We start from the raw sequence: 57,671 nt of genomic DNA, 5'->3' as shown, positions 1-57,671 counted from the left end.
CTTCGCCCTGCGCACCGACGGCGTGATGGCGCACCTCTACAACACCAACGGCGAGGGCTGGTCCGGCTGGTACGCGCTGGACCCCGGAGTCGCGTTCGTCGGCCTGCCGGCCGTCCTCCACAACCCGGTCACCAACACCCTCGAGGTCTTCGCCACCGGCACCGACGCATCGATCTACCGGGCCACGTGGAGCCGCGCCACCGGCTGGACACCCTGGACCACAACCGGCAGCTGGAAGTTCGGCAGCTCCCCCGCCGCGGTCTACAACCCCGACACCCGAACAGCCGAGGTCTTCGGCCAGGGCACCGACGGCGTCATGGCCCACGCCTACAACACCAACGGCGGAGGCTGGTCCGGCTGGTCCGTGGTAGGCCGGATCCCCGTGGCAGGCTGACCGAACCCGTGATCCACCCGCCCGAGGCACCAACAGGTTCAAGAACGGAGAAGAGCCACCTCATGCTTCGCTCACGGTCACGCTCGGCGTGGACGACCGGGACGGTCACAACCGTCGCCCTGACAGGTGCCCTGCTGGCCGGCACGCCCGCACCTGCCCTCAGCGGTGACGCCGCGCCGCCCGCCTCCTACTCCTTCACCGCCAAGCTCGACATCGGCGACGGCAAACGCGCCTGCACCGGCGCCCTGGTCGACCCGTACTGGATCGTCACCGCCGCCTCCTGCTTCGCCGACGACCCCACCCGACCGACCACCGTCCCCCCAGGACCACCCGCCCTCAGGACCACCGCCACCGTCGGACGCACCGACCTCACCACCACCACCGGCCAGGTCCGGGACATCGCCGAACTCGTCCCCCGCACCGACCGCGACCTCGTCCTCGCCCGGCTCACCACCCCCATCACCGACATCGCCCCGGTGCCCCTCGCCACCGCGACGCCCGTCCAGGGTGAGACCCTGCGCGTCGCCGGCTACGGCCGGACCAGGACGGAATGGGTGCCCGACCGGCTGCACACTGCGGCCTTCGGCGTCAACGGCGTCACCGCCACCGGCCTCGCCATCACGGGCACCGCACCGGCCGGGGCCGCCGTCTGCAAGGGCGACACCGGCGGACCCGCGCTCCGGGAGACCAACAACACCCTCCAGCTCGTCGCCGTCAGCAGCACCTCCTGGCAGAAGGGCTGCCTCGGCAGCACCGAGACCACCCGCGACGGCGCCGTCGGCACCCGGGTCGACGACCTGGGCGACTGGATCAGGTTCGTCCGCTCCGGCACAATGCCGCCCCAGGCCCCCGGTGTCCTGCGCTGGTTCCTCTCCGACTCCGCCCGGTCGAACGTCTCCACCCGGGCCGCGTTCGACTTCGGCAAGAGCCCGCTGATCCCGCTGGCGGGCAACTGGGACGGCATCGGCGGGGACACCCCCGGCGCCTACGACCCCACCACCGCCCACTTCTACTTGACGAACTCGCTCGACGGCGGCCCCAGCACCACCGACTTCGGATTCGGCAACTGCGGCGACGTCCCCGTGGTCGGCCGATGGGACGGCGGACGCACCACCGAAGTGGGGATCTACCGCCCGAGCACCGCCGAGTTCCACCTGCGCCACCACGACGGCACCGTGACGTCCTTCAGACTGGGCGACGGCGGCAACTGGAAGCCGATCGCCGGGGACTGGACGCACAAGGGCTACGACACCCCGGGGCTGTTCAACCCCGACACCGCCACCTTCTACCTCGTGAACTCCGCCCACGGCGGCGACGCCGACATCTCGTTCACGTTCGGCGCGCCGGGGGACACACCCATCACCGGTGACTGGAACGGCAGCGGCACCACCCAGGTCGGCGTCTACCAGGCCACCGGCAGCGTCTTTCGCTTCCGCGGCGCCGCTGCCGACGGATCCTCCACCTACGTCTACTACGGCGACGGCGGATTCCCGGTCACCGGCGACTGGAGCGGCAGCGGCAAGTCCACCCAGGGCATCGCCGTCCCCGGCCGATGAAGCATCCCGCAACGAGTGCCCTGGGAGACGATCTCCGGCGACGTGGGAAGTGATGACCGGTCGACCGGTCATCCCCGCAGGTCGACGCATTCTGTCGGAGGGCCACACAGAGAACGGCCGGTCGGATCCTCGGATCCGACCGGCCGTTCCAGTTTCCGGACCTGTGGATCGCCCCTCACGGCAGCGTGAGGGGCGATCCGCGTTCGCACTGGTTGGCGGAGTCGGTCACCCCTGCGAAGCAGACCTGGGTGACGGCAGCTGCGTCCTGGCTCGCGTAAGGCTTCGGCAGCCCAGCGGTCCGGGTCGGCGTGCCGGTCGACGGCCGCGTAGGCGTGTCCGTCCCACTGCCACAGCCGGTCCGGTGCGAACAACTCGCGCGGCAGCGCGGCCACGGCGAGCGCTCCGGCCAGTACCCGCGCGAGCGCACCAGGACGTCTCCCCCTCAGGTGTGACGGTCCAAATGGGCTCTCCAGGCAGGCACTAGCGTGAACCGGACGACGTCCGCGAACAGAGGAAGCACCCCGTGACGCAGCACAGCAGCGAGCCGTTCCGGCTGATCGTGACCGGAGGCGGGACCGGCGGTCACACGTACCCGGCCCTGACCGCGGTCCGGACCCTCCAGACTCGGTTCGCCGCGGCGGGCCGCGCGCTGGAGGTGCTGTGGGTCGGCGTCGACGGTGGCCTGGAGAACCGCGTCGCCGCCAGCGAGGGCATCCCATTTCGCGCGGTTGCCACGGGCAAGGTCCGGCGCTCGTCCAACCCCCTCAAGCTCGTGTCGCCCGCGAACGTGCGCGACATGAGCCGAGTCCCGCTCGGCGTGGCCCAGGCCCGCGCGATCGTCGCCGGCTTCCGGCCGGACGTCGTCCTCGCCACCGGCGGGTACGTGGCGGTGCCGGTCGGTCTGGCGGCGAAGATGTGCCGCAGGCCGCTGGTCGTTCACGAGCAGACTGTGCGACTCGGGCTGGCGAACCGGTCGCTCGCGCGCGCGGCCACCAGGTTCGCGGTCTCCTCAGAGGCCACCCTCGAACTTCTGCCGGAGTCGGTGCGCGGCACCACGGTGGTGACGGGCAACCCCGTCCGGCCCGAGGTGCTGGCCGGCCACGCCCGGAAGGCAGTCGACGCGCTCGGCCTGCACTCCTTCGCCTCCGGACTGCCGACCGTGTACGTGACCGGCGGCGCCCAGGGCTCGCAGCAGATCAACGAACTGGTGCGGGACACCCTTCCGTGGCTCCTCTCGCGGGCGAACGTGATCCATCAGTGCGGGCCCGCGAACCTCGACGCCCTCAGCGCGACGGTGAACGCCCTGCGGCCGGACCTGGCCGCCCGCTACCACCTGACCGGATACGTCGGCCCCGAGCTCCCCGACGTGCTGGCGCTGGCCGACGTCGTCCTGTCCCGCAGCGGCGCCGGAACGATCGCCGAGCTCACCGCGCTGGGCAAGGCCGCCGTGCTTGTGCCGCTCGCGACGTCGGCCGGCAACGAACAGGCCCAGAACGCGATGCACCTGCAGCGGCGACGCGCAGCGGTGGCGCTGACCGGAGAGGTCAACGCCACCATGCTGCAAGACGCGATCGAGCCGCTCCTCACCGACCCCGGGCTGCGGGGACAGATCGCCTACCAGGCTCGGCAGATGGGCCGCCCCGACGCTGCCGAGCGACTGGTCGACGTGCTGCTTTCCGCCGCCTCCGCCTGATCAGCAGGCCTGGGGCGTCGGCCTCCGATGTGCAGGGCTGTTGCCAAGGCAAACGGTCAGGGTCATGCGCATCACGGTCCTCCTGCCGATGTGAGGGCCTGTTCGAGTGAGTGAGCGATGGCCCAAGCCGTTTGCCTGATCCCCGACTTCGTCCTTCACGGAACGGTCGCCACCGGGATGATGACGAGCGACAGCACCGAAACCGAGGACAGCAAGATCACAAGACTGTATTTCTGACAGCCGCCTCGGGGCGTGATCGCAGCCGGGTGAGGGCCGCTCCCGTGGTGGTGCGGAGATCCGTGCCCGCTGCCGGCCGGGCGGCCGGTCCAGGGGAACGGCGGTCTGCGCGTCGGCTTGTGCCGAGTCGGCGGCGGGATTCCGCGGCGGCGTGTGTACGGGGCACGCCGGCGCTGTTGGAGTGCGGGAACGGCTGGACGGCCGCGGAGGCCCGGGGTCGGCGGCCCGGGCCTCCGCGGCCGGTCCTCTTGCGCCCGACTCCTGGGCGTACGCGGCGACCGGGCGCCGGCGGTGCGGACGGAGCCAAATGCGTCCAGGAGGACGGACCGTCCCGGACTGCGAAAAGGCCAGCCGAGCTGGTGCATCCGGCTCACGCCTGTTGCCACCCTGGCGGCTCGTCCTGTTTCGGGACGGCCTGCCCTTGAGGGCACGGGAGGTGATGCCCCAGTATCGACGTGGGAAATGATCTTTGGGGTGGCGGGAACGCCCACATCGCCGAGCGGCTGTCACTACAGGTCAATGGATTCTGTCGGTTGGCCCGTCCCGGCCGTGTCCGACCGTTCTCCTGCCGTTCTGACGACGTCTTCGGAGCCGTGTTCGCGATCGCCCGGGGCAGTCGGCTTCCGGGTCGTCGACATCCCGGACAGGGAGATCAGCTGTCTGCCAGCAGGGACCTGGAATGTCGAGCCAGAAGGATCTCGGCGGTGGGGGAGCGGGTTACGTGAAGGCTGCCCGCGGGCGGCGGCGGCGAAGGGTCAGAGCCACCAGCGAACGAAGGTGGCGACGCCAAGGGCCGCGAAGCCCAGGAGCACCAGAGCGGCGAGAGCCAGTCCGGCGCAGAACAGCTTGCCGGCCGAGTCGTCACTGTCGGAGTGCTCGGTGTTCTCGGCGTGGTCACGCACGTGGTGCCAGTGGATGGGGCGGCCTGCCTGCGCGGAGGCTGCCTCACGGAGCCCGGCCAGCCGGGCTCGGGCGGTGTCCGTCGGCGCCGACTCCTCGGGACCACGCCAGGCAACGGCCACCATCCGGTCGAGCGGATCGGGGTGACGGGCCTCGAAAGCCGCCGTCTCGCCCGGATCCCGGTCCACGTCGAGGTAGGCCCAACGGCCTGCCTCGGCCGACTCGCCGTACAACCGGTAGACCTCGGCCAGCCGCTGCCTGGCCGTGAGGTCCGCCGGGTACGAGGCCACCAGGCCGCGCAGGCGTTGACGAGCGACGGGTATCCGGCCGGCACGAAGGTCCGCATCAACCTTGACGAGGGTGGTCTCAACTGTCACCAGAGCATGGTGACGAATGAAGAACGACTGGTCAAAGGACTTACCGGCCGGCTCAGCTGTATCGGATTGGGTACGGCTGGGGCGGTTGCGGCGCCAGGTGGTGGGGGACGGGAACGCGTCTTCCTGTTGGCCTCGGGCGCGGGGCCGGAGGTGCCCGCCGTGCCGTCCGGGGCCGGGACGGCGCCCTGCGGTCCGGCCTGTCGGGCGGGCAGGTTCGGGCGGCCCGTCACCCACCAGCTGGCGGCCGACTGGCTGCGCGAGCACCACCGCCGGTGGCCGAGTTCCGCCACCCCCCACCTGCTCGTCTCCCGGCAAAACGCCCTCGACCCGGGCGGCCCTCCAATTGCCAAGCCCCGCAATTGCCAAGCCCCGGCCCCAGGGCGTGTTCGGCCGGCGCGGCCTGGTCATGCGCGACGTCGGCCAGGACCGCATCCGGGACGAAGCCGTCACCGGCCTCAGCCCGTCAACGCCCGGAGGCAGCAGCAACCGATTCGATGACACCGCGCCAGGTCCTGCGACAGCCCTCGCGAAGGGGCCCGCCGACCAGGTCGAGAATCCCTGATGCCGCGTCGATCATGCGTCCCGGGTCTCCCGACTCACACAGGTGCAGGTGACCTTCGAGCAGGGCTGCCCCACGCTCCGCGTCCGCTTCCAGAAGGCGCCGCGGCAGCCACTTCCCACCGCCGATCCACGCGTGGTGGTAGTCGAAGAGCAGATCGGCCGCAGCGTTGAGAACAAAGCCGGCCACCGCAAGGCGCTCGATCTGGTCGCCCGCGTCGGCGAGATCGTCCAGAGCGTCCGTCAACCCGTACCTCTTCGTTTCGACCGTCTCCGGTTCCAGCGACGGCGGACCCTCGCGGAGGTCCGCCTCGGCCAGGGCACGGGCGCGTCCGGCCTCACCGTTCGTGTCGAGCAGGACGAGACCGGTGGCATACATGCTCTGCAGGACCGCGCGACGTGCGGCAACGTCCGCTGCGAAGAGATCCACGAGACCGGCACGTGTGTGGATGAAGAGCTCGACAACACGTCCCTCGAACCGGACCGTCTCCCGGCAGGTCTCGCCGCCGTCTCCGATGAGCACCGCGATGTCCAGGTCACTGCTGGCAGTGGCTCGCCCCGCAGCCGTCGACCCGGCAAGGGTCGCAGCCAGCGCATCGGGGAAACGGTCACATGCGAGACGTCGAGCCTGGTCGACGGGATCCGGGGTCATGACGGCCAGGGTTTCAGGAACCTTGTGCCAACGGCGACCGGGTTTTCCGTTCCCACCGGCTTGGTCAGCTGCTGGATGCTTGGAACTCGGTCGGGAAGGGCGTGCGAACAACTACTCTCGTGTGGCTTCCGACCCGTCGATGTCCAGGATTCCGAGAACTCGCGCGTTTTGCGGCAAGGGCGACAAGGACCCCAGCGTCTGGCGCCCGTCGGCCACCGGCTACTGGTGCACCTACAGCCGGGCCTGGACTGACACCAAGCACGTCCACGGCCTGTCCATCACCGTGCCCGAGAAGGCGGCCCTGACCGAAATGCTCGACACCTGCGCGTAACCACCGGCCGGCGGGCCGACTCCGCGTCCCGGTGGGTGGGCCGGTCCCGCCGAAGTCGGATTTCCCCTGCGAAGGCCCCCGCGCGGGCCCGACCTCAGATCCACCCTTCCTCCCAGGCACGGCGCGCCGCTTCGTGGCGGGTACGGACGGCGAGCTTGGTGATGGCAGCGGAGAGGTAGTTGCGGACGGTGCCGGGCGCGAGGTGGTGCTGTTCGGCGAACCCGCTGATGGCCTGGCCGTGGCGCACGGCGCGCAGGACGTCGAGTTCGCGCGGGGTCAGCGGACAGGGGGTCTCGGTGAGGGCGTGGGTGGCGAGGCGGTGGTCGATGTAGCGGCCGCCGGCGTGGATGTCCCGCAGGATTGCGGCCAGCTCGGTGGCGGGAGTGGTTTTCGGGACGAATCCCTGGATGCCCGCCGCCAGTGCGCGACGCAGCACGCCGGGCCGGGCGTGGCGGGTGACGAGGACGGTGCGGACCGGGTGGTGCCTGTTGATGGCCTGGGCGGCGGAGATGCCGTCGAGGTGGGGCATCTCCAGGTCCAGCAGGGCGATGTCGATCGGGTGGCGGGCGGCGGCTTCGACGGCTGCGCGGCCGTCCGGGGCCTGGGCGGTGACGATCAGGTCGGGTTCGAGGTCGAGGAGTGCGGCGAGGGCGCCGCGGATGAGGTCCTCGTCGTCGGCGAGCAGGATGCGGATCACGCAGGGGTCTCCCGGGAGGCGTGGCCGGCCAGTTCGAAGTGGCCGCCGGGGTGGGTGGCGATGCGGATGCACCCGCCGATGGCGTGGAAGCGTTCTTGCAGTCCGGCCAGACCGCTGCCGGGGTCCGCGGGATGTGACGGGGCGCCGTCGTTGCGCAGCAGGACGAGGGCCCGGCCCGGGGAGGCGGTGATGGTGATCCGGCAGTGGCGGGCCCGGCTGTGGCGCAGGATGTTGGTGACGCCCTCGCGGACCAGGGCGGCGAAGGCCGGCTGGAGCTGGTGCGGGATGTGTGCGGCGTCGCCGTCGACGGTGGCGCGGATCCCGGCGGCCTCCAGGATTTCGGCGGCGTTGGCCAGTTCGGTGCTCAGGCTGGCGCGCCGGTAGCCGTGGACCACGGCCCTGGACTCCTCCAGAGCGGCGCGGGCCAGGTCGGTGATCTCCCGGAGCTGCGCACGGGCCTCCTGGTCACTGCGGCCGATCAGCCGCTCGGCGAGCTCGCCCTTGAGCGTGATGACCTGGAGCCGGTGGCCCTGGAGATCGTGCAGATCAGCGGCGAACCGCAGCCGCTCCTCCGCCACGGCCAGGGCGGCCGTGGTCTCGCGGACGTGTTCGGCCTCCAGCACCGCCCGCCACAACCGGACCAGTACCAACTCCACCCCGGCGATGAACAGCACCATCGCTGCGCCGGTCGCCGCCGGGACCCCGGGCAACAGGTCGGGGTGGTCCTGACGCCACTGCGCCACCGCCTCACCCAGCACCGCGCAGCCCAGCGCGACCGCTGTCAGGAGCCGTCGGCGCGCCCGCGTGGGCAGGGACAGGGCCATGGCCGCCGCCATGGCCCCGGGCACCATGGCCCAGTCGATCGCGGTGTACGGGCGGTCCGCCATGTCGCCCCAGGTCGCGATCGCTGCGGCCAGCAGCAGGACGTTCCACCGACCGCCGGCGATGGCGGAGTCGCCCCGGGGGCCCCGGCTCGCGGGGCCGCTGGGCACCGCCCGACGGATCAGCAGGGTGTGCTGGACGGCGACGGCGGCGAGCACCGGAGCGGCCAGCACCCGACGCCCGGGGCTCAGGTTGAACACGACGTCGTTTGCGGCCAGCAGCAGCCAAAGGGGTCCCAGAGCGAGCAACGTCCAGGAGGTCAGGCGGCCCAGCCTCCCCAGCTCGACTGCCCCGGACCGCGGGGGTGAGGTGATCATGTCCGGCCAGCCTAGAATCCGCCGTCACCTGTTGTCTGTGGCCGAACCAGCCAAAAGGCCATGACAACTGTCATCGGTCGGCCATGACACGGCCCGCCCGGCCGATGACATCAGCCACTACCGGCGACCCGTGCGCCGCGACAAGACTCTCCCTCGTTCGGACCGCGGAGGCAGCACGGTCCGGACGCTACCGACCGCCGGCCGATGCACGTGCGCACCCGGCGGTCCGTCACTCCATTGACCCCTCAGGAGACAGTCATGCGCTCAACCCTCAGGCGCCTCGGGTTCGCCCTCGCGCTCGCCGTGACCGGTCTGGGCCTGGTGCCCGGCGGTGCGTCCGCCGACACCCCTGCGACCGTCCTGTTCAACCAGTACTCCGAGCGCTGTCCGGACGGGCATGCCGAGTCCCAGGACATGCACCCCTGCGCCCCGTCCGACAACCCCGGCATGTGGGTGATCAAACCCGTCGTCGGCTACCCGGAGCGGTACACGATCACCACCCCCGCCCCCGAGGGCGATCGCTGTCTGACCCAGTTCGACGGTGTGGTGGGCTCCGGTTGTCTGGTGGGTCTCACCAGCCAGCAGTGGGAGATCACCCCGTTCCAGGCGGAGCCGCCGCTCTACGGCATGCTCGGAGTGCGACTGAAGAACGTGTCGACCTCGCAGTGCCTGGACAACTCGAAGAGGACCTTCGGGGGCTGGAAGCTGGTCATGCGCGGCTGCGACTACGGCAGCTACCAGCAGTGGAACATCTACAGCACCGCCTACCAGGCACTGTTCGGCGGCCAGCACGGCGGCATGACCTGGGCCAACCTGGAACAGCGCGCGGACAACGTGGTGCACGTCGGCTACGACAACTCGACCAACAGCAACCCGTACAGCGGCGACACCCCGTCGAGCGCCGTGCTGCCCCTGCTGTGCCTCAAGCAGGACGGCCGCCCCGCCCCGGCCGGTGTCCCCACGAGCGGCTTCCACAGCTGGGTGGGCGGTGAGGTGAAGGCCACCGCGCCGCTGCCCGGCAGCCAGCTCACGAGCCGCGCCGCGGCCGACCAGAAGTGCGCCGGTGCCTTCGGTGCCGGCTTCCGGATGGCCGAGTTCCACGATGCTTCCGGCTGGGGCCTGTGGGCCAACGGCACCCTGCCCACCAACACGCGCTTCTGGACCGCCATCAACGACCAGCCCGCCAACCCCTGGAGCTGATCGCCGGACTGCGGGTGGGCGCCGTCGCCGGTGCCCACCCGCAGTCCCCGCTGCGGCCGATCCGACCCTGACCGGTGGGGGAGCAGTAGGTCGGTGCCGGGGGAGGTGGCGGCGGTGGCACCTGCCAGTCATCGGCCGCGGGCGTGATCGGCAGCACCGTCGCCCGCCTGGGCACAACCCCCGGGCCGGGACACGGCCGTCAGCGACTTCCGCGGTCCGCAGACCCTCGAATCCCCGTCGGGGAACCTGGGGTCGGATCGGCGCAGTCCGACGTGGCGGTCGCCCTCGACGGGCTCGCCGTCCTGGAGTGTGCGGCCGACGTCAGGGCCGCTACGGACCGGATGACGGTCGACAGGCCGTGTCGGGGTTGTAGACGGTGGTCGGGTCACCGCGGAACTTTCATTCGGTTGGGTCCGGTTTGCCTGGTTCCTTCGGAAGGGTCGGGCCGGTGCGGGGTGTCAGTGGGGGTGTGGGGTCCGGCCTGGCGCCGTGACGAGTCGAAACGCTCGGTTGTGGTTGCGAGGGTGGCGGTGGCGGTGGATTGGTGGGTGGGTGTCGGTGCGGCGGTGTTGGAGGTGGCCTGTGGCTGATGTTGGGCGGAGGTCGAGGAGGGACTCGCCGGGTCCCGGTTCGGCGGGCCCAGGTCGGTCGGGGTCCCGCGGGATCTGTCCGGGGCCGACCGGGGTCAGGTGCCGGTGCGGGCCGCACGCAGGGCCAGTGGCGTGACGAGGAGGGCTGTCGCCGCGCAGGAGAGGGCCAGGGTGTCGTAGCCGCCGGCCGTGACGGCCAGGCCCGAGAGCAGGCCACCGGTGCTGCCCGCGACGGCGAGGCCGACGTCGGCCAGTCCTTGGGTGTTGGCGCCGTGCCCCGGTGGAAGGGCGGCTGTGATGACGGCCGTTCCGCTGACCAGGCCGAGGTTCCAGGCGATGCCGGCGAGGGTGAGGGCCACGGCGAGGAGGGGCACGGAGTCGCCCGGCGCGGCGGCGGCCAGGAGTGCGGCCGCGCAGAGGAGGACGCCGGAGGCGGCGGCGACGGGGAGGGCGCCGAGGCGGTCGGTCAGGAGGCCGGTGAGCGGGGAGGGCAGGAACATCGCGGCGATGTGGAGCGAGACGACCAGGCCGATGGTGGCGGTGCCGTGGCCGTTGGCGGCGAGGTGGACGGGTGTCATCGTCATGAGGGCGACCTTGGGGAACTGGCCGAGCAGCATGATCCACAGGCCGGTGGCGACGCCCGGGCCTCGTGGTCGGCCGGCGTCCTTCCGTACTGGGTCGGCCTCGTCGTCGGCGTCGCCGCCCCGGACGGCGACCGGGGTGTCCGGGGCGGGGAGCCGGGCCCGGGCCAGGTGGAGGGGGTCGGGGCGCAGCAGTGCGGTGAGGAGGACGGCCGCCGCCGTGTAGCCGAGGGCGGCGAGCAGGAAGGGTCCGGCTAGTGGGGGGATGCCCCAGGCGCGGGCGAGGTCGCCGGTGAGCGGGACGAGGTTGGGGCCGGCGACCGCGCCGAGGGTGGCGGCGAGCAGGACGCGGCTGAGTGCGCGGGCGCGGCGGTGGGGGGCGGCGAGGTCCGCACCGGCGTAGCGGGCGAGGAGGTTGGTGGCGGTGCCGGCGCCGTAGACCAGGAGCGAGGGCAGCAGCAGCGCGACCTGGTCCAGGGCCACGGCGGCGACCACACCGAGGCTGCCCAGGGCGCCGATCGCGTAGCCGGCGGCGAGGCCGGGGCGGCGTCCGCGCCGCTGGGACAGCCGGCCGACGAGGAGCGCGCCGAGCATCGATCCGCCGGTGAACAGGGCGGTGGGGATGCCGGCGAGGCCGGGGGAGCCGAGCATCTGTTCGGCGAGCAGGGCACCGACGACGATGCCTGCGGTGAGTCCGGCGCCGCTGACCAGCTGCGATGCGACCAGGACGGCCAGGATGCGCCGCTGTTCGGGGGCCTCGGGTGCCGCCGGTGGCCCTGGGTGCCCCGCCGGACCGGCTCCCGCCGGTCCGGCCCCGGTCGGGCCCGGCGGGCGGCGGGGTGCGGCGGCGGCCGCCGGGGTGGCGGGCGGCGGGGTGGCGGTCACGGGGACGCCAGGGGGTTCAGTGCCGAGATCTCCTCCAGCGACATGTCCATCTGTTCGTGGAGGTAGCGGACGACGGTCCAGTGGGCGAGCGCGCCCTCGTCGAAGGGGCCGAAGGCACGGCAGTAGAGCGGGATCCAGCGCAGTGCCTCCTCGGCGGCCTGCCGGCGGCCGGGCTCCTCCTGGTAGGACTCGTAGGGGATGCCGCGGTGGTGGACGAAGAACCGGCCGGGCAGGCGTTCCTCGCACAGCGCGCGGTACTCGCGGGTCTGCAGGATGAGGTAGTGCCAGATCTCGTCGATGTGCTGCTCGACGGGGAGGAAGAGGCCGGCGAGCTCCTCGGGGTGCCGGGACACGAGGTAGAGGTAGCGCAGGCACTCGGTGACCTGGCGTTCGGCGTCGGCGGGTGTGCAGCCGGTGCGGGTGACGGTGTAGGCGACCACCTCGGCGTGGAGGTCGTCGCCGAGCAGCTCCTCGAGGTCCGTGGCCGTGACCGTGACACGGCCCGGCGATTCGGACCGGGCCTGCGGCTCGGCCTGCGATTCGGACCGGGGTTCGGACTGGGTGGTCATCGGGCACCTCCGGCCGGCGGGGCGGGGATCGTGGCGGCGGTCGGGGACGCGGCGAGCCAGGCGTACTTGCCGGAGGCGCCGACGGGCAGGTGGTCGTGGTGCTCCACGCGGCAGTGCCGGCCGGTGAGTTCGCCGGCCGCACCGGCCAGGGCGTCGCTCTCGGCACGGGTGAGCGGGGCTGCGTCGAAGGTGGTGCAGCGCAGGACGGCCCCGTCCGGCTCCTCGAGGTGCAGGCGGGTGAGGAAGACCCTCGGGGTGACGGCGCTGACGGCTTCGTCGAGGTCGCCCTGGGCGCGGGGGCCGCGCGGGGTGGCGAGCAGTTCCTTCTCGCGGCCGCAGAAGCGGGTGATGCGCTCCGGGTCCGTGCTGCCGTCCGCGGTGCGGACGCAGTCGCCCGAGCGGTAGCGGACCAGCGGCATGAAGGGATTGCGCACGCTGGTGACGATGAGGCTGTGGATGGTGCTGCCGGGGGCGACGGGCAGCAGTTCGACGCTCATGTCGTGCAGGTAGGGCCGGTAGTCGCCGCCGCGGTCGCTGTAGTAGAGGTAGCCGAGTTCGGTGCTGCCGAACAGGTCGACGATCGGGCAGTCGAAGTGCTCGCGCAGGTACCGGGCCACGTTCGCCGGCGTGTACTCGTAGGCGTGGACGACGGCCGCCGGCGGCGGGAACCCCTCCCACAGGCCCCAGGCGCGGGCCTTGCGCACCAGGTGGGCGAGGTGGGAGGAGGAGCAGTCGAGGAGGTAGCGGCCGCGCGGGTGCGCGCGGGCGGCGTCGCGGATCTCGGCGAGCATGCGCTCGACGTCGGCCCGTTGCCAGTGGTCCGGGTCCAGCCGCAGGTTGAGGTAGAGGGTGCGGTCGTCCAGCCACCGGTCGCGCGGGTCCGGTTCGCCCACCGGCTCCTCGCCCCGCTTGCGGGCGTTGACGCGGGCGACGTGCTCGGTGGCCAGGACGGTGGTGAGGGAGACCCGGTGGCAGCCCTCCCGCCAGGTGTCGGCGAGATCGGGGTGCTCGCTCCACAGGCGGTAGTAGGACTTCAGCAGGAAGTAGGGCGGTCGGATGATCTGCATGCGGGCGTGGTTGGTGCCGGTGGAGAGCACGAACTCCGCTTCACCGGCCGCGAGGGCGGCCGACAGCTGCCGGGTCATCCAGTTGTCGGGAAATCCGCGGGCGATCTCGGGTTTCTCCAGAATGGGGAAAAAACCCTGCTCGATCGAGGTGCGGTAGAGGGGAACGTCCTTGATCCGGTCGACCACGTCGGCGGTCGGCTGGCCGTTCAATGTCACCTCCGGTCGGTGTCCGGGGCTCCGGTTCCCCGGCCCCGGGGCGGGATGCGGACGGCGCGCGGCACGGGCGGTAGCGCGTAGGCGAGGGTGCGCCGCAGGCCCGGGCCGACCGGGTGTCCCGGCCGGCCCGAACCTCGTCGGCGCAGCTCAGGGCGGACCTGTGCCGTCAGGTGCCGGTCGGTGCGTCAGGAGATACAACCGGCCTTGGCCACGCTGATGCACCCGGACTTGGGGGCCGCGCTGATGCAGCCGTCCTTGGCGGTGCTTCCGGAGTTGGCGGCGACCCAGCCCTTCCACTTGTCGTCCTGGGTCATCTTCTTGATGAGCTGTTCCATTCGGACCTCCGAGATATACCGGTAATCCGGCGGCGCGTTCGTCGCCGCCACTGCGACATTAAAGTGATGGTCAAGCATGTGTCAATGACAGGTCATCAGACAGTGATGCGGTGCGCATGGCCGATAATCGCCTGATCGCCGCGGAGTGCCTCCCCTTCCCACCCGGGGGACCGGGGCCCGACGGGCGCACGTCGAACCGGAGGGACATGTTCATGCCTTAGCCTCGTAGCAGGTCCGCGATTCCGTCCCGGGAGAGAGGCTGGCTCCCTGAACTCACCTCCACCGGTGGCCCGTTGGGCAGCTTCCCTGCTTGCGGCCGCTCTCGTGGCCGCAGGCGCTCTCCTCGGCCCCGGTGTCGGCACGGCCGTAGCCGAGGTCCTGAAGGATGCGGGCGGCAAGCCCCCCGTCGGCGGCATGGAACGACTGGTGCCGCTGCCCGGCGTCGCCTGGGCGCAGCGAGCCCTGATCAGCGGCGACGGGCGGCGCGCCCACGTGGGGGAGGAGACGCAGACGGGCAGCCGGCCCGGCGTCGTCGACACGCGCAGCGGCGCCGCCCTCGCCGAGCTGTCGACCGCGGGGCGTCGACTGCGTCGCGCGCCCCAGCGTTCTGCATCGCAGAGCTACGGCAGCCGAGTGGACGCGCGGCACGTTCCACCTACCAGTCGCCCCTGGTTCGCGTACGCGCGAAACACTGCCTCGCAACCTGGCCGAACGACGACGGGAGCAACTGTGAGCGCGATCATCGGGACCTGGAACGTGGAGAACTTCTGCCGGCCGCTGCCGGTCGGCAGCCCGCCCAACCCCAACACGTGCGCCGCGAAGGACCAGGCGACGTACGAGGCCAAGGTCGAGGCCCTGGCCGAAGTCATCACCGAGATCGGTCCCGACCTTCTCGGGGTGCAGGAGGTGGGCAGCCAGGAAGCGCTCGACGACCTGGTGGCCAAGCTGCCGGGCACCTGGCACACCGCGCTGTCGAACCATCCCGATCCTCGGGGCATCCGCGTGGGCGTCATCAGCCGGTGGCCGCTCACGAACATCCGGCAGCGCAAGGACTTCCCGGACCACCTCCACCCCGTCCAGGTCGAGGACGACGGCATCCCGGGAAGCCCGACCGGCGAGATGGGCCGCGGTGGCCTCGCCGTGACGGTGGAGCCGACCCCGGGCCACAGCCTGGACGTGGCCGTCTGCCATCTGAAGTCGAAGCTGCTGACCTTCCCCAACAAGCAGCACAGCACCAACGATGAGCGCCTGCGCGCCCGATACGGGGCCTACGCGCTCTTCCGCCGCACCGCCGAGGCCGTCACCATGCGCGCCCTGGCCGACGAGCTGCTCCAGGGCGACGGCCGAACCCACGACGCCATCGTGCTGGGCGACTTCAACGACGAGTGGCAGGCCGCTACCACCCAGATCCTGTACGGCCCGCCCGGCTCCCAGATGGGCACCGGTGGCTTCGACCACCCCGACGGGGGCGACGCCAAGCGTCTGTGGAATCTGGCTCCGAAGATCCTGGAGCAGGGCGGCTTCTCCCGCATCTTCGAGGGTCAGCACGAGCTCATCGACCACATCCTGATCAGCCACTCGCTGCTGGCCAAGTTCCAGGAGGTCTCCACTGCCATCGACAAGCTGTCGAGCGTGGTGGAGGCCCGGCCGACCGCATCGCACGACAAGCCCTCCGACCACTCGCCGGTCGTCGCGAAGTTCAACTTGTAGACCGTCCGTCGCCCGCCGCGACCGACCTCGGCACGGACTTGCGCCGGATCGTCGGCCTCGCGGTGAAGCCCAGTGGCTACGACGACAACCCCGGCACGTTCCTGCAGATCGTCAGCTTCTGGGTAGAGCTCCCCCCGGTCCTGGGTAGAGCTCCCCCCAGGACCGGGGGAGTACTCCTCCCGGTTCTAGGGAGTGCTCCCCCCGGGACGGGCCCTGCTCATCTTCGCTGCCCTGGCCTGTGCCCAGCGCAGCAGCAGGACCGCGACCACCACCGCCATCAGGGCGGCCCTGCCGACCGGCGCGAGGGCCCCGCTGCGCAGTGCCGAGGAGAACATCGGCGTCAGCGCCGCCACGCCCACGGCGGGCCCGGCCGCGTACCAGGCGGCGAACAGCATCGGGCCCGTCCCACCGCCGGCGCCCTGGGCGGGGGAGAACATCAGGTCCTTGCGCAGCACCCCGCGGCAGGCGTTCACCAGTCCCGCCGCGACCAGCGCCGGCGCGGCGGCCGGGGCGAGCCAGGCCGCCGGGCCCGTGCCCGCCGCCAGCAGCGCCCCGGTGCAGGCCAGCCCCAGCAGGACCCCGGCCAGCGTCGGGACGATGGCGTGGCGCAGCATCAGGGCGGCGAACGGATACGGCGACCAGGAGGCCCGCCGGACATCGTCCGTCTCGATCCGGGCCGGCTCCAGCAACTGCGCGACGGCCAGGTAGCCGAACGTCAGCGCGACGGCGGTGGCGAGCCAGGACAGTGCGCCCGCGGCGCCGTGCGCGAGGACGGCGCAGAGCAGCGCGGGCACGGTGAGCACCATGGCGCGGCCCAGCCGGGCGGGGGAGCGGAGCAGGGCGAGGGTGTCCCGCCACGGCACCACCAGCCAGGCCCGCCGGGGCGCGGGCAGCCGGATCCGGCGCTGCCGGGCGCTGCCGTTGGCGCTGTTCACCGCCAGCCGCGCGCTGCGCAGCTCGACCGTCCGGAGCGCGGCCAGCACCCCGGCGGCGGTCCTGGCCCGCTCCCGCAGCCGGGCCAGCGGGACCGTCGCGGCGGCCCGGTCGGCGAGCACCAGGGCAGCACCGGTCGACACCAGCAGCAGTGCGGCGGCCACCCAGCCGCCCGTCACGGCGGCCGGGGTCGGCGCCAGTGCGGCGATCGCGGCCCAGCCCCACGGCCCCGACCACATTTCGACCAGCTCGAGCCAGCGCACCGGGTGACCGGCGACGGCCAGCGCGCTCTGCCCCGCCAGCGCGATGATCAGCAGTGTCAGCCCCGGAGTGAGGCGGCGCACCCAGCGGGCGGCGCGGTCGCTGCGCTCCACCACCAGCGCGGCGCAGGTGGCCAGGAGCGGCACGCACAGGCCCCCGAGCAGGCACCAGCCGAGCGCGGCCGGCAGGCCGGTCCGGACGGTGAGCCCGAGCGCGACCATGCCGCCGACCGCCGCCACCAGGCCGGGGAACGCGGCCACGGCGCAGGACAGCCAGAACCACGGCCGGAGCACCGGGCGGGGGCGGACGGGGTGGATCAGCAGCCAGTCGGCCGCCGCCCGGGGCGGCACCACCGGGCCGCGCCACAGGCCGTCCCGGACCAGCAGGAGGAAGGTGGCCAGCCCGATCGCGGTGATGCCGGCGGGCATCGCGGCGAGCAGATCGCCGCCGTGGCCGGTGTAGTCGGCGCCCATGGATGCCTGCAGGAACAGGCCGAGGCTGGGCACGCCGCCCCAGATGATCAGGATGAGCAGCACGCAGTAGACGGCGAAGCCGACCGACTTGGCGCGGTTGCGCCGGTGGGGGGCGCGCAGGGTGCGGAGCAGGGCGAGTGTCTCGTCGGTCCAGTCCTCGGACCAGTCGGTGTCCGTCCAGCCGTCGCCGATCGACCCGTCGTCCGTCCAGCCGTCGTCCGTCCAGCCGTCGTCGGTCGAGCGGTCATCGATCCGGTCGTCGTCCGTCCGGGCCTCGGCGGCGGGAGCGGCTTTCGGGGGAGGAGCGGCGGTCACCGGGCACCCGCCGAGCCTGCGGCGGCGCGGGCCGCGAAATCCGCGGCCAGCACCTTGCGGGTGGCGCCCTGCTTCAGGATCTTGCCGTCCTCCAGTACCACCACCCGGTCGGCCACGTCCATGGCCAGGTCGGTGTGGTGGGTGACCAGCAGCACCGCGACGCCGTCGGCCAGCTCGGCCTTCAGCAGGTCGGCGAGGTGGCGGCGGGCGTCCGGGTCGAGCCGCTGCTCGGGTTCGTCCAGCAGCAGGAGGTCGCGCGGGCGCACCAGCGCGCACGCCAGCAGCAGGGCCTGCATCTGTCCGGAGGAGAGGGCCGAGGGCAGCGCGTCGGCCCGTTCCGTGAGCATCCGGCCGTCCAGTACCTGGGCGACCCAGCCGGGCGCATCGGCGACCCCGTGCGCGACCGCGACCAGCAGCAGGTGCTCGCGGACGGTCAGGTCGGGGTAGCAGGCGACGGTGTCGCCGACCACCGCGACCCGGGCCCGGACCCGGGGGTCGTTCTCGTCCATCGGGATGCCGTCGAAGACCACGGTGCCCTTGCTGGGGGCGTCGCGTCCGGCCGCGACCCTGAGCAGGGTCGACTTGCCCGATCCGTTGTGCCCGAGCAGCGCCACGCACTCTCCGGCGGCCAGCGACAGGCTCACGGGGTGCAGCACCTCCCGCTCGCCGTACGAGCGGCTGACACCGGTCAGCTGCAGCAGGGGCCTGCGGGCTGCGGGACGTGGTTCGGCGGCGTTCTTGGCCATGGGGGAGGGCGCCTCTCAACGGGTTGTCCGGCCACAGTACCGATCCGCCGGCGCCCATCCGGGTGAGGGTGACGGCCGCCGACCCGCGGCCGTGCGACACCGCGCCCTGGTCGGCGCCGGCGGGGGCTCGCTCCGCAGGCCGGGCAGGCCGCCGCTTCTCGCTGCGGGAGCCGACGCAGAAGCGGTGCGGCATTGCTGCCGTCGTTCCGGTTCACCGCCGCGGCCGGACGTCGCGCGGGTACCGGACGTGCCGCTGCGAGCGGCCGCCGCCGCGCGCCTGCTGCGCCGGGCGGCCTCGCGGCGCGGCCTGCGTGTCGGACTGCCCGGCGGCCGCGTCCTGCGGCTGAACCACCCGCGGGACTTCCTGCACCGGGTCGGCGAGAGCGGCCTGATCGGCTTCGGGGACCCGCTGACTGAAGCGCTCGGCCGTGGGGGTCGGCCGAAGTTCGCCGCGGCGCCGTCGAACTTCTTCGAGACGGGTCACCGAACTGCTCACGACCTCGGCCGCCACCGGGGCCGGCGCTGACCTGGTCGGGGTGGACGGCCGTCGGGCTGCTTCAGCCCGACGCGGCGGGCGTCGCGTCGTCGATGGGCCACCGGGGCCCGTCGGCGTCCGGCTGGTTCAGCCACACCCATTGGCGGTCGGGGGTGACGGTGATGCCGTAGTCGTACGGTTCGGGCCGGCCGAGTTCCTCCCACGCCCTCCAGGCGGTCACCAGCTCGTCGCCGATCCGCCGCCGCTCCCCGCCCTGGTGCAGCACGGTCGTGCCGTCCCCGACCGCGGAGAACGACGCCCACGACGTGCGGCCGTCGTGGACCCAGGCGTTGACGCCGTCCTCGTCGCGGCCGGTCGTGACCATCGCGTCCGGCACCGCGACGCGCAGGGCGAAGCGCAGGTTCCAGTCGCCTTCGAGCGGTGCGAGGTCGCGGTCGATCCGCCGCTCGGTGGCGGCCGGTCCGCCGCCGCGCACCGCGGTGTACCCGGCCCAGCCGGCCGTCGGCGGCACCGGGCCGGTGCGGTCGGCCATGAACTGTGCCAGTCCCTGTACCCAGCCGGACGCCGAGCGCCCGTCGTCGGCGACGGTGAGCGCGACGTGCCCGAGCCGACCCCACGGGTAGACGATCCGCCCGCCCGGCCGGCACGCTTCCACCCACGTCCACGGCACCCGCTCGACCGCGTAGGTGGCGATCACCCGATCGAACCGTTCGCCGCAGGGGCCGGTGGTGGTGGCGTCCCCGGTGAGCACCTCGACCTCCAGGCCGGCGGCCGCCAGCCGCCGGCGGGCGAAGGCCGCGAGACCGGCGTCGATCTCCGTGGACACCACCCGCCCGGGACCGGCCCGCCACGCGGCGAGGGCCGCGTTCCAGCCCTGCCCGCCGCCGATGTCCCACACCCGGTGACCGGGTTCCAGCCGCAGCGAGTCCAGCATGTCGACCACCACGCCCGGCGCGGAGATGCTGGAGGACGGCAGCCCGCCCGTCACCTGGGTCACCGCGGCAACGTCCGGGCCGGCGTACAGCACCGCCGCCCAGCCCTCCGCGTCCGCGCGCCGGTCGGCGGCCTCGTACTGCTGCCCGTCCCACCGCCACAACCGGTCCGGCGCGAACATCTCCCTCGGCAGCGCGGCCACGGCCTCCCGCAGCCACGGCGAGCGCTCCGGCCAGTCCCCGCCCGCGGCCAGGGCCTCGTCGAGGACCGCGCGCCGCTTCGCCAGATCCACCGTCAGTCCTTCTTCGGCTTGCCGCGGTGCTTCCCGTCGCTGCCCGGATCCGGCCTCGGCACCTGCCCGTCGGCGTTCCCCGGAGGCGCCTCGCCCTTCCCCAGCTCCGGCGGCGGCTTCTCGTGCGATCCCATCAGCAGGTTCTCCCTTCGTGTACGGGACACCAACCCCGTCATCCTGGCCGACCCGCACCCGCAGAGGTAGGGGGGCGTGGAAGCGCCCACGGGGGCGCGAGCAAGCGCCCGGACGACGGTTGACCGCATCCCTGCGGCCCTGACAGCGATCCCGGACGGCGGCGACGAAGCCAGGTGGAGAGACGGCGGCACCCACGGTCACCGCCAAGTCGGCCACGCTGGTCCGACCCGCGAGCCGGTCGACGGCCCACGGGTGAGGACCCGTTCTTCTGATTGGCTGTCAGGTGCTGACCTGGATCTCCACCCGGTGCCTGATGCAGTCGTCCGGGTGCGCCCGGGCGGCCCCAGGCCCGGCTGTCGCCGTCGGCCGGCTCGGGCACCGGCTCCAGACCGGGAATCCGGGACACCTCGGCCAGGCACCGGTGGACCGTCGAGGTGTGGTCGCCGGTCCGATTCTGGCTCAACGGCGTGGTGGAGGCCGTCAGCCCTTGCCGCCGGCCTTGAGGACCTGGGCCGCGGCCACGCCGGCCGCGGCGAAGCCGTGGCCGCCGCCGTCGACCTCGGCGGCTACGGCGAGGTCCCCGCGGTAGGCGATGAACCAGCTGTTGGTGGCTGTTCCGCCGGATTCTGCGGTGCCGGTCTTCGCGCCGATCTGGCCGGTGAGACCGGCCATCGGCGTGCGGGCGGTGCCCTGGGTGGCGGTTCTGGCCATCATGGCGCGCAGGTCCTTGGCGACGCCGACGGGCAGTGAGCCCGGGGCGGTGACGCGCTTGGCGTCGTCCCGCAGCACGGGCTGGCGGAACCTTCCGCTCTGCACGGTGGCGGCGACCGAGGCCATCGCCAGCGAGTTGACCTGGATCGTGCCCTGGCCGATGTACTCCGCGGCGGCCTCGTCATTGGTGCGCGGCACCGGGATCGTGGCGTCCCTGCTGTCGATGCCGATGTGCCACTCCAGGCCGAGGCCGAACTGCTCGCGGGCCACCTTGGTGAGCGTGCCGGGCTGCAGCTTCTCCAGGCCCTTGTCGATGAAGCCGGTGTTGCAGGAGTGGCTGAAGTCGTCGGCGAGCGTGTACGCGGGGAAGTCACCGCGTTCGTCGTTGTGCCACTGCCGAGGCGAGTTCGTGGTGTCCTTGCAGGGCACCACGGTGTCCGGGGTCACCCCGGCCTCCAGCAGGGCCGCCGAGGTGATCACCTTCATCGTGGAGCCGGGAGCCTGGCCGGCCGAGACCGCGCGGTTGTGCCCGCTCGGCGAGTAGGCCATCGCCAGGATGTGGCCGGTGCTCGGCTGGATCGCCACCAGGGAGGCCGGCTTGCCGCCCGCAGCCTGCTGCTTGATCGCCTCCTCGGCCACCCGCTGGAGCTCGGCGTCCAGCGTCAGCTTGACCTGCGGAGCGCTCGGCGGGGTGAGCACGTACAGCTGCTCGGGCTCCTTCCCGGCCGCGGAGAGCACCACGGCCCGCCCGCTGACGACGGTCTCGCCCTCGGCCGGCGTGATCCTGGGCAGCACGGCGGCCAGCGAGGGGAAGCCCTCGAGCGGCTTGCCGTTGCGGTCGGTCGGCTTGGAGACCGGGTCGGGCAGCGTCTTCACGGCGATCGTCCCGCCCTGGGCGAGGTGCGGGTGGAGCACGGTCGGCGCCCAGTGCACCACGGCCTTGCCGCTCCCGCCCCGGACGACGCCGAGCGTGCTGTCGTACTCCCAGGCACCGGTCGCGCCCTCGAACTCGGCCTTCGCCCGGAAGCCGACGACCGGCTCCCCGTCCGTGCCGGTGGTCGCCGGGCCCGTGGCGGTCAGCGCCAGCGTGCGGGCCGGCACGTTCTCCCGGAAGGCGGCCAGCGCCGCGCGGGCCGTCTCCGGCCGGTCGGTCAGCGCGGATGCGGCGGTGACGTCCCCGCGGCCCCAGGTCGCCAGGAAGTCCTTGGCCACCGCGGCGGCCTCCTCGGTGGTCGGCGGCGCCTGCGGGGTCTTCGCCGCGGTCTCGGACGCCTGAGCGCCGCCGCCGCTGCCGCTGCCGCCGTTCGACGACCCGCCCTGCACGGCGGTCACGATGTTGTGGAGGCCGTACCCGCCGACCGCCAGCAGCGCGGCGGACACCCCTCCGACGGCGGCCAGGACGGCCTTCCGGGCGCCGGAGCGGCGCGGTGCGCCCGCCTCGTCCCCGTTCCTGTCCCCGTACTCGATGTCGTACCCGTCGAGCTCGGTGTGCCCGGCGTACCCCTGGTACCCGTCGGGTTCCCGTTCGTCCCGCATGTCCTCGTCCCCCTGCGTGTGCGTGTCCGCGGACCTGCCCCCTCCGGCATCCCGGCCCGCGGCCCGGACGGACGGTCGTCGATCCGTTCGAGCGCGGATCAGCATATGCGGGTGCCGTTGGGAGGTCGACGGAGGGCGCCCGCGGGGCGGACCGGCGACGAGTGCGAGGGGCGCGACGGGGGTGGTCCGCAGCCGTCCCGCAGTGTGCGGCCGGGATGCCGCTGGTCGCCGACCTGCGGGAGACGCCGGCCCGGCCGGCCTGGAAGCGGCGGGCGAGGAGCTGGGGCAGGCCGGTGACAGCGACGCCGGGCCGCCATCGGCGACCTGGCAGTGCCACGGTGCGCGAGCGCGCCTCCCGTCGGGCGTCCCCAGTCTCGTGCTCCGTCGCCGCGCACGGGTCTCGATCGGTGCCGGCCGCGCCGCCGCCGCGCCCGGATTCGGGCACGGTCGAGTCCGCCACGTGGACGGTCGCGGGCCCGTGGCGCGGGCCTGTCGCCCCGCTGTCCGGGAGCGCGGCGGTGGACCGCAACGCGGGGTGACAATCCGATTGTTGGTGTGCGACGCTGCAGCTCGCGCGGTGCCATCCGCGCTGCGGGGGAACCAGGGGTGGCCGCATGAACGACGAAGCGCAGCCGATCGGGCCTCGGCACGACGGCCGCGACGCACCGGACGGCCGCGCGGGGGAGCCCGCCCGCGGGTCGGGCGGCCGGATCGCGGGCGTCCTGGTGACCTTGGCGGGCCTGCTGCTCGCGGCCTCGGCGCTGCGGCCGGACGGCGGACTGCTCGGTGCGCCGCTCGCCGAGGTGCCGGTTCAGGCCCTCGGGTTCGTCCTGCTGCTCGCGCTCGGCTGGCTGATCGCGGTCGGCCGGTTCGCGCTGCGCTTCCGTGCGGAGGTCCGCCACCTGGACGGGCCCACGCCATGGGCCGAGCGCCTGCGGGAGGCCGCCGCCGTCCTGCTGCCCGGGGCCGCCGTGGCGGTGCCGGTGCTGATGTTCCTCTTCCACAACCGGGCGGACACCGGGCCGGACGGGCCGCACCGGGCGCGGCCACTGCCGGACTTCGCCCTGCCCCCGGTGCCCACGGTGTCGCCGCCCGAGCCCGGCGAACCGGTGCCCGACAGCTCACTGTCGGGCGTGGTCCAGGTGCTGTTCGGCACGCTCCTGGCCGTGCTGGTGATCGCGGTGGTCGTCGGCGTCGTCCTGCTGCTGCGGCTGCGGATCGTCCGGCGGCGGCCGCCGACGCCGCTGCCCGCCGCGCCGGCCCGGACCGAGGACGCCCTGGCGGCCGCGGTGGTGACGGGGCGGCGGGCCCTCACGGGCGCCGACGCGCGGGCGGCCGTGATCGCCTGCTACGCCGCGATGGAGACATCGCTGGCCGCCTCCGGGCTCTCCCTCCGAGCTCCTGACAGCCCGACCGAGCTGCTGGAGCGCGCGATGGCCGACGACCGTGTCGACCCGGTCCACGCGCGGGCTCTGACCGCACTGTTCCGGGAGGCCAGGTACTCCACCCACCCGATGGACGAGACCCATGTGCGCCGGGCGCGGACCGCCCTGGACGCCCTGGCCGGGCGACTGGCGGAGCGGACCGGCCCGCCGCCGGAGCCAGCGGCGGTGGGAGCGTCCGGGACCGTCGACCGGGCCGCCGGAGGCCACCGATGAGCGCCCGCCCGAACCGGCGCACAGCCGGCCCCGCCGCGTCCGCCGGCCCTGCCCACCCGACCGGCCCGACCGGTCACGGCCTCGCCGCGCCTGGCTCCGTCCGGCACAGCCTGATCGAGTTGACCGGGACGGCGGTGTCGGCCGAGGTCCTGTTCGCGCTGGTCGGCGGAGCTCCCGCGGCAGCTGCGGGAGCGGTCCTGCTGACCGTCGGCGCCCTGGCCACCGGCCGGTACGTGGCCGGCGCGGGCTTCCTCGACATCGGTCTGCGCAGTCGACAGCGCGTGATGGAGTCCCGCGAGCCGGGCCTCGGTGACTGGCGCTGGACCGTGCGCGAGGGTCTCGACCCGCAGGGCGACGCCGGGCCGTTGCGCGGTCGCCTTCGGCGGCTGTTCGCGGCACGCCTGTCCGAGACCCACGGCGTCTCGCTCACCGCGGACCGTGAGCGGGCCGTCGAACTGATCGGGCCCCGGCTGTGGCCGTGGATCGATCCGGAGGCCGCGGACCGGGACGGGGCCGTGCCGGCGGTTGTCCTCCTCGCGCTCGTCGACCGGCTCGAGGCCCTGCAACCGCCCGGCCCGACGCCGCCGACGTCCGGCTAGCGGGCGCCGCGCGGTATCCACCGCTCCCGTACTCCGCTCGCTCCCGTACTTCCCGTACTTCCCGTGCTCCGCTCGCTCCCCGCACTTCCCGCACTTCCCGCGCTCACCGCCGGTTCCGACGAATCGGCCGACCGACGCCGTCCTCCAGGAGAGTCATGACCGCCGTTCCCCAGGCCCCCGCCCCGGACACCGAGCAGGCCCGGGTGGCCGAGGCGGGCCCGGGCCGCCCCACCGAGGCCGCCGTGCTGACGCCGCAGGAGGCCGGCCGGCGTGCCCGCGCGGTGGTCGAGGAGATCGAACGCGCCGTGGTCGGCAAGCCCGAGGCCCTCCGTCTGGTGATGCTCGGCGTGCTGGCCGGCGGCCACGTGCTGATCGAGGATCTGCCGGGGCTCGGCAAGACCCTGCTGGCACGCTCCTTCGCCACCGTCCTCGGCCTGGACTTCCGCCGGATCCAGTTCACCCCCGACCTGCTGCCCTCGGACGTCACCGGCGCGCCGTTCTACGACCGGCGCAGCGGCGAGATGGTGTTCCGCCCCGGGCCGCTCTTCACCCAGCTCCTGCTGGCCGACGAGATCAACCGCACCCCGCCGAAGACCCAGGCCGCGCTGCTGGAGGCGATGGCCGAGGGCCAGGTCTCCGTCGACGGCGCCACCCGCCGGCTGCCGCAGCCCTTCGTGGTGATCGCCACCGCCAACCCGATCGAGTACGAGGGCACCTACTCGCTGCCCGAGGCGCAGCTCGACCGCTTCCTGCTCCGGGTGCGGATGGGCTACCTCTCCACCGGCCTGGAGGCCTCGATGCTCCGGGCCCGCCTGGACCGCGCGACGCCCGAGCCGGACCTGGAGACCGTCAGCAGCCCGGCCGAACTGCTCGCGATGCGGGCGGCGTTGGAGCGGGTCGAGGTCGACGACGACCTGGTCGACTACGTGATCGCGCTGGTCCACGCCACCCGCAACGACGCGCAGATCCAGGTCGGCGCCTCGCCGCGGGGCGGTCTCGCGCTGGTCCAACTGGCGCGGGCCCGCGCGATGCTGGAGGGGCGCGACTACCTGACGCCGGAGGACGTGAAGGCGCTCGCCGTCCCGGCACTGGCCCACCGGATCACCCTGACACCGGAGTTGTGGGTGCGCCAGGTCGAGGCGGACGAGGTCCTGGCGCGCCTGGTCGCCACCGTTCCGGCACCGCGGACCCTGCCGCGCGCGGCAGGCGGTCCGGAGAGCGGTCCGGAGAGCGGTCCGGTGGACGCCCCGGGCGCCGCCCGGTGAGCCCCGAGCCCGTCGCCGACCAACGGCGCGCGGAGCGGGCCCGCCGGCTCGTCGCCCAGAGCGCCGCGCTCGGCGCGCGCCCGGTCCGGCGGCTCGCCGGCCCGGCCGGCAGTCCGACCGCCGACCCGGCCGGCAGCCCCGGTCCGCACCCCGCGCGGAAGCGTCCGGCCCGTACCGCGGGCCCGACCGGCCCCACCGGCACCCGGAGCGGCGCCCGGAGCGGTGCGGGCACCGGCCGTCGTCCAGACGGTCGGACAGGCCCGCGGGGCCCGGAGCGGGCCGCCGCGCGCCTGGTCGCCCGCAGCACCAGAGCCACCCTGGCCGGCCTGCCCACCACGCCGCCCTCCCCGTACTGGCGGCCCGGCGAGCGGACCCTGCGCCTGCTCACGGTGGCCACCGTCGCGGCCGTCGCCGCACTGGCCACCGGTCACCCCTGGCTGCTCGCGCTGGCGGCGGGCCCGGCCGTCCTGCTCACCCTGGCGGCCACGGGCAACGGCCGGCCGTCCCGGCTGGACGCCGAGAACACCGTCACGCCCCGCCGCTGCCTGGAGGGCGAGCCGATCACCGTACGGATCACCGTCCGCCACGACGGGCTGATCGGCCGGCTCGACCCGACCGCCGCCCTCGGCCCGGGCGTCACCCTGACGGCGGTGACCGTCGGCGCCACCGAGGTCGACCTGGTGGTCCGGGCCGAACGGTGGGGCCGCTGGACGCTGGGCAGCGTCGACATCGACGTCTACGACGCCGGCGGTCTGGCCCGCCGGACGGTTCGCACCGACCTCGGCACGGTGGACGTCTTCCCGGAGCCGAGCGCGGCCCGCCTCACCCCGATCCCGGTGCGGCTGCCCGAACGCCTCGGCGAGCACACCACCGCGCACGAGGGCACCAGTGTCGAGGTGGTAGGCGTGCGCCCGTACGTGCCCGGTGAGCGCCAGCGGCGCATCCACTGGCCGTCGACCACCCGCCGCGACGCCGTCCAGATCAACCAGTTCGCGGCGGAGCGGGCCGCCGACGCGGTCGTCCTGATGGACACGCTGGCCGACTTCCGGGACGCGGCCACCGGCCGCTCCAGCCTCGACGAGACGCTGCGCGCGGCCACCGGGCTGACCCGCGCCTACCTGCGCCGGCACGACCGGGTCGGTCTGATCGCGGTCGGCGGGAAGCTGCGCTGGCTCACCGCGGGCAGCGGGGAGCGGCAGTCCTACCGGATGGTGGAGAGCGTGCTGGAGGTCCGTCAGGACCGCGGCTACCGCGGGCTCCTCGCGCCCCGGCTCCCGGTGGCGGCACTGCCCCGCCACGCGCTGGTGTACGCGTTCACCCCGCTTGCCGACCAGCGGATCCTGGACGTGCTCGGCCGGGTCCGCGACCTCGGCAATCCGCTGGTCGTGGTGGAGATCCCGGCCGGCGAACCGGCGGTGGAGCCCGGTGACGAGATCGACGCCGTGGCCCTGCGCCTCTGGCACGCCGAACGCGAGGCGATGCGGTCGGCGCTGCGCGCCCGGGGCGTCCCGGTGGCCCGCTACACCCCGGGCGAGGCGCTCGACCTGGCGCTCGCACCACTGCTGCGCCGCCGGATCGGAGGAGGAGCCCGATGACCACGCCCGACCACGTCCCGACCCCGGCCCCGATGCCCGTCGCGGCCCCGACCGCCCCTGCGGTTCCGTGGTCGTGGTGGGCCGAGCGGGCCGCGCTGCGCTGTACCGGTGTCGCCCTCGCGCTCACCGCCGCCGGGGTCGGCGCCGCCGACGGTGCGGCGGACCGGTTCGGGCCCGCAGCCGCGGTGGCCGCCGCGGCCTTCGCCCTCTGGGCCGCCCCGCCGCTCGAGGAGCCGCCGCACCGCCCGCACAGCTGGCCCGGCCGGCTCGCCGCGTCACGCAGTACCGTGCTGGCGGCCGGGAGCGTCCTGCTGGCCGCGCTGGGCGAGCCCCCGTTCGGGCGGATCGCGGCGGTGGCCGCGCTCCTGATCGGCTATCTGCTGCTGGTCGACGTCCTCGGCCCGCAGCGCGACGGCGCCCGGCCCGCGCACGTGCTGGCCGCCCTCGCCGCGTCCGGGCTGGTCCTGTCCGTCGCGTTCGCGCCGACCGGGGCGGGGGAGTGGTCGCGTCCGATCGCCCTGGCCGGACTGGCGGCCGCGGGCTGGGGCGTTGCGCGGGCACTCCGGCCGCGCCCCGGCGGCTGAGCGGGGCCCGGTTCGAACCGGTCGGGGCGCCCCGGCCTGTCGGCTGTGCGGACGGGCCGCTCGGCGTCCGGGCGGTGCCGCCGATCCGGATGCTTCCGTTCGTGCGAGGTGGGTTCGGCTTCCGCGATCAGGAGGGACCGATCCCTTCGGTCGGCGGGCCCGCACGGGGCGGCAGGCCCTTGCGGGCGCACGGCCGTCCGCCGCGTCCCACCGCAGGAGGAGCCGTCCGCCGGAACCCGGACGCCGGCCGATGTCAGTGCCGGGCGCCATGCTGGTGGACATGGACGAGGAGGCATTGATGCGGGGCCGGGTGTACGGCGCGGACCATGACGACCCGGACCCTGGCCCGCGGCCCGGCCGGGTCTACCGGGAGCTGTGCGGCGGGCCGCTCGACGGTCTGCTCCTGGACGTCACCGGTTGGGGCGTCGACGCTCTCGCCGACGGCGCCGCGCTGCCCACCGAGATCGGCCGCTTCGGTTCCGGCGGCCGCGCCCACTACGGGCCCCGCCCCGCTGATCCGCGTCGGTGGGACTGGGTCGGGGACAGCGGCTGACGTCCAGGTGCGGGGCTCCCGACCGGTCCGGGCCGACCCGACGGCCACCATCGGTCGGCCCACCCTGCCACCGGCTCGGGCGGTGTCAGAAACGCGCGACAGAACCACAGTTCGCCACGGTGCGTGTCACGGCACCGCAGGCTCGCCGTGGACCCTGTCGTAAACGCTTTCGAGAATGTCAGCGGTTCGTGAAAGTGTTCTCCCTGATCATCCCATCTGACGGAGAACTCGTGAAGATCCGCCGTACCACCCTGACCGCCGCCGCCACGCTGATAGCCCTGTCCGCCGTGGCCGCCTGCAACGACGGCGACGACGCCAGGTCCGCGCCGTCGGCCGCCGGTGCCCCGGCCACTGCCAGTCCCACCGTGAGCGCGAGTGCGAGTGCCACTACGAGCCCGTCCTCGACGACGGAGGTTCCGACTCCGACGCCCACCCCGACCGCCACGCCGACGCCCACGCCGACCGCGACTGCCACTGGCGCGCCGGTCGACGCGACCGGCGCGTTCGACCCCGCGGTGGCCCTGGCCAACGCCGACCGGACCCCGTACGCCGCCACCGAGACCATGAAGACGACCGCGTCGGCGGACGGCCAGGGCTCCGTGATCACCGCCAGCGGCCGGGTGAACCTCAACACCCCGACCCGTGAGGGCCGGACCGAGACGAAGATGACGATCACCGGCAGCGACGAGCCGATGCTCTGGATGGAGGTGGTCAACACCGGCAGCGCCGTCTTCATGCGGGACAAGAGCAAGCCGGGCGGCGCCTGGAGCCCGTCGAGCACCACGGACGACACCCGGTCGGACAGCATCGGCGACTACGTCAAGGCACTCGTCGACGCCGGCCCGGCCGCCCGCAAGGGGATGGAGCAGAAGAACGGCGTCCCGGCCTATCACCTCGGCGCCCGCATGACGGCCGCCCAGATGAAGGCCATCGACCCGGAGGAGTACCAGAAGCTGGTCGACAAGGGCGTCAGCGGAAAGCAGATCGACGTCTGGATCGACCGGGCCGGCCGTGTCCTGGCGCATACCCAGTCCATGAAGATCCCCAAGGACGGCACGACCGTCACCACGGTGGTCACGGTGACCTACACCGACTTCGGACCCCGCGAGACCTTCCCCGCGCCGACCGCCGCCGCCAGCTGACCGGCAACGCCCCACCGAGCCGCCCGCCCGCGGCCCGCCGCCGCGCTCCCGGTCCGGTCCGGCGACCCCGGTGCCGTCGTCGCCCCCCACTGTTCCGGTCCACCCCCTCGGTCCGCGCTGTCCCACCGTCCCTCGGCCGGTGGGACAGCCCGGGTCCTGCCTCCGGTCACCCGCTCACGGTCGGCTCATGGGCCGACGGTCACGCCGGCCCTCGACCACGGCCTGCCACGGAGCGGCCAGTTCGACGACCAGATCCGCCAGGTGCCGCCGCGAGATGCCGGTCAGCACCCGATGGCCGAGGACCGCACGATTCACCTTGATCGTCACAGCGTCAGATCATGCCGCCCACAACGCCGCTGGTCACATCAGCGCCGCAATCACGCACCAGGTCGTTAACGTCCAATGAGATCCGGCAACATCTGCTCTCCCTTCTGACCTACGCAGCCAACTCCCCGGGCTGCGGCGACCTGGGACCTCCCTTGCGCCCGGGCTGCAGCTGCCGGCCGCCGGCGGGGTCAGGACAGGCGTACGACCTCACCGGTGGCGGCGCTGGTGCGCGCGGCATCCAGTACGGTCGCGGTGGTCACGGCATCCCAGGGGTCTACGGGCAGCGGACGAGTGCCACGGAGTGCGGCGGCGAAGGCCGGGTAGAAGGTGTCCCACTCGCCGCGGGCGGACGGTGCGGGCTCGACGTGGTCGCCGCGCAGCACCTTGCCCCAACGCTGCTCGGGCTCGATGCCCCAGCGCTCCCCCTCGGAGGCCGGGGAGGCACCTGCGATCAGCAGGGCTTCCTGACCGTCCACACCGTCGACCACGTAGGTCCCGGTGGTGCCGGTGGCGCGGAAGCGCGGACCGGGTGCACCCTGCCGCCAGCTGCCGGACAGGTGTGACCGGGCTCCGCTCCGGTGGGTCAGCGCGACGAAGACGTCCTCGTCGAGCCCTTCGCCGCCGTCGCGGCTCCGCATCTCCGCATACACCCGCTCGACCGGCCCGGACAGGACGAGCGCCTGGTCGACCAGGTGGCTGCCGAAGTCGAGCAGGGTGCCGCCGCCCGCGGCCGGCGGGCCGGGCTCGGGCTGGAACCGCTCGAAACGCGACTCGAAGCGGGTCAGAGTACCGAGCTCGCCCTCGGTCATGAGCCGCCGTAGGGTCAGAAAGTCGGAGTCCCAGCGACGGTTCTGATAGACCGTCAGCGGAACCCGCAGCCGCTCCGCCAGTTCCGCCGTCTCCCGCGCAGATGAGGCGTCGAGCGCGAACGGCTTGTCGCAGACCACTGCCAAACCCAGCTTCAGCGCCTCCTGGGCCAATGGGATGTGTGTGGCCGCCGGAGTGGAGATCGCAACCGCCTCCGCTCCGGCCCGGGCCAGTTCCTCCAACGAGTCGTACGCCGGCCGGCCCAGCTCCCCGGTGATCTGCTTGCGGCGCTCGGGGGATGTGGTGACCACCCCGAGAAAATCGCAGTCCGGGGTGGAGGCGAGCAACGGCGCATGGAAGTACCTGCCGCCGAAGCCGTAGCCGGCCAGTCCGATCCGTACGGGCGCGTCCGTCATGTGCAATCCTTGCCGTCGATCTCTTGAAACCAGTTGCAGTAGAACCTCAGTAGACCTTCGGGTCCGCGTCGGCGTTGGCGAGGCCGTGCTGTACGTGCTGCGACTCGCCCGGGATGAGGAGACCGACAGGCGGTTCCACGGCCTGCCGCCAGGAGCAGCCGACCTCGCCCGCCGAATCGCCCACAGCCTGGCTCGGGCCCTTCACCCAGGACGCCTGGCCGATTCCCACCTCACCCGGATCATCCGGTGCAGGGACCGGCCACTTCCCGAACGGCCGCACCTGGACACGGACGCCAGGACCAGTCGGACGCCCTGCAGCGCTCGGTCGGCCTCGCGTGTCCTGGCCGCCGTGCCCGTGCATCCTCGGAGGCAAGGTCGATCGGCCGGCCGGAACCTTTGACAGCACCGGCTGCCCCCGACACTCTCACCATCCGATGTTAGCGTCAACATGGTTACCTACCAGAATGGCGCGAGTGATCTTCAGATCCCGCCCTCTCCCTGCCCAGGGAAGGTCCGAGGGTTCAGAAACAGTCTCAGCCGCCGTCTCCCGCACCCCCGAGCATGCAGCCGAACGCCGGGACACCCGGCAGGGCCTCGTCCCCTACCGGCCCGGCTTCGGTGTCCAGCGCCTTGTCGAGCCGGCTCGGAGTCCGGCTCCTGTGCACGTGGGGGGCTGAGGTCCACCGGCTCTCGCCTCGCGAATCGAGGGGCTCTCGAAGATCGTCGACAACGCATTGGCAACGACCCGGGACAGGGAAGCGGAGCGGCGCTTGCTCACTGGCAACCAGCTCAGGGACGACCGTTGATCATCTGTGTTCGGTTTGTGCTGGCAACGCCTCAAGGTTCCGTCACCGCCCGAGTCGAGGGGGGCGGCGGCGCGCTCGGCCTGCCACAGGGCGAGGGCTTCCCGCGCGATCCACGGCGCCACCTCACCGCCCGCCCCCGAAAAGGGACACAACGTCCACTGAAGCCGCCCGGCACGACCGGCTCTGACGCTGGCGGCCCACCCGGCCACGGCCGGACGGTGCGGAACCGTGCGCCGCGGCACCCTCCGGGGTGGGCCGGCCCTCGGACGGGGCCAGAACGGCGCCGGTGCTCTCCTTGCCTGAGGCCCGGCGGGGAGGCTCAAGCCCGGCCGCGACCCGCATCCGCCGAGCCCGGATCGTTTCCGGCCCAGATCGTTCGATGACAGAGAAGACTGTCCGGGTCCAGGGCCGACCGCTTCTCGGGTCCGACGGCCCGCGTCGGCACGAAGCCGGCCGGCATCGCCACGTCACCCTCGTCAGCGCCGTCCGCCTGTTCCTCACCGAACAGTGCGCCGCCCCGAAATCCCGGTCCGGGGCCTGACCTTCCACCAGGCCCTGGGCCTCCCTCCGACATCTCACCGCCACCTGGGCCAGCGCCTGCCCAACCTGGCGACAGCCCGCCCCGTGGCGGCCCTGCGACACCACCTGGCAAGGCACTACTGGGTGTTGTGTCGTGCTGGGGGGAGTTGCCAGGTGCCGCCCCGCTCCGTCTTCGACCGGCGTGCGAGGAGGTCGGGGATGTGCAGGAAGCAGGCCAGTGCGGTGGCCGCCTGGAAGGCGTTGACGGCACGGCGGGTCATCGGCAGGCCCAGGTGCAGGAGGCGTGGATCGACCTCGGCCTGGATCCGGTCGACGAAGGGGCGCAGGACGGTGTCGTAGTTCGCCAGGGCGGTCGGCAGGTCGTCCGGGTGGCGATTGATCTCGTCGGCCAGGACGAGGGCGCCGACCAGGGCGGCAGAGGTTCCCATGCCGCTGTAGGGGGAGGCGCAGTGCGCGGCGTCCCCGGCCAGGACGACGCGGCCCTCGGACCAGGTGCCGGTGCGCACCTGGAGGGTCTCCTGGGAGTGGAAGAAGGGGCTGGTTGCCATGGCGTCGACGAAGCGTTCGGTCTGCCAGCCGGCGTCGCGGAACCTGCGTGCCCAGAACGCCTGTTGACGGTCGACGGGGGCTCGGTGGATCGCGGAGGCCTCGGCGGACTCCTCCCGGAGCACGAAGTAGACCTGGGTCTCGCTCGGGTTGTGGCTGCGGCGCATGATCTGTCGGCCGCCCGGGGCCATGTAGGTGTCGCGGATGTCGGTGTCGGAGGCGATGCGGGGGACGAACCAGTAAGCGGTGTGGATGCCGAGGCGCCAGTACGGGTCGAAGCCCTCCGGGAGGATCGCCCGGCGGATGCGTGATCCCTGGCCGTCCGCGCCGACGAGGAGGTCGAACTCGCCGGACGACCCGTCGGAGAAGTGGGCGACGACCTGGTGCTCGTCCTGGTCGAAGCCGTCCACGCTCGTGCCGAAGACGTACTCGGCGTCGTGCTCGGTCGCGTCGTTGAGGATGCGGACCAGGTCGCCGCGCATGATCTCGTACTCGGACGTCAGGGTCTGGCGGCCCTGTCCGGAGGTGTTGGCCATGATCGTGGCTCTGGCCCTGCCGCGGGCGTCGACGAAGGCGACGCCCTTCTCGTCGACGAGCTTGCTCCGGACCTCGTCGAGGAGGCCCATGCGGCGAACGGCCTCGATGCCCTGGCCGCGGAGGTCGACCTGGGCGCCGGTGGCCCGCAGGGCGGGGAACCGTTCGACGACGGTCACCCGGTGTCCGCCCCGCGTCAGCCAGAAGGCCAGGGCCTGCCCGGCGACTCCGCCGCCGGCGACGAGGACGCGCAAGGAGCGCGCCCCGGAATCCTGTGTCATGTTCATCACCTCAAAATCTATCGGTGAATGATTCTTCTCCAGAGTTGTCTATCGGCGATAGATTGTCAACGTGACGAAGATGAACCGTGGGACCGTGGTCGCCGAGGCGCTCGACCTGCTCGACGAGGTCGGCCTGGACGGCGTCAGCACCCGGCAACTGGCGAAGCGGCTGGGCGTCGAGCAGCCGTCGCTGTACTGGCACTTCCGCACCAAGAAGGACCTCCTGGCCGCGATGGCCCAGGCCGCGATGGCGCCCCACACGAACGCACCGCTGCCGACACCCGGGGACGACTGGCGCGCATGGTTCCTGGAGAACACCCGCAGCTTCCGGCGCACCCTGCTGCTGCGCCGCGACGGCGCCCGCCTGCACGCCGGCTCCACGCCCACCGCTGACCTCGACCGGATCCGCCACAAGATCTCGTTCCTCGTCGCCTCCGGCGTACCCGAGCGCGACGCGCAGATGGCGATGCTGACGGCGAGCCGCTTCACGGTCGGCAGCGTTCTGGAAGAACAGGCGGACGCCGGTCCCGGTCCCGGTCCCGGCGTCGGCCAGGGGCTGCCGACCGACGTGCCGTCCATCGACCCCGAATCGGCGTTCGAGGCGGGGCTCTCTCTCATCGTGGACGGCCTGACCCCGCGCACCACGGCGTAGCAACGGGACCTGCCCGCCTGCCCGCCGCCCTCCGTGCCGCGCCTCGGACGGGGAACGCACGGGGCCCCGCCACTTCCGACGGCGAAGTGGTGAGGCCGGGGAGCCGTGAGCCCTGCGCGCCGAGAGTGGAGCACCGCGGCGATGGTCGTGGACCTGGACCAGCCGGCCGCGTTCGGTGGTGGTCTCGGTGACGCCGTTGGCACCGGTCACCTCACCGTAGGTGTACCGGGAGCCGCGGGCGCGGCCGGGCGGGCCGGCCGTGCATCGCCATCTGCCCGAGAGTGCACAGGCGCTCCGAGACATCGCCCGGTGTGTCACTCGCTCCTGAGATTCAGTCGGACGATTGCTCGACTGTCGCTTTGGCGGAGTGGTGTCGGAGCCGAGCGGCCACGAGTTCCGTCTCGACGAACGTGCCCACCAGGCCGGTCGTCCTCAACTCGTCCGCCATTGAGCGTGCTTGTGCCAGCGACAGGTCGTGGACCTCTCGAAGGGCGCGTAGGACGGGCACGGCACTCGCCTCGGGCGCTGTCGGCCGGAGCCGTGCCGGTCCGTGTTCCGCCAAGAGGAGCCGGCGGATCTCCTCGGGAGTCCGGCAGTCGCTGTCCTGGTCGCACCAGGCGGCGGGGCAGCCCTGGCAGTGGCCCTCGGTTCCCCACCGCGGACGTCCGCGGTCGATGACCTGACCGGTGTCGAGTATCAGCACACCGCCGCGTTCCTCGCATCGCGCTGTGATCCTCACACCCTGGGTGATCACCGTGCTCCTCACGGCGCGGGCGTGGCACCTCGGCTGCCCAGCACGGGCCGCTCGCCCGTGGAACTGGACGCTTCGCGGCGGCCGCTGCTGACGGTCGGTCGGAGGGCACCGGGTAGCCGGATGTGCCTGGCGTGACGTGTGAGACCTCAGGCATGAGGCGTGGGCCGTTGGGCGGTGTCCGGGTCCGACCGCGGTGGACGGACCCGGCCAAGGCCGGTTCGGGTCAGCGCCGACCCCTGGTCCGGCCGCCGGGCGGCAGGCAGGCTCTTGCTCGACGGCAGGAACGAGCAGCCGAGCGGAACCCGGACAGCGTCACCGCGGAACCCACCGGGTCCGGACCACACCCGTGTTGTGCGTGCACCCCGAAAGGAGTCCCTTTCAGCATCAGCTCTCGCACCACGAAAGCCCCTGTGGTCGTCACCCCACCCCCGCCCCGGACGGGCGCCGACGCCACGGGCCGCCCGTAGCAGTCCACTTGGGGCCCACCCGGACGTCACCGGAGCGGGGCGCGCCCACTCCCGCGCCCACTCCCGCGCCCACTCCCGCGCCCACTCCCGCGCCCACTCCGCGCCCGCCGTGCACCCCACGCATGCCCAGCCTGGCCTGCCCCTGACCCGCCCCTGCCGGCACACGGTCGGCTGCGATCTCCTCAGCACCTTCGAAACCTGTCGTGGCCCGACTCCTCGACGACGGCACATCCGACCCAGCGAACGAAGCCTGCGAACGAAGCCTGCGAACGAAGGAAGTGTTTTCCCATGAAGAAGACTCTGCCCAGGGCCCTGCAACTCCTCGTCGTGAGCGCCGTTCTGGCCGGCGGGACCGTGGCCGCGACAAGCCCCGCGTACGCGGCCCTGCCCGACGTTTCCTGCGGCACGATCACCTCCGCCGACACCGCCGCCGCCGCTCAGCTGAACCAACAGCTCACCGGCACCCTGCGGAACGCGGTCACCGCGTACCGGATGTCCTGCGCCCGGGCCATCGTCAACACCGTGCGGGCCATCGGAGTGCCGCAGCAGGCCGAGGTCGTCGCGATCACCACCGCCATCGTCGAGTCCACCCTGCGGAACAACCCGAACATGGAGGACCACGACAGCGTCGGCCTGTTCCAACAGCGGGCGTCGTGGGGCAGCACCGCACAGAGGCTCGATCCGGCGACGACGACCCGCAAGTTCGTCAACGCGCTGCTCTCGACGTATCCGAACAACTCCTGGACGAACAAGCCGATCGGCGAGGTCTGCCAGGGCGTCCAGCGCTCGGCCTACCCCGACCGCTACCAGTACCAGGTGGCCGACGCGCAGCGGATCGTCGACGCCCTCGGCCAGGCCCCCGCAACTCCGGTGGGGATGACGGGATTCGCGTCGGCCGACTTCAACGGTGACGGGAGGGCGGACCTGGCCGCGGTGGACGCGGTGACGGGGAAGATGTTCCTGTACCCGGGCACCGGGGTCGGCACCTTCGCCCAGCGGAGCTTGATCGGCACAGGGTGGGACACCGTCGGCAATGTGACGCCGGGCGACTTCAACGGCGACGGGAAGACCGACCTGGCCGCGGTCGGCGAGGGGGACGGCAACCTGTACATCTTCCCGGGCACCGGTACGGGTGCGTTCGGCACGCCGTGGTCGGCGGGCACCGGCTGGAACAGCCTCGACAACTTCTCCGCCGGAGACTTCAGCGGTGACGGAAAGGCGGACATCGCCGCGGTCGGCACGGGCGACGGGAACCTGTACGTCTATCCGGGCACCGGGACGGGGTACTTCGCGGCTCCGGTCAACGCCGGCACCGGCTGGAACAACCTGGACCGTTTCACCGGTGGCGACTTCAACGGTGACGGCAAGGCGGACATCGCTGCCGTCGGCAAGGGCGACGGCAGCCTCTACGTCTTCCCCGGCACGGGCACCGGTTGGTTCGCCGCCCCGGTGAGCGCCGGTACCGGCTGGAACATCATGCGCGACCTGGTCGGCGGTGACTTCAACGCCGACGGCAGGACCGACATCGCCGCCGTTCAGGCCCCCCGGGGCGCCGCCGGGAACATGTACCTCTACCCCGGCACCGGCCAGAACACCTTCGGCAACCGCACCGCCATCGGCACCGACTGGTAGCCCGGCTCCCCGCACCGGTCTCCGACACCCACCCGCCATTCAGCAGATCGAGGTAGTCAGCCATGTCCAGGACCAGCCGCTTCCGCCGCGCCTCCGTGCTCGCCCCGCTGCTCGCCGCCGTCGCCGCGGCCGGCCTGAGCGCACCGCCCGCCCAGGCCGGCTCCTCCCTCGGCGGCTCCGTCAACCGGTCCGAGATCCTGCCGCGCGCCCAGTACTGGGATGCCCAGGACGTCCAGTACAACCAGGGTGCGACGTACGGGGACGGCGACGGCCACTCCTACCGCACCGACTGCTCGGGGTTCATCGCGATGGCCTGGCACCTGTCGGCCACCGGCCTGGGCTCGGCAACCACCCAGACCCTCGACAGCCGGTCGCTGACCACGCGCATCAACAAGGGCGACCTGCGCCCCGGTGACGCGCTGGACAACATCAGCGACCACGTCGTGCTCTTCGTGCGGTGGAACAACCAGGCGAACGGGGACTTCACCTACCTCCACCAGTCGAACTCGCGGACCGACATGACCTACGGGAGCGGGAACGTCTACAGCGGAAACATATCGAGCTACCCGGCGAGCAGCTACGTGGCTCTGCGGTACAACAAGGTCGTCGAGGACAACAGCACCCCTCCGCCGGCCACTCCGGTGGGGATGACGGGGTTCGCGTCGGCCGACTACAACGGTGACGGGAGGACCGACCTGGCCGCGGTGGACGCGGCGACGGGGAAGATGTTCCTCTACCCGGGCACCGGTGTCGGTACCTTCGGCGAGCGGAGCCTGATCGGCACCAACTGGGACTCGCTGACCAGTATGACGCCGGGTGACTTCAACGGTGACGGAAAGGCGGACATCGCCGCCGTCGGCAAGGGCGACGGGAAGCTGTACATCTACCCCGGTACCGGCACCGGCGCGTTCGGAACGCCCTGGTCGGCGGGCACCGGCTGGAACAGCCTGGACCGTTTCACGGGCGGTGACTTCAACGGTGACGGCAAGGCGGACATCGCGGCGGTGGGTACGGCCGACGGGAACCTGTACGTCTATCCGGGCACCGGGACGGGGTACTTCGCGGCTCCGGTCAACGCCGGCAACGGCTGGAACAACCTGGACCGTTTCACCGGCGGGGACTTCAACGGTGACGGGAAGGCGGACATCGCCGCCGTCGGCAAGGGCGACGGCAGCCTCTACGTCTTCCCCGGCACCGGCACCGGTTGGTTCGCCGCCCCGGTCAGCGCCGGTAGCGGCTGGAACATCATGCGCGACCTGGTCGGCGGTGACTTCAACGCCGACGGCAGGACCGACATCGCCGCCGTCCAGGCACCTCCGCGGTCCACCGGCGACATGTACCTCTACCCCGGCACCGGCCCGAACGCCTTCGGCAACCGCACCGCCATCGGCACCGACTGGTAGGTCCCGACGAGGCACCTGCCGTGACACCGCGAACCCGCCGGGCCCATGGCCCGGCGGGTTCCCGCGTCCGGCCCGAGGAGCAGCGGACCGGGCGGCGTGAACGGCGGTGGCCGGGGCCGACCGGCGCGCCCCAGGAAGCCGCACGTTGCGCGAGATTGACCGCCGGAGGTACCAAGCCCTGCTTCGAGCGCGTTCAATCTCGCGATCTACCTCCTGTGCCTGCTGCCGCTCCTGCTGCTCCTGAGCGGGCCCGGTTCCGGTTCGCTCACGGTCGAGACCGGCCTTGCGGACCCGGCTCCGAGGGAGCCGACTCCTGCGGAGCCGCCGGACGACCCGGTCCCGAGGTCGGGTCAGAGCAGCAGGACGCCCGTGACGGCCGCTGCCGCGACGAGGACCAGGAACACCACATTGATCGCGATGTCGGAGCGCACCGAACGCTGTTGGGCCGTGTGGTCGAGGACGAATCCGGCGGGGTCGTCGGCGGGGTAGTGGACCGTCAGGTGCCGCCCGTACGAGTCGGCCGGATCCGGCACCCCCGTGTCGCAGTGCGCGATGACGGCCGCGCCCTCGCGGGTGGTGAACGCCACCACCGGTGTGACCGTGGTGGAGGTGCTGCCCTCGGCGTCGGTGGTGACGTCCCGGAGTACCGCGACGATCCGGCCTTCGGCGGCGACCATCGAGGCCAGCCGCTCACGGCGGTGCCTGGTGTCGCGCACGTTCCCCGGCAGGTAGCAGACGCCGATGAGGGCCCACGGCCCGCAGACGCCGATCAGCGCCCACGGCCAGCCGCGGTCGACCGCGGCGGCGACCACCAGACCGGCGTACAGCAGGAACAATGCCGTGTTCGGCCAGCCCAGCCCGCGACCGCCCGCCTGCGGGTCCGCGGTGAACCGGTAGTCGTGCGGCCTGCCGCGCGGGTAGCGGACCCCGATCTCCCGGCCCGTCCACGCGGCGGTGATCGTCTCACCCTGCTCGCCGTGCTCTCCGTCGTTCGTCACCACGACCCGCGCGCCGCTGGACGGTTCGCGGTAGGACACCACCACCGGGATTCCGCCGCGCCGGGAGCCGCCGTGCCGGGGCGCCCGCACCTGCTCGATCCGTCCCGGGACCCGCACCGCCCGCTGCTCGCGTGTCATCCCGGCCAGCGACCTGCCGTACCCCACCAGCGCGACCGCGCCCAGCACCCCGCACCACAGCGCCAGGTACCCGTGCCACCCCATCGCCCGTCCCTCCTGCCGTTCCGACCCCGCTGCTCCGCCGGCCCGTTGCTCCACCGGCCCGCGCCACCGCGACCCACCGCTCCTGCGCGCCCTCAACGGGCCGGGCTGCGCCGCACCACCACGCCCCGCCCGTCCGCCTCCAGCGAGGCCGGGCCGCCGGCCCCGGTCACGCCGATCCTGATCGTGAGCGCACCGGCCAGGCGCTCCGCGGAGAGCTGCCAGGTGCCCGGCGCGTCGACACCGAGCGTGGTCCTGGCCTCCTCGACCAGCGCGGGCAACCGGTCGAAGGGCAGCGACCGCGGGTCGAACGCCGGGGCGCTCACCCCGGCGGGGGCGAACACCACCGTCAGCAGCTGCTCCCGCACCACGACGGTCAGCGCCTGCTTGCCGTCCCCGCCCCCGGTGAGCGACTCGACGGCCTCCCGCAGCACGCCCCGGTCCAGCACCGACCGGCCGGGTCCGAAGGCCACCGTGCCGGTGGTCGAGGAGGCGACCGTGGCCGTCACCGAGAACGTGCTCGTGCTCGTGCTCGTGCTCGACGAGGTGACGGGGACGGGCTGGGCGGCGGGCGCGTCGGTGTCCTTCCCGAACAGCTCGGCCCGCATGAGCAGCACCACGGCGGCCGCGCCGAGCAGCACCCCGAGGAGAGTGGTCAGGCTCCAGGCGCAGCCCTCCTGACGGTCTGCCACCACGGCCGGCCCGGGTGCCGGCTCCAGGACGGCGCCGGCCGCCCGGTCCTCCCACTCCGGGGTCGGCCGCTTCACGATCCGCAGCAGCCACGGCCGGTCCGGAGGGTAGCGGACCACCAGGACCGTGCCCGGCCGGTAGTCGGTGAGTTCGGAGACGTGCACGTCCTGGGTGATCCGGATGCGGAAGGCGGGCGCCAGGTCCGGGGCGACGGTCAGGTCGAAGCGCACCGGGACGTCCGTCTCCTCGACCGTGCGCATCTCCCGTCCGTCGATCAGCGCCAGTGCCGTGAGGGGAGCCAGGGCGCCCTCCCGGGCCCGGCGCGGCGCGCTGACAAGGCGGAACAGCAGTGCGTAGGCCGCGAGCAGGGCCGGTCCGGCGACGATCAGCGGGACCTTGCCGAGAGTGCAGCCGACGACGAAGGCGGCCAGCGACACCCCGATCACGCCGCCGGTCAGGAATCCCCTGGCGAGGTCTAGGGGAGCGGCACCGGTGGGCGGTGCGATCGTGGCGCTTGTCATACGGGTGATTCTGTCCGCCGAGGGCGACTGCGGACAGGGGTCGGTACGCGTTCGATCGATCATTTTCCCGGTCGACCGTCATGACGGTCCGTCGGCTGGTGGCGATGACGACCCGACAGTGACGACCCGGCGATGACGGCCCCGCGACGACGCTACCGGCCGCGGACCCCGGGGGGCTGGGTCCCCGAGGCCGTGGTCGAGTCCGTGGACGGCTGACCCCCGCGCTCGCGGGGAGGACGTTGATCAGGACCGTACGCCAGTAGTCGCGCGCGGCTGCGCTCGCGGGGAGGACGTCACCTCGACCGCCCGTCGTCGGCGATCATCCGCGTGCGGCTGCGCTCGCGGGGAGGACCTTTCGCGACCTGCACCGTTCTCGCGACTCTGCAAACTCTTGACTAACCTTCGGGAACACATTCGGGCTGGCCTGTTGAGGTATCAAGGAGCAGCGCCCATCGTGGCAGACACCGGCGACGTGGTACCCCGTTTTCGTTGCTGTCCGCTATACAACAGGGGGACGTCGGCTGCGGCTGCCTCCACGCTTGATGGGAGGACCGCCTGAGCGTCTCCGAACCGGCGTTGCCGATCGGCTGACGCCCGCGCTTGTGGAGAGGACAACGCGGTGACCCAGCGGGCGTTGGTCCTGGACGGCTGACCCCCGCGCCTGCGGGGAGCAAACCCCGCACTTGCGGGGACCCTGATGGTCGGAGTGACGTACGACCGCGGGGGTGAGAGCAGCAGCTCGACGCCGTACGACGAACTCGCCCGCTGACCCCCGAAGGTACGGGGAGGACCCTTCGTCTACACGGCCAGGCCGAGGCGCTGGCGGCTGACCCCCGCCTATGCGGGGAGGACTCCGACCAGGCGGTCTTGAGGTGGTCGACCACGGCTGACCCCCGCCTATTTGCGGGGAGGACGCGGTCCGGGCCGGTCAGTTGAGGTGTCAAGGAGCAGCGTCCATCGTGGCAGGCCTCGGTGGCACCGTGTCCCTCCTCGCTCTGTGAGCCGGCGCTCCTGCGGGCACAGCAGGAAGAAGGGGAGACAGAGCCTGGCGTACAGACCGACGGCCGACCCCCGCCGGCGCGAGGAGGGCGTGACCTTCGCCCGACGGAGACTCTTCTCCTCCGGCTGGCCCCCGCGCACACGGGGAGGACTCGGGATCGGTCGCGGGACGGGGGGCGGCTGACCCCCGCGCTCGCGGGGAGGACCTCGCGGACGATCGGGCACGACAGGCACAGGGCCGGCAGCCCCCGCGCCTGCAGGGAGGACACGAACTGACGTGACAGCAGGCTCAGGACGTCCGGCTGACCCCCGCGCCTGCGGGAGGACCTGCACAGCAGCTGGAGGACTACAAGGCTCAGCGGCTGACCCCCGCGCCTGCGGGGAGGACACGATCCGACTGCCCATGTACGGTGGTGGCGGCGGCTGACCCCCGCGCCTGCGGGGAGGACGACACCTCCGACACGTTCGGTGACTTCGACTCCGGCTGACCCCCGCGCCTGCGGGGAGGACCTTCGCGACCTGCGACGTTCTCAGGGCTTTGCCATTTCTTGACCAGCCTTCGAGGAGCACATTCGAGCTGGCCTGTTGAGGTGTCAAGGAGCAGCGTTCATCGTGACAGACATGGCCGACGCGACGGGTCGGTTTGGTGGTCGGCCGGGCTTTCGGGAGGCCGGCAGTCGGCCGTGCGGCGTGGAAGCGGCCCCTGCCTCAAGCACGATCCCGCCGACTGACCCCCCGTGGGCGCGGGGAGGACCCGGTCTGTTCGTCGACCAGGCGGCGCGCGTTCGGCTGACCCCCGCGCTCGCGGGGAGGACTCTGCCGTGACGCCGTAGCGCGCGACGAGCTGCGGCTGACCCCCGCGCCTGCGGGGAGGACTTCGTTTCCGTTGACTTGGAGTAGTCGCGGACCGGCTGACCCCCGCGGGCACGGGGAGGACGTCGAGGCGCTCGCGCAGGATGTCCAGCTCGGCGGCTGACCCCTGCGGGCGCGGGGAGGACGATGTCGCGGATGCCGAGGTGGGTGCGCAGGCCGGCTGACCCCCGCGGGCGTGGGGAGGACGGTCGGCGGACGAAGTTGCCGCGCCCGTGAACCGGCTGACCCCCGCGGGCGCGGGGAAGACGCCAAAATGATCCGGTCCGCCATCGAGTACGCCGGCTGACCCCCGCGGGCGCGGGGAGGACATCGGGGTCAGGTTGCCGATCCGGCGGCCCGCCGGCTGACCCCCGCGGGCGCGGGGAGGACGCGGCACCGCGCCAGCAAAAGCGAACGGGCGCCGGCTGACCCCCGCAGGCGCGGGGAGGACCGCTGTGTTCGGAGTCCGGACCGCGCGACCAGCGGCTGACCCCCGCGGGCGCGGGGAGGACCCTTCGCGACCTGCACTGTTCTCGCGACTTTGCAACTTCTTGACCGACCTTCAAGGAACACATTCGGGCTGGCCTGTTGAGGTATCAAGGAGCAGTACTCATCGTGGCAGACACCGGCCACAGTCCGTGCGGAAGGGACGGCTACGAATCCGAGTGGGACGGCCTGGAGGACGGCCGACCCCTGCGGGCGCGGGGAGGACCAGGCCCGCATATACATCGCCGAGCTGGCGGTCGGCTGACCCCCGCGCCTGCGGGGAGGACCGGGTCCGGTCTGTTCGCCGCATCACCTGGAACGGCTGACCCCCGCGCCTGCGGGGAGGACCCGAACCCGGCGGTGTCCGGCACCACCTTGACCGGCTGACCCCCGCACCTGCGGGGAAGACGACGGGTGGGCGGCCCTGGTGGTCGCGCAGGGCGGCTGACCCCCGCACCTGCGGGGAAGACACGGCGGTGCGGCCCTCGGCGGGGACGTTCTCCGGCTGACCCCCGCGGGCGCGGGGAGGACCATCGAGGGCTCGGTCCTGCCAGGGACTGGGCCGGCTGACCCCCGCGGGCGCGGGGAGGACGCCGGCGTGGACCCAGCCGGTTTGGCTGCGGGCGGCTGACCCCCGCCTGCGCGGGGAGGACTGGGGCTCGTAGAGGGTGATGCCGCCGATGACCGGCTGACCCCCGCCTGGGCGGGGAGGACGACACCCAGCCCCCGCGCAATGCGGAACAAAACGGCTGACCCCCACCTGCGCGGGGCCGACAACGTCCGGCTCACCCGCGCCCAGCAGTCTGACGCCCGCTGATACAGGGAGGACTTGCCGAAGAAGCCTCGGCCTGGGCGAGATCCGGCTGACCCCTGCGGGTGCAGGGAGGACAAGAGCAGGACCCCGAGGCCGAATCAGGCCGGAGGCTGACCCCCGCCTGCGCGGGGAGGACACGATGTCGGCCTCGGGCCAGGGGCCCGTTTCTCGGCTGACCCCCGCCTGCGCGGGGAGGACTTCTCGGCGATGACCTTGCGCACCGGGGGGAGCGGCTGACCCCTGCGGGCGCGGGGAGGACAGCACCCGCTTCATCCTCGGCTGGATGCCCTTCGGCTGACCCCCGCGGGCGCGGGGAGGACCCGCAGGGCTCTGACCTGCGGCGGACGGAATTCGGCTGACCCCCGCGGGCGCGGGGAGGACCGGGAGACGGCGCTCGCCCTGGCCGACGAACGCGGCTGACCCCCGCAGGCGCGGGGAGGACGGCCTGGCCGTCGGCCTCGCCATCCCCCTCCACGGCTGACCCCCGCGGGCGCGGGGAGGACACGAGACTCTGCGTGACGGGGTCGGGGTCGTCCGGCTGCTCCCCCACGGGCGCGGGGAGGACACGAGACTCTGCGTGACGGGGTCGGGGTCGTCCGGCTGCTCCCCCACGGGCGCGGGGAGGACGTGGATCGCCTCTAGCCGCGCTTCGTCGACCACGGTTGACCCCCGCGGGCGCGGGGAGGACGCAGTACGGACCATCCAGCGCGGCGGCAGCCGCGGTTGACCCCCGCATCCGCGGGGAGGACTCATCCCCGCGGATGCGGGGAGCAGGCGGACAGTGCCGCCGAGGTGCTGGTGTGGCGGGGATCATCCCCGCGGACGCGGGGAGCAGCGGGCACCGACAGGTAGGTGCGCGCGGGTACGGGGGATCATCCCTGCGGACGCGGGGAGCAGCTCTACAAGACCGTTTCTGAGCTTCGCGAGAAGGGATCATCCCCGCGGACGCGGGGAGCAGGTTCGTGACCTGCGGGTCTGTCCGACGAGAACACGGAATTCTGCAGCTTCCAGAGATCCGGGCATTTCGGGCACTCCCACAAGTATCCCGAGAACACAGCCCACCTCGTGCAAGCCAACCGAGCCTCTGCCTGTCCTCGCGCTCGCGGGGTGACCGGCATGTCGATCGTTACGGTCCGGGCCGGTCTGTGGAGGTGTCAAGGAGCGCTGTCCATCGTGGCAGACGGCGACGACACCCGTGGCGCGATTCCACCGCGAGGGACTCGCCGACCAAGCGCTTCCGCAGGAGGAACCCCGTGTTGTCCGCGGACAACACGGCCAGCCATCGACCACGGAGCGCAGGGAAAGCAGAGCTGCCACAACCCCGACCGTCGGACAGTCAAGATCACCCCCGCCTCCGCAGGGAGAGGTGACGAACGGCCGACCCCGGCGGACGCGGGGAGGACGTCACCGCCGGCTCCGACGACAACTGGCCGTCCGGCCGACCCCCGTGCTTGCGGGGAGGACGCCGAGCCCGCCCCGACGACTCGCGACATCGTCGGCTGACCCCCGCGCCTGCGGGGAGGACCTGGTCTACGGCGGCGCCGCCGCCGCGGCCACCGGCTGCCCCCCGCGCCTGCGGGGAGGACGACAAGGGCCGGCGGTTGCAGCCGGACTCCCGCGGCTGACCCCCACGCCTGCGGGGAGGACGTGCCGATGCCGTCGGTCATTGCTCCGTAGAGCGGCTGACCCCCGCGCTCGCGGGGAGGACGAGTTCAGGGCGGCCACGGCTGCGGCGTCCGTCGGCTGACCCCCGCGAGTGCGGGGAGGACGCGGTGCCCGGCATCCGGGCCAACCTCGACCACGGCTGACCCCCGCCCGCGCGGGGAGGACGTTGAGGACGACGCGGATGTCCCCGTCCGGGGCGACTGACCCCCGCCTGCGCGGGGAGGACGACGGCAGCTTCTCGACCGCGTACCCGATCGTCGGCTGACCCCCGCCCACACGGGGAGGACGAAGCTGCGCACCGTCCGGGCGCCGGCGGCAACGGCTGACCCCCACGCCTGTGGGGAGAACCCGGGGCTCGCGGCGGGAGTTGCCCTCCCCGCCGGCTGACCCCCGCGCCTGCGGGAAGGACTCGTCCACCCGGCCGACGAGGACGACGAATAGCGGCTGACCCCCCGCGCCTGCGGGGAGGACACCTCCCTCGCGGCGACCTGGTGCTGGTGGACGGCTGACCCCCGCGGGTGCGGGGAGGACCCCCGTTCCCGCCCGGCTGGTGGATCTGCCTGCGGCTGACCCCCGCAGGTGCAGGGAGGACAGCCACGGCTACCCGGACTTCACCTGGTCCGACGGCTGACCCCCGCGGGTGCGGGGAGGACTTACCGGCCTCCGTGCCCGCCTTCTCCATCTGCGGCTGACCCCCGCGGGGCGGGGAGGACATCACCGAGGCCAGCCAGCCCGACAACGTCGTCGGCTGACCCCCGGGCCTGCGGGGAGGACGTCTCCCTGCTCACCGTCCCCGGCCTCGGCGACGGCTGACCCCCGCGCCTGCGGGGAGGACCCTTCGCGACCTGCGGCGTTCTCGGTACTTTGCAGTTTCTTGACCAGTCTTCGAGGAGCACATTCGAGCTGGCCTGTTGAGGTGTCAAGGAGCAGCGTCCATCGTGGCAGACGGTGACGACACCGTAGTGGGCTTCCACCGCGGGGGACTCGTCGGTCGGGCGTTCCGCAGGAGGAGCCTCCGTGTTGTCCGCGGACAACACGGCCGACCACTGACCACTGATGGCGGTTCCTGGGGAGGGGTGTTCACGAGAGGTGCTGACCGGTGGCTTCGCGGCGGGGCTGGAGATCGCTTCCCATCGGTGCGGTGATCGTTTCCCGTTCCGTGCCGCCCGTGCTGCAGCGACTACGGGTGAGGCGGGCATGAGGGGGATGGCGGGCACGCCGAGGAGGCGGCTAAGGTCACCGGCACGTGTGAGGTGCGAAGGGGAGTGCAGGCGGTGGGCGACTACCTGGACAGGATCCAGCGGCTGATGCCGCCGCCTGAGCGGGTGCCCCGTGTGGACTGGGGTGCAGCCCCGGTGCACGCTGGCTTCCGGTTTCCGTCCGACTACCGTGCATTCGTGGACCGGTACGGGGCGGGGAGCGTCGGGAACGAGTTGGGCATCCTCACACCGCTCATGAGCGGCTCCTGGTTCGGTGCCACGAATGGGTTCGAGGCCATGACCGGGTACACCGAGCACGAGGTCGGGCGGGCCATGCGGGAGATGCGCGAGGTGTGGCCGGACAATTTCCCGTTCTCGTTCCACCCGGAGCCGGACGGCCTGCTGGCCTGGGCCCGGAATCCGAACGGGGACGTCTGTTTCTGGCATATGAACGCTTCTGACGCCGACGCGTGGCCGGTCTATGTGTGGGAGCGCGGCCGTCGCAGTTCGGAAGCCTGGTCGCGCTACGACCACGGCATGACCGGGGTCGTCCACGACGCGCTGACCGGCGCCGAGCCATTGAGCAGGCTGCTGGTCTCCGCAGCCTCACAGGAGCGGCAGACCTGGTTCGGCGCCGCGTAACGCGGCCTCGCACCGCGGTGGCAAGGACCGGCGCCCGAGGCCGACATCCCACCCGCCCGGTTGAGTGTCGCACCAGGCTGACAAGGTGGACCTCATGGACAACGGCTGACCCCCGCGCCAGCGCGCGGGGGGGCCTGGCAGGTGAACAACGAGGCCACCAGCGTCCCGGCTGACCCCCGCGCCTATGGCGAGGACAGGACCTGGACTGGTACTTCGCCGGCGGGGGCAGGCTGCCCCCGCGCCTGCGGGGAGGACACGCACTGCATCTGGCCGGCCTGGGCGAACTCCGGTTGACCCCCGCGCCTGCGGGGAGGACCGCTGGGGCGGGCCGTACGGTCGCGTACCCCGCGGGTGCGGGGAGGACTCCTGGACCTTCGTCAGGTACTCGATCAGCGCCGGCTGACCCCCGCGGGTGCGGGGAGGACATCCGGTGGCCGGCGGCGTGGTTCGACTCGACTGGCTGACCCCCGCGCTCGCGGGGATGACGTGCTCCGCGAGGCCAAGGCCGCGGGCTACATCGGCTGACCCCCGCTTGCGTGGGCAAGACCCGTCGCTCGCGGCGTCGTCGTACAGGCTGTACGGCTGACCTCCGCGCCCGCAGGGAGGACCCGGGTTCGCACTGTCGGCGGACCAACGACTGCGGGTGACCCTCGCCCGCGCGGGAAGAACCCGGCCACCAACGTCCACGACATGGGGTTCGCCGGCTGACCCCCGCCCGCGCGGGGAGAACCCGGCGGGGAACCCGGGCAGCCCTGGCCAGGACGGCTGACCCCCGCGGGCGCGGGGAGGACAGGTGCGTCTCATCGAAGAAAATCCAAGTCTCCGGCTGGCCCCCGCGTCTGCGAGGAAGTTTCCTCTGTGGACAGCGCTCACGCTCGGGCCCGCCTTGTCCCAGGACAGCCGGGACGACTGTCCGGTCGCCTTCCGGCCGAAGGAGGTCACCGAGACCGGACGGTGGCGCAGGTGAACAGGGTGTCCTGGAGCAGTGTCGGGGTGACGGCGATCCCGGTGAGGTGCTCCGCGAGTGCGAATGCCGCTGGTGAGGACAGGTCGGTTTCGGGAGCTTGCTCCTCGAAGTGGAAGCCGGTCTGCTTCATGACATCCAGGAGTTCGTCGGGCGTGGTGCCCCAGCGTTCGTCCGGGTACATGGGGTCGAAGCACAGTCGCAGGACCTGGTCCTCCGCCCAGAGGAACGTGCCGAGGCCGTTGACGTTGACGAAGTGGGAGACCCAGCAGGCCCCGGCGGAAGCCGGGACGGCTCGGTCCTCGGTAACACCGAGGTAGCCGTTGGGCTCGATCAGCAGCGTCCAGACTCCGACCGTGGTCGTGGCGACCAGCTGGCGCTCGCCCCGCTCCGGTTCGTCGTGCGCGAACGCGGCGTCGACGACCGCGGCTATGCCGTGCAGAGGAGCCTCCGGCCGGCCGTCGAGCCGGGACAGCAACTCGGTAGGTGACAGGCCGCGGACCAGGGTGAAGCAGTACGCATCGGCGATGTCCGGAAAGTCGTTCTCGAACCACGCGTAGTCCGCACCTGTCCTCGTCATACCGTTCATCCTTCACCCCACCTCCGACAACAAAGGCCGGCTACCCGATACGGCGCCACCGGCGCCCCGGTGCGGGAACGGCTCCGTCCCCGGCGGACCCGCCGCCGCCTGGCCGCACCACGACGGCGAGCCGCCAGCCCTCGAGAACACCGTGATCCGCCCGGCCGTGGAGAAGCTCCCCATCGCCGACTGGCCCCCGCCTGCGGGGAAGACCGCTTCTTCATCGTGGCCTCTGCCAACCGTTTGCCCGGCCGCCCCCGTCTGCGCGGGAAGGACCCTCCAGTGGCTGGCTGGTGTGTTGCCCTCCCCGGTTGGCCCCCGCCTGCACGAGGAAGAAACGGCCCCTCCGGGCAGGTCTGTTGAGGGGTCAAGGAGCAGTACTCCATCGTGGCAGATGTCGGCAAGGCTGTGCCGGGGGTTCACGGTTGGCCAGGTTTCGGGGGCGAGTGCTCATCTGTGAGGAACAGCGGAACCTGTGCGGCGGTGAGCTTGGCCTCGTCAAGCTGGCGGTTCTCGTCGGCAGTCCGTTCGTAACAGGGAGAGGCGTTCTGTGTCAGCCTGAGTGGCTTTCCGACGCAGGCCGGTCCGCCGTCTTCGGGGCGGTATTTGGGGGCGATCCAGTGGATGGAATGTACTTTATGTGTCAGTTTGGCATGCTTTGAGCCAGAATTGACTGCTGGACTGATGGGTCGACAGACGCTAGAGTGGCGGACATGTTGAAACAGTAGAGATGATGATGCATCGCAAGACTGAATGGGCAGCTCCCTTCTGGAGCCTGCTTAACAGTCAGGCGCCCTGGAGTATTTCGCGTGACGCGGAGTTCTCAAGGGGATAAGTGTGTCTTCATGTATTTATGCGTCAGGTCCCTGGGATGCCCAGGGGCCTTTTTTGTTGCCCTGAAACCCCTGCACCCCCCTTTGGGTGTGGGGGTTTTGCCTTCACGGGAACTCCTCTCCGCTCGGCGGAGACTCATAGAAAGAGACTTGAATGTACACGGTCAACAATGTGGAGACGACGGTCACCGTCCGAATCGACGGGGACGGCACAATGACCGCTGACGGAGCGATCCAGGGCCCGGCCGAGATCACGGTGCAACGGACAATGACCATGTTCCAGGTCCACCAGCCGTCGGCGGCCGCAGCCGAACACACGACTCTGCCGACAGGCGCCAAGCCACAGGACGTCCAGAGCGACGAGCCCACCCCCAGCAGGGCTTCAAGGCTCCGCACACGTGCAATCGCCCTGATCGAGCAGATCGCCAAGTTCGCACACATCGTGCTCGCAGCCGATCCAGTTGTTCAGATCCTCCGGGATGCACTCCCTTTCTGACCCGACCGTCCAGCCCTTCCAGAAGATCCTCCTCGTGTCCCTGCCCATCCTGCGAGAGAGGCAGGGACACGAGAGGTTCGAGGTCGTCAACAGGAACAGTCGCCCTCCTTGCACAGGTACCGGGCAGCCACAGGGTCACCCCTACGCCAACGGGGAGCACCCGTCGAGCTCCTGGAGGGGGGTCAGCTCTCGGCTGACCCCCGCAGACGCGAGGAGAACAACGCCCGTGCCCGCAGGGGCGGCCATGTCACCGGCCGCCCCTGCGGGCACGGGGAGGACAGCCTGGTGAGCAACGCCCTGACTCGCATGTCCGGCTGAGCCCCGCCTGTACAGGGAGGGCATCCGCCTGGACTCAGTGGATGGTCTGTTCGGCGGCTGCCCCACGCTCGCGGGAAGCACCCTCCGGTGGCCGGCTGGGGCGCTGCCCTCCCCGGCTGCCCCCGTCCGTACGGGGAGAGGCTCTCGACGTCGCGCCGGGCACCGGTCTTTCGCCCGGCCGACATGGATCCGAGACGCTCCGTACCGATCGGTCTGTCGGCGTGGTCACACATCGGTGGCTCTCGGTACGAGCCTGACGGGGACGGCGCGTGGTGGTACCGCGTGGGCGGCGTGGCAGCGTTCCTGTTCCCGGGCCCAGATCTTCAGGAGGGCTTCCTCGGAGCGCGGGACCGCGAGGCCCAGGTCCTCGAGGATCCCTCGGAAGTAGGGGACCGGTCCTCCGCCGGGCGCCACCACGAGTGAGGACAGCAGTGGTGCGTCAGTGTCGTCGGTGCACCGTTCGGCTTCTACCAGCCGTCGTCGGCGCTCGGTGTCGCTGGTGTTCCTGACACTGCCGAGCAGGGGCCATCCGATCGTGCCGCCTTCCCGTGCCACGGCCACCAGGCGCTGTCGCAGCTGCCTTACCGTCTGCGGTACTACGGGCGGCTGGGAGGCAGAGGCTTCGGCCGATCGGGACGGCTCTTCCGGGCCCGGGGCCGGGGATGCTGCGGGAGTTGCCGGCCGGGCGTCCTTGCGGGTGCCGGCGAGGTCCGGTTGTGACCGGAGGGGCTTTCGTGCGTCTGTGACGGCGGCTTCGAGTCGGGCGATCGTGTCTCCCAGGAGGGTGATGCCGCGTTCGTCGAGCAGCGTTCTGCGGGTGCTCTCGAGGTAGCGGCGGGCGAGCCGAAGCTCCGCTCTGAGTGCTTTCCCCGGGCTCCCGGGTGTCGTCTTTGCCAGGGTCCGGCCCTGGGCGGTCAGGTGTTCCAGGCGGGCGCGGTCCGCCGCGACGCGTTCGGCCGTGACACGTCGGCCGGTGTTGGCTCCTCGGCCTGCTGCCGGCGGGCGTCGCCGGGCGGGGCGGGGGATGTCGAGGGGAAGGACCTCGGGGACGGCCGCGTCGAGGGAGAGTGCGGGAGGCATGGTGCGGGCGGGCAGTCCGTACTTGGCGAACGCACGGTCGGTCTCGCGCTGGCACCACCGCTTCAGGTGGGCTTTCGACGAGGGACGTCCCAGTCCGAGGTCCTCCACCACCAGGTGCAGGTACGGGAGCGGTTCGCCGGCGTCGGTTCGGATGAGGGCGGAGAGAACTGGGTCGTTGTGGTGGAAGACGTGGTCCACGCCTGCGAGGACGGTGCGGAGCTCCGCGTCGCTGTGGTCGGACAGGTCGGCGCCGATCGTCTGCTGCAGGCGGCTCCAGGTGGGTCGGGTTCCCCATCGTGCGTGGAGCTCCAGGGCTTCGCGCAGTGCGGTGACCAGTTCGTCCCCTTCCAACCGTCGGCCGGGGGTTTCCTCGTCCTTCCGTGCGGTCGATGGGGCCTGTGTGCGGGCCGCAGTGTCAGGGCTGCGGCGCGCGGCCTGGATGTTCCTCACGGCCGCAGTGTTCAAGCCTTCGTCGTCGAACGCGGCCTCGGAGAAAGGGGTCCAGGTGGTGTCGCCGGCAGGCTGTTGGACGCCCAGGTAGGGGCAGCGCGAAGCACCTCGTGTCTCGAACCGGATCCGGAAGACGTATCCCTGTTCGTCGAAGAGCTCCCGTGGTGCGGTCCTGCCCTGGCCGAAGATCCAGTCTGTGCGGTCCTGGCCAGGACGGACCAGCTCGTCCGCCGGTGCCTGTGGCCTGTCGGGCCCGTGTCCCAGCCGGAACCGGAGACGCCGTCCTTCGGAGAGGGTCACATCGATCCCGGCTGCCGGCTGTCCTTCGGACCAGACAACCCCACCGCGCAGACCGCGTCCCGTCATCCACTCGTGCAGGGCCTGCTTCATGAACAGATGATCGGCACTGGCCTCACCCGTGGCCGTCCTCGCACAAGTGTGGTGCGGGTGGTGGGCGAAATGGCAAACCTTCTCCTGATAAAGACGGTCAGTCAGCGGCTCGCCGCAGCCTCCGAGCAACGTCCCGCACCAGTACGTGTAGTCAGGATGCCTCCGCCGCCAAACAGCCAGCACTGCGGCCTCGGTCGGGAGAATGATCGCCCTGTCGGAGTTTCTGTTCCCGATCACAGCGGTCTGTATCCGGCGGTGATCGACGAAAAGCGGTGGCATACAGACACTCCGGCGACGATCGCGGCGCGAAACGAACCATCTCGATGGTGCCATGCCGTTCTGCGCGACATCGCCCTGATCGTCGAACTGGGCCCCGGTACTGGCTGACCCCCGCGCTTGGGGGAGGACTCAGCTCACCGGCCACGGGCTCACCCCCTCGCCGGCTGACCCCCGCGCTTGCGGGGAGGACACAACCCTCGCGCGCGGGCGTCGCTCGCGTGCCGGCTGACCCCCGCGGGCGCGGGGAGGACACCTGCTCCTGCTCCATCGCGCCGGAGATGCCCGGCTGACCCCCGCGTTCGCGGGGAGGGCACCGCAGTGGTCGCCGAGGCCGCACGAAGGGACGGTTGACCCCCGCGTTCGCGGGGAGGACTGTTGACCACGCAGAGGGGCCGAACTATCACTCGGCTGACCCCCCGCGCTCGTGGGGGAGGACTCATCCGGTAGGAGCCACCCACTCGCCGGGGCCCACCGGGTTCAGGGCCGGCGCGTCCCCGGGAGGACTGCTGCCTGAGGTGCGGCCCACAGAGGGATCACCTCGAGCGTGGCGGCAGAGCTCGGGGAAGCGTCCTCGGAGACGGGCCGAGGGACGGTGATGATCGGCCGGCCGATCCCAGCACGGGCGGCTCAGCGGTGATGCCGGCTGCGGGATCACCCCCGCGGACGCGGGGAGCAGGCTGCGGGTGCCGTTCCCGCGTGCTGGCCGGGGGGATCACCCCCGCGGACGCGGGGAGCAGGTGACGGCGCCCTCGGCGACCCGCTGCACTTCTGGATCACCCCCGCGGACGCGGGGAGCAGGCGGTGCCAGGGCCGGCTGGCGGTCTGTAGTGGGGATCACCCCCGCGCCTGCGGGGAGGACGGCGGAGAGAGCACCGCGTAGCAGCCCTCACCCGGCTGACCCCCGCGGCTGCGGGGAGGACTTCCATCAGCAGCAGCGGCGTGATCCGGCGGGCGGCTGACCCCCGCGCTGGCGGGGAGGACAAGCGGTCCGCCATGGAGTTCATCGAGCTGAACGGCTGACCCCCGCCTCTACGGGGAGAACGTCCTCGGCCGCCATGACCAGGCCGCGGACGCCGGCTGACCCCCGCGCCTGCGGGGAGGACGGCGGCACTGCCTACGTGCTGCACCTGAAGGGCGGCTGACCCCCGCGCCTGCGGGGAGGACAGCTTCTTGATGATCAGGTTGATGATGCCGAACGGCTGACCCCCGCGGCGCGGGGAGGACCGCCTGGTCGAAGACCCGGGACCGCGTGGTGGCGGCTGACCCACGCGCCTGCGGGGAGGACCGCTGCTCGTCCGTCAGTCGACGGGCGGTGGTCGGCTGACCCCCGCGCCTGCGGGGAGGACTGGACCGGCCTGCGCGCGGAGACCTTGGACGGCGGCTGACCCCCGCGCCTGCGGGGAGGACGCCGTCCGGCAGGCCGGCTACAGCGCGGCCACCGGCTGACCCCCGCCTGCGCGGGGAGGACTAGCTGAATTCCGCCGCACCCTAAACGAATCACGGCTGACCCCCGCCTGCGCGGGGAGGACTTCGTCTTGAGGTGGACCGCCTGCCCGGCGGCGGGGATCCGCTGCCGCTGTGGCTGTGGTCCTCCGCCACCGGTCTGACAGGTGCCGGCGTCGATCTGCGCTGGCAGGCGTTCCTGCGGCGCTTTGACCTGGAGCACACGTTCCGCATGATCAAGCAGACCCTCGGCTGGACCCGACCGAAGCTCCGCACTCCGGCAGCGGCGGACCGGTGGACGTGGCTGGTCATCGTTGCGCACACCCAGCTCCGCCTTGCCCGGCCGCTCGCCGAGGACGTCCGTCGGCCCTGGGAGCGACCGATGAAACCGAACAGGCTCACCCCGGCCCGGGTTCGCCGCGGGTTCAGAAACCTCCGCCCGGTGTTGCCCTGCCCGGCCCGTGCGCCGAAGCCCTCACGGCCGGGCCCCGGCAGACCGCTCGGGTCGAAGAACCAGCGACCGGCCACCCGCTACGACGTCGGCAAGACCGTCCGGCGCCCGGAGACCGTGGTTGAACGCGATCACGCCAGACTGCAAGGCAACGGTTCCCGGTCTGTCGGCCCCGCCGGGCAGAATGCGCTCCCGTGAGCCTCCACTTCGAAGTCGTCTTCACCTGTTTCCTCCGGGGCGACACCCCCGACGCGGTTCTGAACGCCCTGCGATGGCACCTCGGCCTGACCGCCGAGCGTCCCACCGTGCTCGACCCGGAGGAGCACACATACCCGGTTCTCGCCCCCGACCCGGACGGCGGCCTGCCTGGGGGAGACTTCGCTTCCCTGCGGCGTCAGTCCCGCGGCTTCGCGGCCGGCCGCGAGCTCTTCGCGTGGGGGCTGTTCAGCCGCAACTGCTGGCTCGACGACGAGATGGGCGAGCTCGTCACCATCCTTGACCTGCTGGCACCCCATATTGAGGAACCCGGCTACGGCGGATACTTCCGCGAGGAGTACGACAGCGAACCGACCGTCTTCACCTTCGCGAACGGCACCTACGGGCCGCTGAAGCTCTGATCAGGTCTGCCTGCTGAGCGTCGAGAAGTTAAAGCACAAGCTGACCTTGTCGTTTAGCGTCCGGCTTCGAACAAGCGGGCCCCGTAATGGCAGGCTGTGGTCGTGAGAATCGCGAGGAACGACCAGCCAAGGCCGCTGTCGACATGCTGGCTCTACTGGATCGCCGTACCGACCGGGGACCAAGCGGGAGTCATTGCGTCCCTGGGCCTCACCCGGCCCGTACCCGTGACGTTCGCCGAGGCCGAGGCTGTCATCGACGAGGACGGCCACGGAGAGGCCGAGGACAATCCGGACGGACTGGCCCGGGTGTACGTGAGCCCCGAGATCGAGGGATGGACTCTGGTGATCGGCCCGTGGTGCGATCCGTGCAACACCGACAGAAGTGACAAGGTCCTGCGCCTGTGCGTCGACCTCAGCTCCCGCTACGGAGGGGCGCAGGCGTACTACTTCGGTACACAGAACGACGGCTCGGCCTGGCTGATCGCAGAGCACGGGGTGGTGGTGCGGCGCTACTGCGAGACCGGCCAGGTCGACGACGGACTCCTCACACTGGGGGAACCGCTTGTGCAGGAACGGGCGGAGCGGGAGCGGATGGGTCTGCCGCCCGTCTGGGAGGAGAGCGCGCGCAACGGTGATGCCGAGGAGGAGTGGAAGTGGCGTGCCTTCGACATGGCCGACGAGATCGCCTCGGCCCTGGGCGTCAATCCGCTCACGCTGACTGAGTCGATGCGCGTGCACGGCGTCGGTGTTCTTGCGGAGACACCTGCACGCAGCGGCCCGCCCACGGCGGCCTCCGGCTGACCCCCGCCTGCGCGGGGAGGACAGTTCGCGGTTCAGCGATTTCGTGCGGTAGTGCGGCTGACCCCCGCCTGCGCGGGGAGGACGCGACCCCGGCCGGCGCCCCGTGGTTGAGCAGCGGCTGACCCCCGCCTGCGCGGGGAGGACCCTTCGCGAGCTGCGGCGTTCTCGGGGCTTTGCCATTTCTTGACCAGTCTTCGAGGAGCGCATTCGAGCTGGCCTGTTGAGGTGTCAAGGAGCAGCGTTCATCGTGGCAGACATGGCCGACGCGGTGGGTCGGTTTGGTGGTCGGCCGGGTTTTCGGGAGGTCCGCGGTCGGTGGTGCGGCGTGGGTCTGCTCGGCTGGGGGGGTGGAGCCGGTGGTGTTCTCGGCGGCCGGTTCGGTGGTCGAGGGGAGGCGGGTTGTCGGGTTCGGCGGCGGTGCGGGATGTGGTTGCCCTGTTCGAGGACGGGCTCGGCGGATGCGGCGTGCGAGAACACCGGTCACCGGGTGAACGTGCCGTCCTCGTCATCGGCGAGGCGCGGTCGAGCTTGCGAACACCGTCGGACTGTCCCTGCTGGCGCAGGGAGGACTCGATCCCGGCGCGGGCCCGCTCCCACCCAGGCTGACCCCCCTGCGTGCGTGGGGAGGAGCCTTCGTGGTCCGGAGCGTCGTGCTTCTTTGTCCTTTGCCATCATGCTGTGGTGGCTCACGACATAGTGTTCTTCCTCGCGCCCGACGATGAGGCTGTCGCGGCGATGCGCGGGC

At 72.3% G+C, this 57,671-nt stretch carries 43 protein-coding genes and 2 pseudogenes (1 of these 45 running past the window's edge); 23 read left to right on the top strand and 22 right to left on the bottom strand.

Features of this window, described 5'->3' with window-relative positions:
* The 3 genes from ADK60_RS20545 to ADK60_RS20535 form a co-directional block, all read left to right on the top strand.
* On the top strand, positions 1-394 hold the 3' portion of the coding sequence (locus ADK60_RS20545) for a DUF8189 domain-containing protein (protein WP_053647941.1). It extends 1,418 nt beyond the left edge of the window; only the last 394 of its 1,812 coding nucleotides appear in the window; its start codon lies beyond the left edge, outside the window; the stop codon is at positions 392-394.
* 62 nt (positions 395-456) lie between these two features.
* Positions 457-1,950 carry a S1 family peptidase gene (locus ADK60_RS44930; RefSeq protein ID WP_053647939.1) on the top strand — a complete coding sequence of 498 codons (1,494 nt, stop codon included), beginning with the start codon at positions 457-459 and terminating at the stop codon, positions 1,948-1,950.
* 523 nt (positions 1,951-2,473) lie between these two features.
* Positions 2,474-3,643 (top strand): UDP-N-acetylglucosamine--N-acetylmuramyl-(pentapeptide) pyrophosphoryl-undecaprenol N-acetylglucosamine transferase, encoded by a 1,170-nt coding sequence (locus ADK60_RS20535; protein ID WP_053647937.1) that lies wholly within the window; start codon positions 2,474-2,476, stop codon positions 3,641-3,643.
* A 992-nt stretch (positions 3,644-4,635) separates the two neighbouring features.
* Here the strand turns inward: ADK60_RS20535 and ADK60_RS20530 are convergent.
* Complete coding sequence (locus ADK60_RS20530; RefSeq protein ID WP_045944244.1) at positions 4,636-5,157, bottom strand: DUF6584 family protein; 522 nt, start codon at positions 5,155-5,157, stop codon at positions 4,636-4,638.
* A 463-nt stretch (positions 5,158-5,620) separates the two neighbouring features.
* Positions 5,621-6,367 (bottom strand): nucleotidyltransferase domain-containing protein, encoded by a 747-nt coding sequence (locus tag ADK60_RS20525; RefSeq protein WP_107094671.1) that lies wholly within the window; start codon positions 6,365-6,367, stop codon positions 5,621-5,623.
* Positions 6,368-6,506: 139 nt separating this feature from the next.
* On the opposite strand from ADK60_RS20525, the gene ADK60_RS46760 reads away from it, so the two are divergent.
* Positions 6,507-6,698, top strand: coding sequence for a hypothetical protein (locus ADK60_RS46760; protein ID WP_234371181.1), 192 nt, complete (start codon positions 6,507-6,509; stop codon positions 6,696-6,698).
* A gap of 94 nt (positions 6,699-6,792) precedes the next feature.
* Here ADK60_RS46760 and ADK60_RS20515 read toward each other — a convergent pair whose 3' ends face one another.
* On the bottom strand, positions 6,793-7,395 hold the full coding sequence (locus ADK60_RS20515) for a response regulator transcription factor (protein WP_053647931.1): 603 nt from the start codon (positions 7,393-7,395) through the stop codon (positions 6,793-6,795).
* Entirely contained in the window at positions 7,392-8,594 is a 1,203-nt protein-coding gene (locus ADK60_RS20510; protein WP_053647929.1) for a sensor histidine kinase, read from the bottom strand. Before ADK60_RS20510 ends, ADK60_RS20515 begins: the two co-directional genes overlap by 4 nt.
* 258 nt (positions 8,595-8,852) lie before the next feature.
* Here ADK60_RS20510 and ADK60_RS20505 point away from each other — a divergent pair, with 258 nt between their 5' ends.
* The gene (locus tag ADK60_RS20505; RefSeq protein WP_053647927.1) at positions 8,853-9,794 is read left to right on the top strand and encodes a ricin-type beta-trefoil lectin domain protein; all 942 of its coding nucleotides are present in this window, start codon (positions 8,853-8,855) and stop codon (positions 9,792-9,794) included.
* Positions 9,795-10,479: 685 nt separating this feature from the next.
* Here ADK60_RS20505 and ADK60_RS20500 read toward each other — a convergent pair.
* The 4 genes from ADK60_RS20500 to ADK60_RS44925 form a co-directional block, all read right to left on the bottom strand.
* Positions 10,480-11,850, bottom strand: a complete 1,371-nt coding sequence (locus ADK60_RS20500; protein ID WP_079008559.1) for an MFS transporter — start codon at positions 11,848-11,850, stop codon at positions 10,480-10,482.
* Positions 11,847-12,419: a glycine-rich domain-containing protein gene (locus ADK60_RS20495; protein WP_234371180.1), complete on the bottom strand. Its 573-nt coding sequence runs from the start codon at positions 12,417-12,419 to the stop codon at positions 11,847-11,849. Before ADK60_RS20495 ends, ADK60_RS20500 begins: the two co-directional genes overlap by 4 nt.
* Positions 12,416-13,696, bottom strand: a complete 1,281-nt coding sequence (locus ADK60_RS20490) for a phenylacetate--CoA ligase family protein (RefSeq protein WP_053647925.1) — start codon at positions 13,694-13,696, stop codon at positions 12,416-12,418. The genes ADK60_RS20495 and ADK60_RS20490 overlap by 4 nt, the downstream gene beginning before the upstream one ends.
* A 191-nt stretch (positions 13,697-13,887) precedes the next feature.
* A complete protein-coding gene (locus tag ADK60_RS44925) occupies positions 13,888-14,115 on the bottom strand; it encodes a hypothetical protein (protein ID WP_159400510.1) in 228 nt (75 codons plus the stop codon).
* A gap of 651 nt (positions 14,116-14,766) precedes the next feature.
* Between ADK60_RS44925 and ADK60_RS20475 the strand changes: the two genes are divergently transcribed.
* The gene (locus ADK60_RS20475) at positions 14,767-15,747 is read left to right on the top strand and encodes an endonuclease/exonuclease/phosphatase family protein (RefSeq protein ID WP_234371179.1); all 981 of its coding nucleotides are present in this window, start codon (positions 14,767-14,769) and stop codon (positions 15,745-15,747) included.
* 185 nt (positions 15,748-15,932) lie between these two features.
* On the opposite strand, the gene ADK60_RS20470 is transcribed toward ADK60_RS20475, so the two are convergent.
* A complete protein-coding gene (locus tag ADK60_RS20470) occupies positions 15,933-17,729 on the bottom strand; it encodes a DUF6297 family protein (protein ID WP_234371178.1) in 1,797 nt (598 codons plus the stop codon).
* Positions 17,726-18,475, bottom strand: a complete 750-nt coding sequence (locus tag ADK60_RS20465) for an ABC transporter ATP-binding protein (protein ID WP_053647920.1) — start codon at positions 18,473-18,475, stop codon at positions 17,726-17,728. Before ADK60_RS20465 ends, ADK60_RS20470 begins: the two co-directional genes overlap by 4 nt.
* A gap of 247 nt (positions 18,476-18,722) precedes the next feature.
* On the opposite strand from ADK60_RS20465, the gene ADK60_RS20460 reads away from it, so the two are divergent.
* Entirely contained in the window at positions 18,723-19,001 is a 279-nt protein-coding gene (locus ADK60_RS20460) for a hypothetical protein (protein ID WP_053647919.1), read from the top strand.
* A 31-nt stretch (positions 19,002-19,032) separates the two neighbouring features.
* Here the strand turns inward: ADK60_RS20460 and ADK60_RS20455 are convergent, their stop codons facing one another.
* The 3 genes from ADK60_RS20455 to ADK60_RS43605 form a co-directional block, all read right to left on the bottom strand.
* A complete protein-coding gene (locus tag ADK60_RS20455) occupies positions 19,033-20,196 on the bottom strand; it encodes a methyltransferase domain-containing protein (protein ID WP_234371177.1) in 1,164 nt (387 codons plus the stop codon).
* A gap of 2 nt (positions 20,197-20,198) precedes the next feature.
* Positions 20,199-20,330, bottom strand: coding sequence for a hypothetical protein (locus tag ADK60_RS47730; RefSeq protein ID WP_286163657.1), 132 nt, complete (start codon positions 20,328-20,330; stop codon positions 20,199-20,201).
* A gap of 481 nt (positions 20,331-20,811) precedes the next feature.
* On the bottom strand, positions 20,812-22,578 hold the full coding sequence (locus ADK60_RS43605; RefSeq protein ID WP_053647917.1) for a penicillin-binding transpeptidase domain-containing protein: 1,767 nt from the start codon (positions 22,576-22,578) through the stop codon (positions 20,812-20,814).
* A 614-nt stretch (positions 22,579-23,192) separates the two neighbouring features.
* Between ADK60_RS43605 and ADK60_RS43600 the strand changes: the two genes are divergently transcribed.
* From ADK60_RS43600 to ADK60_RS45805, 7 genes are all read left to right on the top strand, one after another.
* On the top strand, positions 23,193-24,236 hold the full coding sequence (locus ADK60_RS43600; RefSeq protein WP_053647915.1) for a DUF4129 domain-containing protein: 1,044 nt from the start codon (positions 23,193-23,195) through the stop codon (positions 24,234-24,236).
* The gene (locus tag ADK60_RS20440) at positions 24,233-24,835 is read left to right on the top strand and encodes a hypothetical protein (protein ID WP_199839704.1); all 603 of its coding nucleotides are present in this window, start codon (positions 24,233-24,235) and stop codon (positions 24,833-24,835) included. Before ADK60_RS43600 ends, ADK60_RS20440 begins: the two co-directional genes overlap by 4 nt.
* A gap of 155 nt (positions 24,836-24,990) precedes the next feature.
* Entirely contained in the window at positions 24,991-26,100 is a 1,110-nt protein-coding gene (locus tag ADK60_RS20435; RefSeq protein WP_079008555.1) for an AAA family ATPase, read from the top strand.
* A complete protein-coding gene (locus ADK60_RS20430) occupies positions 26,097-27,695 on the top strand; it encodes a DUF58 domain-containing protein (RefSeq protein WP_234371176.1) in 1,599 nt (532 codons plus the stop codon). The genes ADK60_RS20435 and ADK60_RS20430 overlap by 4 nt, the downstream gene beginning before the upstream one ends.
* Entirely contained in the window at positions 27,692-28,279 is a 588-nt protein-coding gene (locus tag ADK60_RS20425) for a hypothetical protein (protein ID WP_053647913.1), read from the top strand. The genes ADK60_RS20430 and ADK60_RS20425 overlap by 4 nt, the downstream gene beginning before the upstream one ends.
* A gap of 280 nt (positions 28,280-28,559) precedes the next feature.
* Positions 28,560-28,832 (top strand): hypothetical protein, encoded by a 273-nt coding sequence (locus ADK60_RS20420; protein WP_053647954.1) that lies wholly within the window; start codon positions 28,560-28,562, stop codon positions 28,830-28,832.
* Between the two features lie 230 nt (positions 28,833-29,062).
* Positions 29,063-29,974: a hypothetical protein gene (locus ADK60_RS45805; RefSeq protein ID WP_199839703.1), complete on the top strand. Its 912-nt coding sequence runs from the start codon at positions 29,063-29,065 to the stop codon at positions 29,972-29,974.
* Positions 29,975-30,175: 201 nt separating this feature from the next.
* On the opposite strand, the pseudogene ADK60_RS42160 reads toward ADK60_RS45805, so the two are convergent.
* The 4 genes and pseudogenes from ADK60_RS42160 to ADK60_RS20395 all read right to left on the bottom strand — a co-directional run.
* Positions 30,176-30,301: pseudogene (locus tag ADK60_RS42160) on the bottom strand (transposase family protein); the annotation flags it as partial.
* 188 nt (positions 30,302-30,489) lie between these two features.
* A complete protein-coding gene (locus ADK60_RS20405; RefSeq protein WP_053647907.1) occupies positions 30,490-31,524 on the bottom strand; it encodes a Gfo/Idh/MocA family protein in 1,035 nt (344 codons plus the stop codon).
* Between the two features lie 46 nt (positions 31,525-31,570).
* Positions 31,571-31,753, bottom strand: coding sequence for a hypothetical protein (locus ADK60_RS20400; RefSeq protein ID WP_053647906.1), 183 nt, complete (start codon positions 31,751-31,753; stop codon positions 31,571-31,573).
* Positions 31,754-32,986: 1,233 nt separating this feature from the next.
* Positions 32,987-34,231, bottom strand: coding sequence for an FAD-dependent monooxygenase (locus tag ADK60_RS20395; protein ID WP_053647952.1), 1,245 nt, complete (start codon positions 34,229-34,231; stop codon positions 32,987-32,989).
* Between the two features lie 79 nt (positions 34,232-34,310).
* Here ADK60_RS20395 and ADK60_RS20390 point away from each other — a divergent pair, with 79 nt between their 5' ends.
* On the top strand, positions 34,311-34,883 hold the full coding sequence (locus ADK60_RS20390) for a TetR/AcrR family transcriptional regulator C-terminal domain-containing protein (RefSeq protein WP_199839705.1): 573 nt from the start codon (positions 34,311-34,313) through the stop codon (positions 34,881-34,883).
* Positions 34,884-35,214: 331 nt separating this feature from the next.
* Here ADK60_RS20390 and ADK60_RS20385 read toward each other — a convergent pair whose 3' ends face one another.
* Positions 35,215-35,637 (bottom strand): hypothetical protein, encoded by a 423-nt coding sequence (locus ADK60_RS20385; RefSeq protein WP_234371175.1) that lies wholly within the window; start codon positions 35,635-35,637, stop codon positions 35,215-35,217.
* Between the two features lie 755 nt (positions 35,638-36,392).
* Between ADK60_RS20385 and ADK60_RS20380 the strand changes: the two genes are divergently transcribed.
* Together ADK60_RS20380 and ADK60_RS20375 are read left to right on the top strand one after the other, a co-directional pair.
* Positions 36,393-37,736 carry an FG-GAP repeat domain-containing protein gene (locus tag ADK60_RS20380; protein ID WP_053647900.1) on the top strand — a complete coding sequence of 448 codons (1,344 nt, stop codon included), beginning with the start codon at positions 36,393-36,395 and terminating at the stop codon, positions 37,734-37,736.
* A 62-nt stretch (positions 37,737-37,798) separates the two neighbouring features.
* Complete coding sequence (locus ADK60_RS20375; RefSeq protein WP_053647898.1) at positions 37,799-39,139, top strand: FG-GAP repeat domain-containing protein; 1,341 nt, start codon at positions 37,799-37,801, stop codon at positions 39,137-39,139.
* 350 nt (positions 39,140-39,489) lie between these two features.
* Here ADK60_RS20375 and ADK60_RS20370 read toward each other — a convergent pair whose 3' ends face one another.
* Together ADK60_RS20370 and ADK60_RS20365 are read right to left on the bottom strand one after the other, a co-directional pair.
* A complete protein-coding gene (locus ADK60_RS20370; RefSeq protein ID WP_053647896.1) occupies positions 39,490-40,359 on the bottom strand; it encodes a DUF3592 domain-containing protein in 870 nt (289 codons plus the stop codon).
* Between the two features lie 92 nt (positions 40,360-40,451).
* On the bottom strand, positions 40,452-41,567 hold the full coding sequence (locus ADK60_RS20365; RefSeq protein ID WP_053647895.1) for a hypothetical protein: 1,116 nt from the start codon (positions 41,565-41,567) through the stop codon (positions 40,452-40,454).
* Positions 41,568-47,657: 6,090 nt separating this feature from the next.
* Here ADK60_RS20365 and ADK60_RS20360 point away from each other — a divergent pair.
* On the top strand, positions 47,658-48,224 hold the full coding sequence (locus tag ADK60_RS20360; RefSeq protein WP_159400509.1) for an SMI1/KNR4 family protein: 567 nt from the start codon (positions 47,658-47,660) through the stop codon (positions 48,222-48,224).
* Positions 48,225-49,162: 938 nt separating this feature from the next.
* Here the strand turns inward: ADK60_RS20360 and ADK60_RS20355 are convergent.
* Positions 49,163-49,768 carry a DUF6461 domain-containing protein gene (locus tag ADK60_RS20355; RefSeq protein ID WP_053647890.1) on the bottom strand — a complete coding sequence of 202 codons (606 nt, stop codon included), beginning with the start codon at positions 49,766-49,768 and terminating at the stop codon, positions 49,163-49,165.
* 987 nt (positions 49,769-50,755) lie between these two features.
* Between ADK60_RS20355 and ADK60_RS20350 the strand changes: the two genes are divergently transcribed.
* On the top strand, positions 50,756-51,097 hold the full coding sequence (locus ADK60_RS20350) for a hypothetical protein (RefSeq protein WP_053647888.1): 342 nt from the start codon (positions 50,756-50,758) through the stop codon (positions 51,095-51,097).
* 543 nt (positions 51,098-51,640) lie between these two features.
* Here ADK60_RS20350 and ADK60_RS20340 read toward each other — a convergent pair.
* Positions 51,641-53,335 carry a hypothetical protein gene (locus tag ADK60_RS20340; protein ID WP_234371174.1) on the bottom strand — a complete coding sequence of 565 codons (1,695 nt, stop codon included), beginning with the start codon at positions 53,333-53,335 and terminating at the stop codon, positions 51,641-51,643.
* Between ADK60_RS20340 and ADK60_RS48460 the strand changes: the two genes are divergently transcribed.
* The 4 genes and pseudogenes from ADK60_RS48460 to ADK60_RS20325 all read left to right on the top strand — a co-directional run bounded on the left by ADK60_RS48460 (position 53,318) and on the right by ADK60_RS20325 (position 56,926).
* Positions 53,318-53,722 (top strand): hypothetical protein, encoded by a 405-nt coding sequence (locus ADK60_RS48460; protein ID WP_234371173.1) that lies wholly within the window; start codon positions 53,318-53,320, stop codon positions 53,720-53,722. The two genes, ADK60_RS20340 and ADK60_RS48460, sit on opposite strands and share 18 nt — an antisense overlap.
* 1,420 nt (positions 53,723-55,142) lie before the next feature.
* Positions 55,143-55,706, top strand: a pseudogene (locus tag ADK60_RS20335) (NF041680 family putative transposase); the annotation flags it as partial.
* Positions 55,703-56,125, top strand: a complete 423-nt coding sequence (locus tag ADK60_RS20330) for a hypothetical protein (RefSeq protein ID WP_053647882.1) — start codon at positions 55,703-55,705, stop codon at positions 56,123-56,125. The pseudogene ADK60_RS20335 and the gene ADK60_RS20330, both read left to right, overlap by 4 nt.
* Positions 56,126-56,350: 225 nt before the next feature.
* Positions 56,351-56,926 carry a hypothetical protein gene (locus tag ADK60_RS20325; RefSeq protein ID WP_234371172.1) on the top strand — a complete coding sequence of 192 codons (576 nt, stop codon included), beginning with the start codon at positions 56,351-56,353 and terminating at the stop codon, positions 56,924-56,926.
* Positions 56,927-57,671: the final 745 nt, after the last annotated feature.

This window comes from Streptomyces sp. XY431, from assembly GCF_001279805.1.
Classification (GTDB): Bacteria; Actinomycetota; Actinomycetes; order Streptomycetales; family Streptomycetaceae; genus Kitasatospora; species Kitasatospora purpeofusca.
This window is presented reverse-complemented; position numbering and strand designations above follow the sequence as displayed.

Coding starts and splice junctions, on each gene's coding strand:
- ADK60_RS44930 (WP_053647939.1), top strand. CDS start 457: ATGCTTCGCTCACGGTCACGCTCGGCGTGGACGACCGGGACGGTCACA.
- ADK60_RS20525 (WP_107094671.1), bottom strand. CDS start 6,367: ATGACCCCGGATCCCGTCGACCAGGCTCGACGTCTCGCATGTGACCGT.
- ADK60_RS46760 (WP_234371181.1), top strand. CDS start 6,507: ATGTCCAGGATTCCGAGAACTCGCGCGTTTTGCGGCAAGGGCGACAAG.
- ADK60_RS20510 (WP_053647929.1), bottom strand. CDS start 8,594: ATGATCACCTCACCCCCGCGGTCCGGGGCAGTCGAGCTGGGGAGGCTG.
- ADK60_RS20505 (WP_053647927.1), top strand. CDS start 8,853: ATGCGCTCAACCCTCAGGCGCCTCGGGTTCGCCCTCGCGCTCGCCGTG.
- ADK60_RS20495 (WP_234371180.1), bottom strand. CDS start 12,419: ATGACCACCCAGTCCGAACCCCGGTCCGAATCGCAGGCCGAGCCGCAG.
- ADK60_RS44925 (WP_159400510.1), bottom strand. CDS start 14,115: ATGCTTGACCATCACTTTAATGTCGCAGTGGCGGCGACGAACGCGCCG.
- ADK60_RS20465 (WP_053647920.1), bottom strand. CDS start 18,475: ATGGCCAAGAACGCCGCCGAACCACGTCCCGCAGCCCGCAGGCCCCTG.
- ADK60_RS47730 (WP_286163657.1), bottom strand. CDS start 20,330: ATGGGATCGCACGAGAAGCCGCCGCCGGAGCTGGGGAAGGGCGAGGCG.
- ADK60_RS43605 (WP_053647917.1), bottom strand. CDS start 22,578: ATGCGGGACGAACGGGAACCCGACGGGTACCAGGGGTACGCCGGGCAC.
- ADK60_RS43600 (WP_053647915.1), top strand. CDS start 23,193: ATGAACGACGAAGCGCAGCCGATCGGGCCTCGGCACGACGGCCGCGAC.
- ADK60_RS20440 (WP_199839704.1), top strand. CDS start 24,233: ATGAGCGCCCGCCCGAACCGGCGCACAGCCGGCCCCGCCGCGTCCGCC.
- ADK60_RS20435 (WP_079008555.1), top strand. CDS start 24,991: ATGACCGCCGTTCCCCAGGCCCCCGCCCCGGACACCGAGCAGGCCCGG.
- ADK60_RS20425 (WP_053647913.1), top strand. CDS start 27,692: ATGACCACGCCCGACCACGTCCCGACCCCGGCCCCGATGCCCGTCGCG.
- ADK60_RS20420 (WP_053647954.1), top strand. CDS start 28,560: ATGGACGAGGAGGCATTGATGCGGGGCCGGGTGTACGGCGCGGACCAT.
- ADK60_RS20405 (WP_053647907.1), bottom strand. CDS start 31,524: ATGACGGACGCGCCCGTACGGATCGGACTGGCCGGCTACGGCTTCGGC.
- ADK60_RS20395 (WP_053647952.1), bottom strand. CDS start 34,231: ATGACACAGGATTCCGGGGCGCGCTCCTTGCGCGTCCTCGTCGCCGGC.
- ADK60_RS20390 (WP_199839705.1), top strand. CDS start 34,311: ATGAACCGTGGGACCGTGGTCGCCGAGGCGCTCGACCTGCTCGACGAG.
- ADK60_RS20380 (WP_053647900.1), top strand. CDS start 36,393: ATGAAGAAGACTCTGCCCAGGGCCCTGCAACTCCTCGTCGTGAGCGCC.
- ADK60_RS20375 (WP_053647898.1), top strand. CDS start 37,799: ATGTCCAGGACCAGCCGCTTCCGCCGCGCCTCCGTGCTCGCCCCGCTG.
- ADK60_RS20370 (WP_053647896.1), bottom strand. CDS start 40,359: ATGGGGTGGCACGGGTACCTGGCGCTGTGGTGCGGGGTGCTGGGCGCG.
- ADK60_RS20365 (WP_053647895.1), bottom strand. CDS start 41,567: ATGACAAGCGCCACGATCGCACCGCCCACCGGTGCCGCTCCCCTAGAC.
- ADK60_RS20355 (WP_053647890.1), bottom strand. CDS start 49,768: ATGACGAGGACAGGTGCGGACTACGCGTGGTTCGAGAACGACTTTCCG.
- ADK60_RS20350 (WP_053647888.1), top strand. CDS start 50,756: ATGTACACGGTCAACAATGTGGAGACGACGGTCACCGTCCGAATCGAC.
- ADK60_RS20340 (WP_234371174.1), bottom strand. CDS start 53,335: ATGAAGCAGGCCCTGCACGAGTGGATGACGGGACGCGGTCTGCGCGGT.